The organism is Phocaeicola sp. ICN-14070, assembly GCF_037892625.1.
In the GTDB taxonomy this organism is placed as follows: domain Bacteria; phylum Bacteroidota; class Bacteroidia; order Bacteroidales; family Bacteroidaceae; genus Phocaeicola; species Phocaeicola plebeius.
Map to the genome: position 1 here is coordinate 1 of NZ_JBBKBF010000014.1, position 57,671 is coordinate 57,671.

The window sequence follows — 57,671 nt, forward strand, 5'->3', positions numbered from 1 at the left end:
CATAAAAAGCACTTCATATTACAACTGAAACTCATTTATGAAAAAGTTGAATATATGAAGTGCTTATTAAATTACGATATAAACTATAAAAAACCTATTCTTCAGGGATCAGTGTATAAACCCTTATCCAGTCGACAAGGAAAGTGTGATCTTCCACATTTTTCAGTTCCTCATCCGTAGGACTTAAACCTTTTACAGCTCTCCAGCTTTGATCTTCCATATTTATTATGATGTCCATATCTTTGACCAGACCGGTACCACCAGAGTAGTTGTTGGGGTCAATAATGTTCTTGCCACTTACAGTTCTGACGAGTTCTCCATCTACATAATATTCAAGTGTGAAAGGATCCTTCCAGAACACTCCTACACGATGGAAATCATCGCGCCACAATGTTCCCTTATCATCCTTATACCATGATCCCGGATCTTTCGGCTGATAATCTTTGAATGGTTGACGGATGAATATGTGATGACTTAAGTGAAGTCTGTCGGCACCATAACCTCCACCATCTCTGTCACCACCGTATGCCTCTATAATATCGATTTCCTGAGTATCGTCAGGGCTAAGCATCCATACATCGGATGCCATGGTTGAATTTGAAAGTTTAGCGTATGCTTCTACATAAACCGGATATTTTACACGAGTCTTCGATGTGATACATCCTGTATAGGTTCCCGGCAGTTCTTTTGTGTTGAGTCCGCTTACAACGTTCTTTATAGGAACATCTTCAGGACGGCTCACTCTAATTTTAAGAAATCCGTCGGAAACGGAAACATGGTCTCTCTGCCATATTGTAGGAGCAGGTCCTGTCCAATGATTATGATAGAAATCAGTCCATTTGGCATAGAACTCTTTTCCTTTATCCTTTTCATCAGCAATATAGTTAAAGTCGTCCGACTGTGGATGGAGTTTCCACACCATACCCTCTCCGGCATCTGCGGGTACAGGATAGATGTCCCACTCATATGATTTATTATTGAAATCTTCTGCTGCACAAGCAATTTGCAGCGATACTAAACAAACAGAAAACAATTTTCTCATCATAGTATCTTAATTTAAATTAGAATAATTATTTACGTTCTTTTGATTCACCTTTAGCTGTATGTGTCTGCAATGTCCAAGTAGAAAATCTCATTATACTCTGATAATCAGAACTATTATATATATGAGTAAGCCCCCATCTCAAGATTTCAGTAGGTTCTTTCTCGGCATCTGCACTACGATTCAAACCAATAGCATGTGGTGCACCCTTTACTACAGACATTATCTCAAAGTTTATTCCGTCCGGCGACCACTGAAGCGTATTCTTTTCAGGACCATCGGTAGTAATAAGAGAAGCTATACCTCCTTTGTAAGGCCAGACGCAAACTTCGTGTCCGCTGTTTGAAATAGGATTATATTCCGATTTCACATACGGGCCCATAGGATTTTCCGCAATGGCCACTCCGTGTTTGATTTCACGACCGCCCCATGTTATTTCCTCTCCCATACGTTCGCCTTTGTAGTACATATAGAACTTACCTTTATAAGGTATTATACACGGATCGTGTACCTTATGGCTGTCGAAATCACCTTTCGATACAACCTTGAATCTATTATCCTCATCACCTTCCCATTCGCCAGTATTAGAAGGTTCTAGTACAGGCTTTTCAGTCTTGACCCACGGTCCTTCGGGCGAATCGGCACATGCCATACCGATAGTATTCTTTACACGGACTGTATAGGGAGATTTTACAGCCTGATAGCAAAGATAATACTTTCCTTTCCATTCCATTACCTCAGGAGTGAAAACAGAACGGTCGTCATACTCACCTTTCTCACCACGTTTCACTGCAATTCCCTGTTCTTTCCATGTCCATCCGTCCTTTGATGTGGCATACCATATATCGCATCTGTCCCATGGAAAAACCTTGTCATTCTCTATATCTCCAGCAAATCCCTGGGTAGGTCCATAGCTCTTTGAATACCATACATAATATGTATCACCTATTTTCAGTATTGCACTCGGGTCTCTTCTGACTACGCCTTCTTCGTAAGCAAGATCACCCTTCAAGGGTTCCATCTTATACTCAAAGAACCAATTGTTGTCGTGATCCTCCCATTTCATGGCACGTTTCATAGCTGCACTTAACTTATTACCCTTAGGTATTCCCAATGAATCGGCCTTACGCTCATCATAATTCAGAACATCATCACTGGCAATAGTCTGTGTATTGCCTGTTTTTCCGCATGCTGCCAATAGCGACATCATGCCAGCTGCAAGAATAATTTTTCTCATACTATACTTTATTTTATATTAATTGTTAGTTTATTAGATTGTAATTCACTTGTTTCTGCACTGATATTCAGTACCGATGATTTTTCTGTTGCTTGAAGCATCAATATACATCTTCCCTGATATGTCATAATCTCCTTGCTTTGATATGGAGACACATTCTTTACATTTCCATTGTCTATACCCAGTAGACGGTACTCTCCATCGATGTTGAACATAAGCATCTGTTCTGTTGTCTTTACAGGATTACCTTTTTTATCTGTAAGCTGGGCTGTGACATGCAGGACATCCTTTCCATTTGCTGCGATGCTTTGTTTGTCGACCGTCAGCAATATTGAATGTTCTTTGCCTGAAGTCCTTATAGCTGTAGTGGTATTACCTAACTTATTTTTTCCTTTTGCGGTAATAGTGCCAGGCTTGTATGAGAGTACCCATTTATAAATATGATCCTCAAAATCGTCTATATATTTTTTTCCTAACGACTTACCGTTAAGGAAAAGTTCCACCTCCTCACAATTGGAATATATCTCTACAATTACCGAGTCACCTTTCTGATAATTCCAGTGAGAGTTTACATCATCCCAAACCCATAATCTTCTATCCCATTCATGTCCTTTCTTATCAGCAAAGCCATCGTTTATCGGCATATATGAAGATTTATCTGTAGTCTGTGAATATATAGCAATAAAAGGCTTGTCTGTCCACAATGATTTCATCATATCATACGAAGGCTTCACATAGCCGCACATATCCAAGAGACCACATCCTATCGACTTTTGGGGCCATCTTGAAAGACGGCTTCCACTTTCTCCCAAATAATCGACTCCCGTCCATATAAACATACCTGAAACGAAATCTCTTTCAATTACTGCTTTCCATTCGTGCCACTGACCAAGATTTTCCGTACCTATTATAGGCTTGTCAGGATAATTCTTCTTGGCATAATCATACATCACGCGTCTGTAGCTGAAACCTGCCACATCAAGTGCATCAATATATCCTGTCTCGAAGCTTATGGAAGGCAGGATGCAGTTGGCAGTAACCACTCGTGTAGTATCCATCTGACGTGTCCATGCAGCTAATTTTTGTGCTGTACGACCAATGTCGTATGCATGTTTAGGCTGAATCTTCCACATTTCTCTGATTTTTTCTTTAGAATATGGAGGCTGATTCCAGAAGTAATTACCGTTGGAATCAGCACCAAAGAAACCTGTTGCCTCGCGGCATCCTGTATAAGTCCATTCTATTTCATTACCTATACTCCACTGGAAGATACAAGCATGATTACGGCTTCTCCTCATTACGTTTTTCAAATCTCTTTCTGCCCATTCCTGGAAATGCTCACAATAACCATGAGTAGAATAGTCTTCTACCGTTTCCTTCATATTAAGCCTTTTATCTTTGGGATAATCCCACTCATCGAAGAACTCTTCCTGGACCAGAAGACCTATCTCATCGCACAAAGACAGAAACTCTTCCGCTCCCGGATTGTGCGAAAGGCGGATGGCGTTGCATCCTCCTTCCTTAAGGGTTTTCAGACGTCGGTACCACACATCGCGTATCATTGCTGTGCCAACTATACCTGCATCATGATGCAGGCATACTCCTTTTATCTTCATATTTTTTCCGTTAAGGAAGAAACCTTTTTCTGCATCAAAGTGGAATGTTCGTATACCGAAGCTGACAGTGTTTTCAGAAATGACTTCATCGCCATTCTTAATACGGGTCTCGGCTGTATAGAGGACTGGTGTCTCGACGCTCCACAAATCCGGCTGTTTTATCTCCGATACAATGTCGATAACTTTCTCCTCACCAGCATTCAAGTTTATCCTGCGGGTTTCACAGGCAGCGATATTACCTTTATTATCCTTATACACTACCTCAACAACCGCTGTTTTGGATTCGGAGTAACTGTTACACACGGTAACCTGGTTATTTACTTTAGCATATTCATCAGTAACTACAGGAGTTGTGACAAATGTCCCCCAAACCGGAATATGAAGTTTGTCGGTTACAATCATTTTAACATCCCTATATATACCGGAACCGGTGTACCATCTGCTATCAGCATAATGACTGTGATCCACCCTTACAGTCATGCGATTATCTTCATTGGGGTTAAGATAACCTGTAACATCAAAATAAAAAGGAGCATATCCCGAAGGATGACATCCAAGCTTTTTGCCATTTATCCAATACTCAGAATTATTATATACTCCATCGAACACTATATAGCATTTCTGGTTTGCGCTGATTGTTGTAGGAAATGATTTGCTGTACCATCCTATTCCTCCCTGAAGGAAAGCTACACAACCTTCGCCGGAGATGGAGTCGTAAGGCAGACCAACACTCCAGTCGTGTGGCAGGTTCACTGTATTCCAATCATCACCAGGGACATAAGAAGTATATGAATAATGAGCAGAATCTTTCAGTACGAATTCCCAATCTTTATTGAAATCAACATTTGAATCAGATGCTGAAACCTTTAGGGTTGATAATAGGATTATTAAAGCTAAAAGATTTTTATTTCTCATAATCTTAGGTTTTACATGTTTTTTGATGTCACAAAACTATATTATTTATAATATATAAGGGGGATATTAGTTGAAATAGGGTAGGAAAATACTCGTGAAGCATTTCTGTGCAGTAAATTGCTGTTTTTACACCCATTATTGTATGTGGATTTTACATCTACCTTGTATTCCACCGTCTCCTACAACCATTACAGATGATGTACCTTTCTTTCCTTTTATGGTCCTCAGGACAAACAGACAACTTCCGTTATATGTCCTTACACTATTATTTCTGATATTCAGATCATCAATTGAGGCCGAACCATTGTCAAGTCCTGCAAGTTCTAATTTATCATCAAGTATTAACCTAATATCTGAAGGCATATCAACTACTTTGTTTCCTTTCTTATCTTCGATGGAAACTTCAACATGTACAAGGTCATAACCATTGTCGGTAACTGTTTTACGGTCACAATTTACAGCAAGACGACTTGGCTTGCCGTTTGTGGATAAAGTGTCCTGCGACAAGGTTCTACCACCATCCTTACCTATAGCAATAAGTGTTCCTTTCTTGTATGGCACTTTCCACATCAATATATTATGTTCCGTGAAATCGCTGCGTTTTTTAGTTCCCAACGAAGTGCCATTCAGAAACAGCTCCACTTCAGGAGCGTTGGTATATACCTGTACCAGTATATTCTCGTCTTTATTGTAGTTCCATTTATCGCATGTATCGTACCACTCCCAACGTCTAATCCATCCTGGGCGGGGAGTATAAGTGAAACCTCCCTCGGAATTCATCTTAAACTCACTGTCCTTTTCTGGTATAGTCACTATATGGGTTTTCGGAGAGTCTTTCCACAGACATTCAAAGAAATGACCACGCGCTGTCTTGTTCCCTGAAAAATCGAAGAAAGAACAATTTCCACCCCTTGCAGGCCATGGACCATTCTCGCCAAGATAGTCGAATCCTGTCCACACGAAGATTCCCGCTATGTACTTCTTGTCGGCCACGGCTGTCCATTCAAAGAGCTGACCTACATTCTCCGAACCGATAATAGGCTGATAAGGATATAACTTATGGTCGACTTCATAATATTTGTCTTTATAGTTATATCCCACGACGTCAAGCACATCAGTATAACCCGAAAGACGTGAAACGGAAGGGACTACAACTCCCGAAGTGACGGGACGGGTGGTATCCACATCCTTAACCCAACGGGCAAGAACAGCGGCTGTTTCAGCCAAATCGTCTTTTCCTCCGGACAGACGATTGAACTCTTTCAGTATAGACTTGTTGTCTGTTTCCGGGTCGCCCGTATGGATAAGTCCCTTGAAGCCCTTATTGTCTTTGCTCGATGCCCAGTAATATGGATAAGTCCATTCTATTTCATTGCCTATACTCCACAATATCACGCAAGGATGATTTCTGTCTCGTCTGATGAACGACTTGAAGTCGTGCTCGGCATGCGTATCGAAGTATCTGGTATATCCTATTGATATGCTGTCGGGCGCATCTTCTTTAGCTCGCTCCGTAATCCACTTTTTCTTTGCCACCTTCCATTCATCGATAAATTCATTCATAACAAGAAGCCCAAGGCTGTCGCACATTTCCAACAGACTTTCCGAATGCGGATTATGAGCTGTACGTATGGCATTGCAGCCTATGGAACGCAGTTTCAGAAGTCGTCGCAACAGGGCATCATCGTATGCGGCAACTCCCATACATCCCAAGTCGTGATGTATGTTCACTCCTTTTATTTTTACAGACTTTCCGTTAAGAAGAAAACCTTCTTCCGTATCGAATTTAATGTCGCGGATTCCGAATTTTGTTATTTTCGTATCCATCACACACCCGTCGGAAGCTATTAGAGTTGTATGAAGCTCATACATCGAAGGCGTTTCAAGACTCCAGAGATGACAATTGTCCAGTTCTACAGATGCTGTGAACTTATTGAAATCGCCTTTGAGAGCAACAAAATTATCAGAAATAGAAGCTATTGTCTTGCCGTCGTACACTACTTCGTGCTTCACAATGACTCCTTTCACACCTGCTCCTGCATTCTTCACTTCACATACTATATTCACCTTCGAACGGTCACCTACCTGAGGTGTAGTGACGAATATACCATCATAAGGTATATAGAGTTCGTTTCTTAATATAAGACTCACATTCCTGTATATACCGGCACCGACGTACCATCGGCTGTCGGCATACGCTCTTCTGTCAACGCAGACAGTGATTGTATTAATCGAACCTTTTGGTTTCAGATATGGAGTAAGTTCATATTCAAATCCCACATATCCATTAGGACGGAATCCCAACAGATGCCCGTTTATCCAAATCTTTGAGTTATTATATACACCTTCGAAATGAATGAAGACTTTTTTCCCATTCATATCATCTGAGGTGAGAAAATTCTTCCTGTAAATACCCACACCGCCTGGTAGGAAACCATTGCTTCCTGCTGTCTGAGTCTTGGTATATCCTTCGCTGATACTCCAGTCGTGGGGCAAACGCACATCCTGCCACTTTATATTAGGGTCTAAGAATAAAGTGTCCTGAGACACGAAGCCTGCGAGTTTGCTGAATTTCCAATGGAAGTTAAAATCCACTTTAGTGGAGTTTCCAGCATAACTGAATCCAGACAGTAAGATAGCTAAGACTGTGATAATGTTTTTTATGGTCATATTCGATTTCAGATAAATGATATTAGTGATTAAAAATAATTACTATAGTCGAAAAACTAAAAAAACTCTCCATTCATAATTTAAGTATCAAAGGAGAGTTTCATCATTTAAAAAGTAAAACATTTTATAAAGTAACACCTTGTTTCAGAATAGCTATTTCACGATAGCCTTTCTTTTCGTTAAGTGCCTGCTTGCCGCTTGCCACTTCCACAACAAAGTCTATAAAACGTCTGCTTAAAGATTCCATGCTTTCTCCCTCTACCAGAGTTCCGGCATTGAAATCAATCCACGTATGTTTCTGCTCGTACAGCGGTGTGTTAGTCGAAACCTTCACTGTTGGAACGAATGTTCCGAACGGTGTTCCGCGACCTGTTGTGAATAGTACGATATGGCATCCGGCAGAAGCAAGAGCCGTACTGGCAACCAGGTCGTTGCCTGGTGCGCTCAACAGGTTAAGTCCGTGTGTTGTGACACGGTCGCCATATTTTAGCACATCTTCAACCATCGAACTTCCCGACTTCTGTGTACATCCCAATGATTTCTCCTCCAGCGTTGAGATACCTCCCGCCTTATTTCCCGGCGAAGGATTTTCATATATAGGCTGGTCGTTGCGGATGAAGTAGTTCTTGAAGTCGTTTATCATGGCTACTGTATCATCGAATATCTCCTTCGTGCGGCAACGGTTCATGAGTAGTGTCTCGGCTCCAAACATTTCAGGAACCTCTGTTAGGACTGTTGTTCCGCCCTGAGCTACAAGATAGTCCGAGAATACTCCGAGCATAGGATTGGCAGTGATACCAGACAGTCCGTCTGAACCGCCACACTTAAGCCCTATACGCAGTTTTGACAGAGAAATATCTGTGCGCTTATCTTCTCTGGCTATGACATACATCTCGCGTAGGAGCTTCATGCCCTCTTCTATCTCGTCATCTACTTTCTGGGATACGAGGAAACGTACTCTGTCGGCATCATACTCGCCAAGAAACTCGCGGAAGGCTTCAGGCTGGTTGTTCTCACAGCCAAGGCCTACAACAAGTACTGCTCCAGCATTAGGGTGAAGAACCATATCGCGCAATATCTTACGAGTATTCTCATGGTCGTCGCCCAACTGCGAGCATCCGTAATTGTGAGGAAAAGCAATGATAGAGTCAACCCCTTCACAGCCTGTTTCCTTACGAAGCTGCTCAGCCAACTGGTTTGCTATTCCGTTCACGCAGCCCACTGTAGGAATAATCCATATCTCATTACGTATGCCAGCTTCTCCGTTGGCGCGTAAATATCCTTTGAATGTACGGTTCTCGATCGCGAAAATCTGTTTCTCGAACTTCGGTGCGTAAGTATAAGTACTCAGACCGGAAAGGTTCGTCTTGACAGTTTTCTCGTTCAGCAGATGTCCTTTCCTGACTTCCTTTACAGTATGCGATATGGGGAAACCGTATTTTATCACCATATCACCTTTTGTAAAATTCTTCAAGGCAATCTTATGACCGGCAGGTATATCCTCCATTAATTCTATGGAATTGCCGTTCACCTCTATTACAGTCCCTTTGGACAATGAGTGCAGTGCCACAGCCACATTGTCCGCAGGGTTTATCTGGATATATTCAGTCATAATAAACTAACATTTATAAAATGAAGAATACTAGCAGAAGTATCAACCTACAAGGCCTTTTACTGTCTGGAGCATTCCTTCACTATGAATTTTGTTGATGTAGTAAACTACACGGTCTGCCAGACCCTGAATAGCATTAAGGTCTTCACCCCAGATGGAAGTATCGGCAAGAACAGTCTTCACAAGATTTTCTACCGAGCCCTCGTTCCACAGACGAGTAAGCATTTCCATGATTTCAGGAGCATCGTTAGGAACTATTTCAACTCCATCGGCACGCTTTCCTCCCTTATAGTATACCATGATGGCTGCAAGACCGAGTACGAGCCCTTCAGGAAGTACTCCCTTACGTTTCAGATATTCCTTCACACCTGGCAGGTCGCGTGTAGCATACTTAGAGAATGAGTTAAGCATGATTGATGTTACTTGATGGTCAACGAAAGGATTGTTGAAACGTTCCAGAACGTCTTCGGCAAACTTCTTGAGTTCTTCTTTCGGCAGGTTAAGAGTTTCCATCAACTCGTCGAACATCACACGTTTGATGAATTTACCTATCACCTCATGCTGGCATGCGTCTCTCACGATATTAACCCCCGAAAGGAATGCCACTGGCGACAATACAGTGTGAGGACCATTAAGAAGAGTCACCTTGCGTTCATGATAAGGCTCTTCCGACGGAACGAACAGTACGTTCAGTCCCGCCTTGTGTGCAGGAAATTCTTCGGCAACGGATTCCGGTGCTTCGATTACCCACAGATGAAAAGCCTCACCCTGTACGACTAAATTATCATCAAAATTAAGCTTAGTTTTTATGTTGTCTATGTCTTTACGAGGGAATCCCGGCACAATACGGTCCACCAGTGTGGCATATACTCCACAAGCTGTTTCAAACCATGTCTTGAATTCTTCGCCAAGGTTCCACAATTCAATATACTGATAGATTGTTTCCTTCAGTTTGTGACCATTGAGGAAGATAAGCTCACATGGGAAAATGATAAGACCTTTTGACTTGTCGCCGTTGAAATGTTTGAATCTGTGATAAAGTAACTGTGTCAGCTTGCCGGGATAAGAACTTGCTGGAGCATCGTCGAGCTTGCACGACGGATCGAAGTTGATACCTGCCTCAGTAGTGTTCGAGATTACGAATCTCATCTCAGGCTGTTCTGCCAGTGCCATAAAATCATTATACTGGCTGTATGGATTGAGAGCACGGCTGATAACATCAATCATTCTGAATGAGTTTACCATCTCGCCATTATTCAGTCCCTGAAGATTGACATGATAAAGACAGTCCTGAGCATTAAGGGCATCAACCATACCTTTATCTATAGGTTGCACAACTACAACAGTGCTGTTAAAATCTGTCTTTTCATTCATATTCGAGATAATCCAGTCGATGAACGCACGAAGAAAATTACCTTCGCCAAACTGTATGATACGTTCCGGACGCATTACCTTTACTGCAGTCTTACTATTTAAAGCTTTCATCGTAATGTCAAAAATTAAAATTCTAAGATTAAAATTCAACCAACATTCTGAATACCTTACCAGGATTTTCCGACCATTTCTGCAGAGCCTCGCCTGCCTCTTCAGGTTGCACTACGGCAGAGATAAGTTCGTTCATCGGACAGTTGCCATTCTGAATATAATGTATCACGGCACGGAAATCTTCAGGCATTGCATTGCGGGAGCCGCGTATGTCGAGTTCTTTCTGAACAAAATATTTTGTCTGGAAAGCCACTTCACTCTTTGCATAACCAATACATGTCACACGACCTGTAAAACCAACAATGTCGATAGCAGTTACGTATGTGATAGGGCTACCCACGGCTTCTATCACCACATCAGCCATATAACCGTCAGTAAGTTCCCTTACTCTTTCAACCACATTTTCTGTTTTTGAATTGATAACCATTGATGCTCCTAAATGTTTTGCAAGGGCAAGCTTATCGTCGTCAATATCTAGAGCAATTACTCTTGCACCGCGGAGTGATGCTCTAACTATAGCTCCAAGTCCTATCATTCCGCAACCAATCACAGCAACAGTATCAATATCAGTTACCTGTGCTCTTGACACGGCATGAAAACCGACGCTCATAGGCTCAATCAACGCACATTCCTTATCCGAAAGACCGGCTGCCGGAATAACCTTTGTCCATGGAAGAACAAGAAACTCCTGCATCGAACCGTTACGCTGAACTCCCAATGTTTCATTATGTTCACAGGCATTAACACGTCCGTTGCGGCATGAAGCACACTTTCCGCAGTTGGTATATGGGTTTACAGTTACGTTCATTCCTTTCACAAAACCGGTAGGCACGCCTTCGCCTATTTCCTCTATCACAGCTCCCACTTCATGTCCCGGTATTACAGGCATCTTGACCATAGGATTTCTTCCCAGGAAAGTATTAAGGTCAGAACCACAGAATCCGACATATTTGATACGAAGTAAAATTTCTCCGGCTCCAAGTGTTGGTTTAACTATATCAGCTACTTGAACCTTTCCGGCTTCAGTAATTTGTACAGCTTTCATAATCTATGTATTTATTTAAATTTGTTATTGTATTAATTTAATGTTGTTTTTTCTCTATTTTATATCCCCTCCAGCCATAATAAGCCGTAAAGAAGAAACATATCAAAGGTATTATATATGCCATCTGATAGAAGTCAGCGTTATGATTCATCACAAATGCGGTAAACTGTGGGATACATGCATTACCTATAATAGCCATTACAAGGAATGCCGAACCACTCTTGGTATCCTCGCCAAGGTCCCGGAGTGCAAGTGAGAACTGAGTAGGATACATGATTGACATGAAAAACGACACTGCAATCATGGCATAGAGCCCTGTCATACCACCGAACATGATAATCACTCCACACAATATTATATTTACTATAGCGTATGTAAGCAGCATATCCTGAGGCCTGAATTTCGCCATGAGCATAGTACCTATCCATCTGCCGGCAAGGAAAGCCAACATATACAGTCCGAAAAATGTGGTTGCCTCATCCTCTGGCAGACCTGCATACATGCAGCAGTAAACTAAGAACAGACTGTTAATAGCTGTCTGTCCTCCGTTATAGAAGAACTGTGCTATGACTCCCCATCTCAGATGCTTACGTTTCAACACTGAAAAGTTGATAAGTTTGCCTTTCTCACCGTGTGACTCCTCCTTGTCAATATCAGGAAGCTTATACAGTGCAAACACCACAGCAAGAATAATCAGCAGCACGGCAAGAATCAGATAAGGCATCTTCATGGAATCTGTCTCCATTTGAATAAATTCTTCCCAGCCTCCTGGGAAGTCGGCAGGCAGCGTTTCGCGCGTATAGTTCTGTCCGGTAAGTATAAGCTTGCTCAGAAACATCGCGGAGATAAAAGCACCAAGTCCGTTGAACGACTGTGCAAGATTCAGTCTTCTCGAAGCAGTGTCGTGCGTACCCAAAGCTGTCACATACGGATTGGCAGCCGTCTCAAGGAAACACATTCCCGTTGCCATAATGAAGAAGATTACAAGATATGCCCAGTATTCCTTAATCTCGGCTGCAGGAAAGAAAAGCAGACCTCCAATGGCTGCAAGAATGAGACCGACAATTATACCAAACTTATAGCTGAAACGTTTCATAAACATAGCTATCGGTATGGGAAACAGGAAGTAGGCCAGCCAATAGGCAGCTTCTGTGAACGAAGCCTCAAAGGCATTCAACTCACAGGTTTTCATCAACTGCCTAATCATTGTAGGCAACAGGTTACTGCTGATAGCCCACATGAAGAACAAGCTGAATATCAGTAAAAGCGGTATAAAATATTTGTTTTTCATTCTGACATGTTTTTAATATAAGGTAACTCAGGCAGATTCTTGAAACCGTAGAAGGCTTTCGCATTCTCGCCCAAGAAAAGTTTTTTGCTCCTCTCTTCCAATTCTTTTGATTTAATCACAAAGTCGTACGACATCTTGTAGGTGATGGCTGTAATTGTGCGCGGATAGTCGGAACCCCACATCAGTTTCTCGAAACCGACAAGATCGGCAGCTTCGTTGATGGCCCTTATAGCACCGTTGAACGGATAGAACTCGTCATTGAACAGCCATGTGATACCGCCAGACTCAATCATTACATTTTTATGTCGGGCAAGCATTATCTGCTTCTTCCAGTCCGGTTTTGTAACCATGCCGAAATGACCGATAGCTATCTTCAAACCCGGACATTCTGAAATGATTTCTTCCATCTCGCCAACCTGGAGGTCTCCCTCTATCATATCTATGGAAAGAATCACTCCCTTATCTTCCATTAGATGAAACATCTTCATCATTTCGTCCGAATTGAGCATCACCCTTCCGTCCTTTAGCTGCAGACGGTGTCCTGGAATCTTTATGGCCTTAAACCCTTTGTCTATAAGTTCAACAGCCTGATTAAAGTAACCCTGCTTCCTGAATTCACACATACCGCACACGAAAAACCTGTCGGGATAATTTGTCATGACCTCTAGTAGATAGTCATTCTGTATGCCATCGATATACTCCTGCGTGACAACTGCTCCGCCAACCTGAGCATAGTTCATATTTGCTAGAAAAACCTCTGCCGTATTTCTTCCGTCTATCATAAAAGGGGGGAGCATTTGTCTCACCTCCCCCATAAACAATGATTGGCCATTCTCTGTAGTTTTTATTTTCAGGCCATCTACTTCAGTATCCTGATAAAGCCACAGATGTGAGTGAGCATCAATTATTGTATAATCCATAGCAACAGTATTTATGAATTTGCCCAACTTACTCTTTGCTGATCGCCTATTATCTCCTTAACCTTTTCCACAAGACTCCAGTCAATAGGTTCCTCAATGTATTTTATATTCTGAAGTACAGATTCTGATTTTGCCGAACTAAACAGTGTTGTAGGTATTCTTGGGTTACTAACAGAGAACTGCACTGCAAGCTTCTCGATAGGATATCCCTGTTCCGCACAATACTTCGCAGCCTTTGCACATGCCTCAATCAGTGATTTTGGGGCCGGATGCCATTCAGGAACACCTCTCTGTGTGAGAAGTCCCATACCAAATGGTGAAGCGTTTATCACTCCTACACCCTTTTCATCGAAATAATCGAGGAAATCAACAAGCTTATCATCGTTCAGCGAATAGTGACAGAAGTTCAGCACTGTCTCTACTGTACCTGGAGCTACATGATCAATAACCCATTTCAAGTTTTCAAGCTGAAGGTCAGTTATACCTACATGTCCGACAATTCCTTTTTCCCTCAGTTCCACCAGTGCAGGCAATGTCTCGTTCACTACCTGATTCATATCCGAGAACTCCACATCGTGAACATTGATAAGGTCGATATGGTCGATATTGAGCCTTTCCATACTTTCGTATACACTTTCTTGTGCGCGCTTGCCTGAATAGTCCCATGTATTCACACCATCCTTGCCATAACGTCCCACCTTGGTAGAAAGTATGAACGATTCTCTTGGCAACTCCTTGAGAGCCTTACCCAATACTGTTTCTGCCTTATAATGCCCGTAATATGGAGAAACATCAATAAAGTTCAGTCCATGTTCTACTGCTGTAAAAACAGACTGTATAGCATCACTTTCTTTAATAGAATGAAAAACTCCACCCAACGAAGATGCACCATAACTCAATACAGGCACTTTCAGTTCTGTCTTTCCCAATTCACGATATTCCATTTTGATAAATAATTTAAAGGTTAATTTTTTACTCTGTTTATTCTTCTTATTATTCATACAGATAGAACATGCGTTCCATCATCTGCCATTTCTCGTCCGATGTGGCTCCCTCGGCACACTGCTGGAATTTTGCTACATATTCCTCCCATTCGGCCTGACGAGGCAGAGTGGCAAGCTTTGCCATTGCTGTATCCCAGTCAAAATTCAGAGGAGTTTCCACTATCATAAAAAGTTTAGACCCCAATATGTATATTTCCATTTCCAGAATTCCCACCTCACGTATTCCAGCACGTATCTCAGGCCATGCCTCTTCCTTACTGTGAGCCTTCCTGTAAGCTTCAATCAATTCCGGATTGTCACGCAGACTCAAAGTCTGACAATATCTCTTCACAGGCTGAGAATAGCTTTTTACTTTATATCCTTCTGTCTTCATGATATTATTATATTATTGATGTTAATTATATTTTGATATTATTATTGTTAGTATGCCAGTTCTATTTTCATCACTGCTGTTTCCCTTTCGACGATGCTAAACTATAAAGTATTCTACAGATGGACAGAGGAGATTTTCAAAAAAGAAAGAGGAGATATTATACCCCCTCTTTTTCGACATTTTTACCCCTCATGAGGAAATAAAAAAGTTATCCCAAACTTTATATAAATCAAAACAAATTGAACTGCATACCTGTATAGAAAAATCCCTGGTTGGATTTCGGATTCCAGTAGGTCATCACTGTCAATGGAATTTCATATTCCATTATCTGTAACTTATAAATGACATTCAAAGAAACCTGAGTAATACCTGCCGATTCGGCATACATGGTTCTGTTTACCATTTCCCCACTCTCATTTCTTGAGTTTCTCAATGCGAAAGCTGTTCCAACGCCCGAACCAACCTTCAGATTTTCATTCTGATAGATGGTATAGCCCACATAAACGAAACTGGAGTATATATTCTTGTTGTTGTACAGATCTCTGTCGCGACCGTAAATAAGTGTAGAAAGACTTAGCTCCAGCGGAAATTTCCTATTACCTGTATAATTAGCCATTAGATCCATAAAACGCCCAGTTTCATCAGGCTTATAGTTGAAGAACTCATTATTATTATATGTAGCCCCGGGAGAGAAATTATATGTATCTATAACCTTTATCTGAAACCTGCCATGAGTATATGCAATATACTGGCTCAGCTCCTTATAACTCCCCTTAGTGTTTGCCCCGCCAAGAAAACCGGCAGCAAACATTCCTGATGGATCGGAAACAGATAAATCGGATGACAGAATCAGTCCGTCAGCCACTTCAATACCACGCCAGAGAATCATGTTCTGTAGAGTGGTTTTCATGTGAAGCTGAGCCTGCGCATTCACTACACCCATAAAAACCCAAAGAGCGATTGTAAATATTTTCCTGATAAGAAATTTCTTTTTACCTATATTACAAGTCATACAGCATGAACTGATTTATTGTTCAAAAAGTTTTAAATATTCGTATAAAAAAATGAGGAAGACTAATCCCCCTCATTTTCTTACGATTATGGATAGATTTATTATTGCTTAGTCCAAGTTACATTATTATTGGTATATTCTCCATGTGTTCCATTAAAACTAGCATCCGCTTTGCTGTCCGGTCTGTTTTCTGTTTCAATAAGTCTGATAGCTTTAATCTGGGCTCCGCCATTGGCATGTTCAATTGAGAATTTACCAACAGTTGGGGCATCACTGACATTTCCTGCACCTTGAGAATTCATATACCATTTACCTTCTGCTGTTATCACATTATAGTCAGAAACCAAATTTTCAGGGCTTACACCATCTTTAATCCATACCTTAAAAATATCTTTGTTGGATGTTGCTACTGGATCTGCAAAACGTACTGTAAGAGCAGGATTACCGGCAGTTACATACTCGCATTCAAATTTATAATTGGCTGTTGTACGCAATTTGAATTCCTTAGAGATGTATTTTTTACCTCCTGTTGGAGCTGACACATTCAAGATACCGTCTTCTGTAGAAGCAACACCTTCTAATGTAGATGGATCGTAGAAATCACCGGCAGCAGCGATATCAGCGAAATTAAGCTCCCATGTTGTGTTATGTGCTAAGTCTACAGTTGCTGACTCGATTTTGATATTTGCAGTTTTACCATTTTCAGCTGTTGTCAAATCACCGACAGCATAGTCTGTATTATAAATAACTGTAATCTGTTCATCATTACTATAAATCTTATCACCTAAAGTAAGAGTAATATTTTTTCCTGACACTGTACCTGAAGAAACTGGTATTTCTACTCCAGCAACCGATACTTTAAAAGCACTTTTTACTGCTTCAGTGAATGTACCGGCAACATCCTTATCAAGTGTAAGAACTACACGGTCGTTACCGGTAGTAGGATCTGTAACAATTTCTTGTGCACTTGCTACAATAGCAGTTGTTTGTTCTTCAACTACAGGAGGCTGACCGCCTTCTTTCAATTCAATTGTTACAATCTGACCTTTAGTAATAGTCAGGTTTTCGCCACTGAATGTATAAGTTTCATTACCAGAAGTCTTTGACAATTCCAAGGTAAATCCACCAGTAAATGTCACAGGAGGTACAACCATTGAGTATTCCTTTGCATTGGCATTAGCATCATTAGGACCGACAAATGTTCCCTCTTTAGCAGATAGTGTTATTACGTTAGAACCGGATTCCACTGTCAGATTTCCAGAAGCATCAATTTTTACGTTTCCGGCAATATTTACTCCTTGAGCAGTAAGCTTAATAGCTGTAAGGTCAGTCAGATTATTTTTAAACCTAATCAATCCACAAGTGTTTTGAAACGACAGCGATTTGTTTTCGTCTGTTGCGGTAGCAAAAGAAATGTTTGCTTTTGCATCGAATCCCCAAACCGGAGCCGTCTGAGCTGCTGGAAGTGTAGTAGTAACAGCGCCATCTAAAATCAAAGCCTCAGCATTATAAGGATAAAGAGCAGTATATGAATCGGCAGGAGTAGCCTTTCCCGTAAATGTAACAATAGATTTTCCACCTTCTGCAGTAGTAAATTTATTGTTTTCAGCACCAGAGAAGATATTGATAGCATCACCGGCGGTCCACCATACCTGAGTTCCATTCTGTAAAGAAGTACGGCTTGAAGACGTACCTGCAATAAAAGTCATTTCCTGTGGACTACTTACTGTATTTAAATTAGACAATTCATCTTTTGTACAAGACTGGAACATTACAATAGTCATCAATGTAAATCCACAAAAAAGCATTGTATTTTTCATGATTAAACAATTTTATTAATTAAAAAATCACATCACTTGTATTTTCTTATTTTTTTAATCCGGCTTCCATTCAGTTCCATCGTTCTCGAAACCTCCGTGTTCACCATCAGTCAAATCGGAATCTATAGTAGGAACCACGGTCAGAGTAATCGACATCAGCGTTTCTCCTTCATGTTCTTCGCCACTTCTTGAAAATCTTGATACCACAGCAGGTATATGCTTAGCAGTAATGACAGTCTCACCGGCCTTATTGTATGTAGTAATCCATCCATCCTTATCAATAGTTGCCACATCAGGATTTGAAGATTTCCATTCCACCTTATTATCGGTAGAATAATCAGGTTCTACAGCTATTTGCAGCTGATATGCCTTATCTCTTCCAAAGTCAAGTTTCAACGATTTGTTGCCGTTTTCATCCACCTCTATATCATCGGTTACTGCAATTTCAACTTTTTCAGCAGGCACCACGGGCACAGCCACCATACATGCGGCACTTTTAATACCATTACCAGTATCAACAGACACACCTATATTTGAATTCCTACCGCTTTTCTTAGCCTTTACAGTACATCTGTATTTATCATCCGAAGGTGTAATTTCCAATACATCTGGGAATGAAGTTCCCCATACTATTGACTTATAACCGGTATAAGGGAAATTGTCCCTGGTTATATTTATACCCAATTCCACTGTTTCTCCATATGGTAAATCAATCATACTAACAGGCATATTATCCGTCTGCCCAGCTTTATAAACTACATATTCTATTTTTATATTCTCTGCTGGCGTACCGTCACCTCCTTCTAACGAAGCAACGTCTTTTTCACATGAAATAATCATAAGCTGAAAGCATAGAAATATCAGCAAGTTACGCACAGACAGATCTCTTGGTTTTATATTAACCATAATTCATATTGTTTAAAGTCAAACCAAAAATCTTTAGTATAAAAGGCATAAAAGAGAAAGCCCCTGATATGCCTTAACATCCTGAAAACAAAACAATTCACCCTTATTAAATACGGAATCAGAAAAAAATGCCATCACTTTAGGACATATATTTCTGATTTACTATCTTCAATCACAATAAATAAACAACTAAATCTAATTACCGAATCTATAATTTAACACCTAAAAAATTATTTAACTTTTTCAATTTTCACATCGTCAAACAGTACAGCGCCACCATTTCCCAATCCAGGCACCATAGTAAAACGATATACATAACCGTTTTCTTTCAGTTTGAATTTCACTTTTGTTTCCTGATAGTTCTTACGGTCTTTCTTCACATTAGAAATTGCAATTTCTTCAAGTTTGCCTGAATCAGGATTATAATATTCCATACGGAAGAAAGGCTGCTCACCCCATATATACTTGGTATAACCAGTAATTTCATATTCGGCGCCTGCTTCGTATGTAATATTAAACTGTTGCCACATTCCGACTCTCACTTCTACGGCATGATTGCCACTATGTGCTTTCTTGACATCAACGATATCGTTGGTCTTATTTTCCCATACCTGCCATCCTGTCAAGTCACCTGTTTCAAAATCACCATTTTTGAATTCCTGAGCGTATGCAGAAGTCATCATCATTCCGCAAGCCATCATTGCTAAAATTTCTTTTTTCATTTTTCTAAGGTTTTAAAATTTAAGACTTAATGTATTTATTAGAATCACTCTTCTATTGGCACCAACTTATAAGCTCTGACCCAGTCATAATAGGTTGTACTTTTTTCTTTGTCCTTCAAATCATCTTCTGTAGGAACTTTAGGCTCCCAGTCGTATGTTTCTGTAACTATGTGTATGAACATTGGTCTATCAAAAGGAGTATCTGTAAATTCTGTTGTCGGTTTGATAGTGTACATATATTTACCGTCATAATAGAATTTCACGGTATTTGCATCTACCCACCAACATCCGTAGGTATGAAAGTCTTCTGCCGAAGGGTCAGTTTCATAAGACTCTACATCCGAACGGTTTGAAGTATAACTCGTTCTTTTCCCTCCCTGTTCCTGATACCAGTAATGAGCATTACTATTCATCTGCATATTCCATTTTTTATTCCATGGGTTATCCGGATTAACAGTTCCTATCACCCCCATAGTCTCGATAATATCCAGTTCCTGACTGCTCCAAGTTCTTATTTCCTTACCATCTTTAATTATTTTCTTTTCAACGGGACGATTGGAAAGCCAGAAAGTAGAGGACATGGTAGTGAGCGAAGCCTTCATCCTTGTCTCATAATATCCATAGTGAGCCTGGTTCTTTACAGAAGCAACCGCCCCACCGGCAAGGCTATATTTATCACCCGGTTTTCCGTCAAGTCCTTCCGTTGGCGACAAAACTGTATTGGTTATACGAAGACAACCTTTCTTGACACTCACGTTTTCGGCCTTAAATGTTGCAGGCGGACGACCATTAGTCCAATAAGGACTTTTCGCATGCCATTTTGAAGCACTTAAACGTCTGCCATTGAATTCATCTGTATAATCCTCGTTAACTACCCATTTATAACCTTTAGGAGCCTCGGGCAAATTCTTGATATGCTCTTCAGCTAAATAATATTCCTTATCATTATTATTTATAGCATAAGATGATAAGACTAAAGATGCGGCAAATAAACACGATACTGCTTTTCTCATAACTTTGTAGTTTTAGATTTTTGTTACATGACAAAAGTATTTAAGTTTCATGAAAGCAATAAGGGGGATTTACATCGTAAAAGGTGGGGTAAAATTCCACCACCCTCTGATACACAATAATTTCACTCCTTAAAACAATTGTTTTACGATTTGCTATGATTTACAAAACCTGACAAAAGAATAATACCAGACCACAAGTATATTTACATAATAGCTACTGTTTGAGAAAATTTTCACGACATGAAAAGAGAAAAAATCAATCGAAAAAATGCGGGCAAGTTTAAGGTTAAAATTGCCTACGTTCTAAACAAATATATTACTACCCCTAAAAAAGATGTGCTCTGAGAAGAACACATTTCTCAAAAAGACAAAAATAAAACACAAAAAATCTATTTATAAAAAAAGCTCACATCTATAATATCTGCAACATTTTTACAATATTCCTTGAATGACGATGCTTTGGGATGATCTATACACAGTGCAATCTGTGATGTAGACGAAAAACGTCCTGTCCCGTCAAGAAACGCTGTAAGCTCAGTCGGCAGGAGCATACTACCTATGTCTGAGTTTACGTCAGTCAGAACGACTGTATTTACAGCTCCCACTGTAGATACATCAAGACAATCAAGTGCCGGAAGATTTGCGAAATGCAATTTCCCTATCATATTCCCGCTATTGGCGGTCTGAAGAGATACACTCTCCAATGAAGGGCAACCGGATATATAAATCTCACTGCAAAATATCGAAGTTTCACTCACATCATCATGCAGTATAACGGATGGAATAACTAGCGTCTGAAGCAAGCTGTTATCCTCCACGCTAAGTACCTTCAATGATGAAGCAGAACTTAAATCCATCCCTAATGGCGTATCAATATTAGAAATAGAAAAGCTTGAAACTCCAGCCGATGGTTTGACATACGACATAGAATAATGTTGGGACTTCACTCCCGAGATATCTACTTTTCCTCTGAAGCCCGGATTTGATAATATATACTCCACGCCCTCAAGGTTGGCTGTCTGCGACAGGATTATCAAGTCGTTCCCTTCGGTTATCCTCTTTGTAACATCAATCTCCGAGGAGGAGACAAACACTGACGGGAAATTTTTGTAAAGATACAAGCGAAGCATAGGGTCCGGAATCTTTCTGTTTATGGAATATTCAGTGTAATTTCCATCCTGATCCGCCATAACTACCAGACATTTATTTGACATAGCTTTGTAGAATGCAGGAATGACATCAGTGTTCCATTTTGCAAAATAAGGCAACTTCAGATATGTAAGACTCCTGCAAAGAGCCGTAGTACCGTCGGCCGACATAAGATTGACATATGAAGTAATACCGTCATTGCCGCGTAAAGCTACCGACTTTATCTCTTCGGGCAAATCACCAAAGTCAAATACAGTGAAGTCGTTATACTCAAGGTTTACCTCTATGAGAGAAGGGAAACTCCTCAGGCCACTTATCGATGTAAGTCCGCATCTGCTCAAGTTCAAAGAAGTGGTATTGAGAACCTGATTGTCACAAATCAGTTCTCCGTTTTCATTGAAACTGAAACCTTTCTGAATCAGGACATCGCGCAACTTCGCGTCGAACCCCACTTCTGAGACTTCGAAATCAGCAATCTCAGTGTCATCCTTGCACGAGATGAACGGGAAGCACATAATAATCAGAATATAAAAGCTAATAAAATTCCTCATAATAATCAGTTTTGTGGTAATAAGACAATATTATCAATCCAAGCCAAGTCGTTCAGCCCTTCGCACACAATGGCACACCCTACTTTTTTTCCTGAAGAATTGAAATCGAAAGATACGGCTTTATAATTGCCGGGAGAAGAAAATTCTTTTTCACATATCGTTCCTGATGGCATATCCTGTATCAGAACCTTTAACTTACATGCACCTTCGGTCTTTACATCGGCCAAGAAGCGATAAGTCCTGCCACTCTCCATGTCGACCCTCTGCATTAGTCCTGCATGACCGGATATACAGGCTGCATTATTACCTGCATTGTCAGTCTTGACAGACACGGTTCCACGCTTGCTTAATGGCTGCCATGCCGAAAGTCCATCGCTGAAGGTTCCATTCTGTAAGGTAGAGACAGTATATTTCTCAACTTGAAGAATCATGGACGATACGTGACCTCCTCCGTCGGAAAAGGTGACATCGACATTATTATCACCATTCCTCAGCAACTGTATGTCGAACGGCACTTCTATCATACCGAAAAATATACTGCGATTGCTCTGGTTATAGCCCTTCCAGTTGTCGGGAACACTCACAGCGGTACCGTTAATCTTCACCACCGGCTTTCTGGAAGCTGAGACAGGACGACCTATTGACATTCGCAGACATGCTCTACCCGAACCTGACTTTATTCCCGTGAAAGGGAACGAAAGGGACGATCCAGCGGAAATTGGTTTCAGATACTCACTGCTGTAATATTTTTTCCTGATAATGGAATTGGTATATTCCGCTGACGCTACATCAGCCACAAGAATAATGGTCTGATTGGGGATTATGGAAACACTTTCCGGAATGGACGGGATATTCTGTTCCGAATATTCTATACCCGAGTTGTAATTAACATATAAAGAACGCTTTGTGACATTCGATACATCCTTCCAGCTATTCTTATTGTTCAGATATACAGTCTGTGGGGTATCATCAAGATTATCAAGGGCAATATACAGTCTGCCGCCGTCCTTGAATGCCTGCACCTGAATATCAGGATTATTGCTGGTTATGTCAACACGATCACCCTTTACATTTTTCCAAAGTTCGAAGAAATATTTCTTGTCATTCAGCTTCCACTCTGTATTCTTCAAGTCCTGAGGATTGTCCGGTATGAATAATGCCGCACAATAGGAGCTATAATTATTGGCAGCAGTGATATGCCACTCAGCCTTATCTGATACGAAAGGTATTGCTATAAGCAGATTATCCTGGCGCTCTAGAAGATTGAATAGAAAATGATTGAAAGAAGACACAGACCTGACACTCTGCAAAGGACGGTAAAATTCGTCATCAAACTCATTGTCTATTCCACCAAATTCCGAGCACACAAGGGGTTTCGGACTGCCGAATCTGATGGAGGTATATGCCTCAATCATATCAAGCACAGCCTCAGAGTTACTTCCTGAGCGTTTAGAATCAGTCCCTGTAACGTTTATACCATCATAAAGGTGTACGGAAAACGCATCCATGTATTCACCGGCACGGTCAATAAACATTTTCATTCGGGTATTCCAGTAATTGAAATTTCCGTCTTCCCAAGCAGGATATGCAGCAGCATAACCTATCACCTTCATTTTTCCATTCAAGCGTGGGTTATTATGTATATGCTTACCTATTGAAGCATAAAAATCGGTCATCAATTCACGCATGGCCTGACCTTTAATTGTGAAGTACACATCATCTGCATGAACAAATGGTTCGTTGAGTGGTTCAAAGAACTCAGGAACTCTTTCACTATTGGAATAGTACTCAGCTGCCCATACGCCTGCAGCCTCAATGTCAATTCCACCTTGAATGGTCTGTATATTGGGATGCTCGGTAGCTATATATCTTTTTACAGAAATACTTCCGCTGTAAGGTTTCACCTGAGGATATTTACCTACTTCTTTTGTCTTGCTGTATGCATACGAATATGGTCCCCAAAAAGATCTGCCCAAACCTACATCATAGTTATTAAGAAAACTACTGATATCGGGATCGCTGTCATCTATAGAATGTATGTTAAAATATTTACTCCTGTCCAATGATGATACATTCCCCAAATATCTTTTAGTATAATAATCTACCGTTACTATAGAATTGCCAGTTTCTCTGCCTGCTAGGACCGGTAGTATTATAAACAGGGGAAAAAAGCCTGTTAATAGGTATTTTGTAAAGCTGTTATTCATAAATACTTCGATTAATATTTAATTAAACACTAAAAATCAGCGAATTAAATTAACAATGGTTAGTACAAAGTAGTTGGTTAAAATGGAAATATCGGAAACACTCAGCCCAATATATGAACGTATGCAGGATGCCTTTAATGAATATACTGTTACATAGGTCCAGATATAAAATTTTGGCTTAGGGAACTACAGAAAAAGAACGATGGCCAAAAATCATAGCAATATATAAAAGATTAATACTATAGCCCAGAAAAACAATCCCACCAAAATAAAAATTCTGGTGGGGTTTATATAATTATAATCCAGCAAACCATAACCAGTGCTGATAAAAATAATCACTAAAATTCCGATATATAATTTAAAACTTCACGACATTTATTGGTTATATAACCCCAATCTCCTTTTTCAAGAACATCTTTTGGGAAGAGCTTAGAACCCATACCAACACAATACACTCCAGATTTAATCCATGAATTGAGATTTTCTTCTGTCGGCTCAACTCCACCGGTAACCATAAGCTTAGACCATGGCATTGGTGCCAATATACCTTTTACAAAGTTAGGGCCATAAACATCGCCAGGAAATACTTTACAAAGATCGCATCCCGACTCTTGTGCGAAGCCTATTTCAGACACCGTTCCACATCCGGGCATATAAGTAACAAGACGACGGTTACAGATTTTTGCTATTTCAGGATTAAACAATGGACCTACAACAAAACTTGCACCAAGTTGAATATAGAGTGCAGCAGTCGCAGAATCAACAACAGAACCAACTCCGACAGCCATATCAGGACATTCTTTTGCTGCATATTTTACCACTTCACAAAAAACCTCATGTGCAAAATCTCCCCTGTTTGTAAATTCGAAAACTCGAACTCCACCATCATAACATGATTTTACTACTTTCTTTACTATTTCCACATCTTTATGGTAAAATACCGGAACCATTCTGGTTGAAGCAATTTTATTAAAGACTGCTACTTTATCAAATCTGCTCATTTCTATTATCTTAATTTTAAAATATAATAATCTATCTTTTGCATTATCTTTGTACACGTCCGCTTGCATCACCACCAGCCAAAGCTTCAACTTCTTCAATAGATACCAAATTGAAATCTCCATTGATGGTATGTTTTAAAGCCGAAGCTGCAACTGCAAACTCTAAAGCCTCACCCTGAGTTACTTTAGTAAGCAAGCCATGGATAATACCACCAGAAAAAGAATCTCCACCACCTACACGGTCAATAATAGGATCAATGTCGTAACGTTTTGATGTATAGAACTCTTCACCATTGTAAATCATTGCTTTCCACCCGTTATGTGTAGCAGAGAATGATTCACGCAAAGTAGAGATAACATATTTAAATCCGAACTCTTTAGCCATTGCAGTAAAAATACCTTTGTATCCTTCTGCATCTGTTTTACCTCCTTCTATATCAGCATCAGGTTTAAATCCTAAACAAAGTTCTGCATCTTCTTCATTTCCAATACATACATCAACATATTGCATCAATGGACGCATAATGGACTGAGCCTTTTCTTTAGTCCAAAGCTTCTTGCGGAAATTAAGGTCTACGGAGACTGTAACACCATGACGCTTAGCTGCCTCACAAGCAAGTTTAGTCAACTCGGCAGCTTTATCAGAAATGGCTGGGGTAATACCTGACCAATGGAACCAGTCTGCTCCTTCCATAATAGCATCAAAGTCAAAGTCACATGGTTCTGCCTCAGATATTGCAGAATTTGCACGGTCGTATATAACTTTACTTGGACGCATAGAAGCTCCAGTTTCAAGATAATATATACCTATACGGTCACCACCACGAGCTATATAGTCAGTTCTGACACCATATTTACGAAGTGCATTTACTGCTGATTGCCCTATTTCGTGTTTGGGAAGTTTAGTAACGAAATAAGCTTCATGTCCGTAGTTTGCGCAACTTACAGCTACATTTGCTTCACCGCCACCATAAACGACATCAAAAGAATCTGATTGAACAAAACGTGTATTGCCTGGAGTGGACAATCTGAGCATTATTTCTCCCAAAGTTACAATTTTCATCGTATAATATTTTATTAATAAACACAATACTAAAAAAAGGAAGGTAGATAATACTTCTTTCACAATAACAAAAGCATTATATACCTTCCCTATGTGAATTACTACTGATCAGCTGGTTTCAATATATCATTCAAGCCTGCGATATACTCTACTACAGTTCCATCATCTTCGGTAACAGTAAGATGTCCGAAACCGGCAGATGAATTAATCTCCTTCTTACCCATGAAGACGAACATACGCTTCTTCTCAACTTCCTTAATCTCTTTTTCTCCTGTTTCAGGATCCAGAATTTCTTCTGTCACTACAAAGACTTCATTAAAAGAGAAAGTAAGATATTTTTCCTTATCAAGATCTATTTCCAACCATTCCGGCAATTGGTCTGGTTGGTCATTAGACTCGTCAAAGAACTCTATTTTATTCATCCACAATGTCTGGAAATCGTTCTGCCATACTATCAGATCAAAAGTTTCACGATAGACAGAAAACTTGCTGATGTTTACCGGTTGATTAGTTTCGGCATCTTTTAATGCATATAGTTCGTAAACCGGAGTATTATCTAATTCAACAGCATGCCAGTCATCATTCTTACACGACCAAAGCAACACAGTCATGCATAAGATTGCCAATGCCTGAAATATTTTATTTTTAGTATTCATAATTAATATTTTTATGGTCTAACTTCAATATATCCGAAGAATATATCATCAAAATAAATTTCTCCAAAGAAATAATTGAACCGTAAACTTAGAATTACACTTTCCATTTCTGCCTTAGAAGTAATAATACCTGTAACTTCTTTCCATATTCCAGACTGTAATGTTTCCCACGGCAGCTTGTTTGTAGGAGTCTCAAGCCATGAAGGATCCTGTTGCCCTGGTTTATCGGAAGGAACAAACCACGCTGTCAAACCTGATCTTACTTCACCTGGAACATAATACTTATATTTAATTGTATAAGTACCTTTACCACCCTTAAATGGCTTAGAAATCAGAGCTCTACTGAATTCTACAGCATCTACACGTAAACATTTAGCACTTGAATTAACCGCATTTTGTAATGGATTATCAACTACAGATGATGGCTGATATTGAGCCGGCAATACATCTGCTTTAACCACCTTCCAGTCTTCATAAGTAGAAGGATACTCAAAACCATCATCCAAGAATGAAGCATATGTTGTAACAACATTAGGTTCTGAAGAAGAAATTGTCAAGTCTGCATCTCCATATAAAGCTTTTCTTAAAGTACCTGTAAGAATCAAATCATCAGTATTATAAATTTTTTCACCCAATGTCAATTTTAACTCATAACGATGAGTATTATTAACCTCTGCTTTATTTATTGCAATTGTACCTGAATTATTATTCCCATTATAGTTATTCCGATAATTTAAAGTTAAAGCACTTACGTCAATAGGCTTATAACCGAACTCTGAGTTTTCAAGGTCAATAGCAATATTCCACTGGTCTATCTGACGGATTTTGTAAGAAACAGGGTCTTGTGTAGGAACTACCTTAATGTTAAGAGGAACCACAACAGATTTAGCCATAGCTGTTGGCTGATATTTATTATTAGGATCGCTTTTTCTCTCAACCGTCAAGTTAAGATTGAGAGGTTTATCAGAAAACTTTTTAAGTTTAAGCTCATAAACATCGGGAAAGTCTGTAAACTCCTGCTCAAAACCGGCAGCATAACATACAAGTTTCCAATAATTTGGCAATCCATAAGAGTCATCTTTTACATAAAGACTCTTTCCGTATTCAAGTTCATACGTCTCATACTCAGGAGCCTCTTCAGTGCCTCCAATCTGTCCCATTTTAATCTCCTGAGTACATTCAGGGTCACTATACATTCTAATAGCAGGAACCAGATTCGGATCATATACACGCACATGAAATGTAGTGTCCATTACATAGACATCGCCTTCCTTTCTTGCATAAGTATATTTCTTCACATAAGTCTGAAGCTCAGCACTCCATTCTGAGTAAGGATATACAACCTGTTTAGAGAATGTATTACGCAATCTAATTGTATGATCACCAGCCTTTGTAAAATATACATGAATTGTCTTTTCATTATTTACATGAGGAATAGATTCATCTACCAGATTATCATATTCTTTCTGACCCCATTGCATCTTACCACTAAGGAATTTAGTTCCATCATCAGAAACAGTCCATTCATGTGATAAATTACCTTGAGACAAATCCATTATACTAATATACTCTTTAAGATTAAGTTGAATCGGAGATATATTCTCAGCTTCAGTACTCATATGCCAAGTACATTCTGCCACATCATTCAATGGTTCAAAATCATCTTCCTTACAGGAGGAAATAATTGATGTAATCACCAAAACTATATATATAAATTTATTTTTCATCATATCTAGTTATTAATGTCAGGATTAGAAGTTGATTCTATGTTAGGTATAGGCCAATATGCAACACTTGGTCCATAGTTCATTGATGCTTGAATATAATCAGATACTGGTTTAAGATATGTATCAGGATCGTCAGCTCTATAAGGACGCTGTTTACCCCAATTTTGACCAACATACAGACTATTAGGGTCTTCCTTAGTAGGAGCCAAGAAAGTCCCTCTACCTATAAGATATTTCTGTTTTGAAAGCCAGGTGAAGCGTTCTTTTGTAACATTCCATCGACGTAAATCAATAACTCGAATGGCATGCCCTTCCATACAAAGTTCCATAGGTCTTTCAATATACATTAAATGCTGCATAACATCATTAGAATTCAAGTCTCTATCATCATAAGTAGCTTCAGGATATTCACCAAGGTTTTGCTTACCAATAAGAATAATACCAGAACGTTTTCTTACCCTATTAATAAAGTTAATAGCATTTTGAAGATTAGATTCAGATGTACCACCTTTGATAAGACATTCTGCATACATCAAATAGATATCAGCCAAACGAATCAGACGATAATTTATACCCGAAGCCATAGCAGGCTTAAAATCTGCCTCGTCTTTTCGTGAATCCCAGTTTGTAAGTTTTCTGAAATAAGCAGTAATTCCATTATTGAACTTACCTACCTGTTGGGTGGTCTTTTCATAATAGCTTAAATCTTCATCTCCATTAATAGCCAATGAAGCAGATGCTCTTAAAGAATATGCTCTCAAACGATACGGTTTACCATTCTCCCATTTAAATTTTCTTTCATGTTCTGGTTCAGAATATATATCTGAAAGTTTTCCGTAATCAACATTTCCAATTCCATCAACAGGAATCAAACGCTGACGCACACCTACATACTTACCATTTTCATAATGATAGACATAGGTTTTATTATATTTTTTCCCGTTTCTTTCTATCACAGAATTAAAAGTTTGACCTAACTGATCATATATAATATCCTTCTGATTGTTTGGAGCTGTTAGAGGATAATTATCAGATTCCACTTCAATCCAGTTGCGAGGGTCATTTTCATCAACAGCTTCATTTTCGAATTTTTCTACTAGCCACAAAGAAGGAGATGTATTAATCCAAGATGTGCTTGAACCACAAACATTCATGCCCCATATATTGTACAATGTAGCATCCGACCAAGGTCCATACTGTGTATTATACTGAGTTGAATATGAAACTTCCAAAATAGACTCTGAGTTAAATTCATTAACGGCGGTAAAATTATCCATAATATTATCAACAAGAGTGAACGGACCGTTATTAATTATATCAGAAAAATACTCTGCAGCCTTATCGTAGTCACCGTCATACAAATAACTTTTACCAAGTACAGCTTTTGCTGCCCAAGAAGTAGCACGTCCTTTATCGGCCTCCTTCCACTCACCATTTAGTCCTAAATCTAGCGCTTTCTGCAAATCTGCTCTATAATATTTCTTCACTTCATCACTTGGAGTACACTTTTTATAATAGTCATCTTCTTCTTCAGGTACATAATCAATATATGGTACATTTCCATTATTGAAAGATGTATTAAGATAAAAAAAGAATACACCACGGAAGAAATATGCCTGAGCCTCAATCTGAGTGAGTTTTACCAATTGAACTTCATCTGTCAGAATAGTTCGTACCTTTTCTACTCCTTCTATAACTTGATTACAACGGAAAACACCAGTGTAAAGAGCAGCCCATTTATTTCTCAAAGTTTGGTATGAATCATTAAAATTTTGAAGATAAGCAGCATTTACAAGATTAATTCTGTTTTTATTTGCTTCAACCGCTAAATCACTTCTCAGATTTTCATCCATTGGTTGATAAATATTTGTGTTTTTAAAAGCATTATAAATGGCTGCCAACCCATTTTCACAATCTCCTAAGTCTTTGTAGAATTTCTGAGTAGTTAATTGATGCTCATTTTCCTGAGTTAAGAAATCATCACAAGATGTAAATCCAAGGCCAGACATCAATAAACTAAAAGTTAATATCTTATATTTTAAGTTCATATTTTTTTATTTTAATAGATTAGAAATTAAGCTGGAATCCTCCTCGCATTTGTATACTGATAGGATATGTTCCAAAGTCAAGACCACGTCTTGACAAACCATTACTACCAACTTCAGGATCATAACCGTCATACTTGGTCAATGTAAGAAGGTTATCTGCTGCAATATAAAAACGGCATTTACCAAGCCTAAGTTTTGAAACGACTTTCTTTGGTAAAGAATAACCTAACATAATATTTTTCAACCTCACAAAAGAACCATCCTCAACCCACATATCTGTATGAGCACGATAATTGTTATGTTGTTCATTACGATAAGAAGGTATTGTTGAAGTATTATTTGTAGGAGTCCACATATATATAAGATCTTTACTCGTCTTCTTCTGATAAGAATATATCTTAGTAGCATTGATAATATCATTTCCTACAGAAGCATACCAGTTCATAGAAAAGTCAAATCCCTTATAATCTGCTGCAAAATTCAATCCAAGTTCAAAATCAGGCATACCACTTCCTGCATAAACCCTATCATCATCATTAAGAATGCCATCTTTATTTGTATCTACATACATAAGATCTCCCATACGAGCACTTGATACAAGTTTCTGATACTCTGCAAGTTTTTGTTCCGTATTTATAACTCCGTTTGTAGGCATAACAAAGAAAGCACCAGCCTCATATCCTTCCTTTATAGCAGTAACATAATCACTTCCACTATAAATAGGTTTTCCTTCTGAGAAGAAATAAAGAGAGTTCTTACCGGCCATTGAGGTTATCTCATTCTTATTTTTTGTAAATGTTCCTGTCAAGCTATAATTTACCCCATGAATTTTATTTCTATGAGTGAGTGATAGTTCAACTCCCTTATTCTCCATATTACCGGCATTCAATGTAACAGTGGAATTCTGTCCTCCACCACTAGAAGGAGGCACAACCATCGGAAATAGCATATTCTTTTTATTACTTTTATAGACATCAAGACCCAAAATTAACTTATTGTTCATGAAAGCCAAATCAATACCAGCATTGAGCTGCTGCGTTGTCTCCCATTTCACATTCGGATTTGCAAAACCCAACTGAGTAAGACCATTTACTAAAGTTTCTTTAGCTCCTGTTCCAAAAGCATAATCATAATTTTTATAGATAGCTGGAGCATAAGAATAATCAGCAAAATTCTGATTACCTGTTGTACCATAACTTAATCTTAATTTAAAAGAATTAACCATCCATCTTAGTCTATCCCAAAATCGTTCTTCAGAAATATTCCATCCTAAAGATAATGAAGGGAACATACCCCAACGGTTTTCTTTAGAGAACTTTGAAGATCCATCTCGACGAACACTAACACTAACCATGTATTTATCAGCATAAGAATACTGTAGACGGGCCAATATACCAATAAGTGTGCTTGTTCTATCCTGCCCCCATTGACCATCACCAGTTCCTACAGACATATCAGACGAGCCTGCATTCAGATTTGGTATTTCATTTGTATATAAGTCCATTATACTTGCAAAAAACATCTCGTATGTATATTTTTCCATACTGAAAACACCAGTAAACTTAAAATCATGTTTCTTGATTTTCCTATTATAGTTTACCATAGATTCCCAAGTCATACTAGTATTCTTAGAATGGGTATCTTTTATCTGCGATCGATAGTTTGAACTAACGACTCTTTCGCCATCTTGGTTATACACTTCAAACTCAGGACGTGTCATAACCATCTTCTGGTTAAGATAACCGAAACTCAAACGTGTAGAAACACTCAATCCAGGTAATATACCGTAAGCAATATAAAAATTCCCATTAAATGACTCTGTATTTTTATCATTTCTTTCTTTTAATCGACCTAAAGTATAACTTATACCTTGAATTTCACCTGGATCACCTGCTGTATTGAATATATCTAGATTAGGATCAACTGGAGAACGTAAAGGAGAATAGTCGTATGCATCATTTAATAAAGCCCAAGCAGGAGAAAGCTGGTCTTCTATTTGCATTGCAAGATTTGCATTAATATTCCATTTTCCTCTTTTAAAATTTGTATTAGAACGGATATTATAACGTTTATAGTCTGAATTGATTAATACACCTTCCTGATCAAAATAGTTAACAGTCATATTATAAGTCAGATTTTTCTGTCCACCACTAAAATTGGCTGAATAATTTTGTATTGGTGCGTTATTATTTATTATACAATCATAAAGCCGAGTATTATTAAAGAAATTAACAGGATAATTTTTCAAACTTGACCAAGCCAAATCATCTGTATTCTTAGTTTCAGCCATACGGTTAGCCATGACAGTTACAAAAGTTTCTTCATTAGCATCTAGAAGATGAACTTTTGATGTTATATGTTGAAAACCATAATATCCATCAAGAGCAACTTTCATTTCACCCTCCTTACCTTTCTTGGTTGTAATTAGTATAACACCTGAAGCACCACGTGTTCCGTAAATAGCAGCAGAAGCAGCATCCTTAAGAATATCAATACTAGCAATTTCATTATTACTCAAACCAGGGTCACCTTCAAAGGGAACACCATCAACGACATAAAGAGGAGCACTAGAACCTGAAATTGAACTAATACCACGAATCTGTATATTAGATTTCGCTCCAGGTTCACCAGAACTAGCTTGAACATTGACTCCAGCCACCATGCCTTGCAATGCGGTTCCCAAATCTGATGTACTGATCTTTGTAATTTCTTCAGAATTTACACGTGCTACTGCACCTGTAACTTCTTTTTTACGCATTGAGCCATAACCTACAACAACCACTTCGTCCAACACTTTTGTGTCTTCCTGAAGTTTAATGTTATAGAATTTTCCATTCTTGATTGCAGCCTTTACAGTTTTATAACCAACAAAACTGAACACCAAGTTTCCTTTTTCCGGTACCCCCTGCAGAACGAAATTACCATCAATATCGGTAATAGTACCGAGAGAATTTCCTTCAACCTGAACTGCTGCACCTATAACTTCGAGATTATTGGCGGCATCAATCACTTTTCCTTTGACTGTTATCTTCTGTGAATACATAGATAATGTATAGAAGATAAGCATCACGAACAACATGTACCTGCTATGGTACCTTTTTTCCTGATTTCTCATTTGTAAAAAATTTAATTTAGCAATAGGTTATGAAATTTCTTTTATAACTGCCGCTAAATTATTTATTTAAAACGGGACCGAAGGGGAGAATTATATATTTAAAAAGGGGGTAAAATTTTACCCCCACTTATATTAAGAATCCAAATCCGTCTGAGTATTCTGCTCTTTATATTGTTGTGGCAATACACCAAATTCTTTCTTGAAACATTCTCTAAAATACTTCAGATCATTGAATCCAACATCGTATGTTACTTCAGAAACTGAATATCTTCCGGTCTTCAATAGTTCTGCCGCTCTTTTCATCCTTATGGAGCGGACAAAAGCATTAGCTGTTATTCCCATAAGTGTTTTAAGCTTTTTGTTCAGGACTAAAGCCGTAACACCAAGTCCTTTACAAATATCTTCTATCTGAAAAGACGAATCCGCAATGTTGTCCTCTATTATCTTTACAAGTTTTTCTAGGAACTTATCATCAGTAGATGTAGTGGTTACCTCAGAAATCTTTATTGTCGAGACTTTTTTGTGTTGAAGAATCCGCTTCCTATTTGTTATGATAGAATTCAGCAACTCTTTCATTATCTGATTATCAAAAGGTTTAGGACAATAAGCATCGGCATGGAATTTATATCCGATGAGATAATCCTGCAATGTAGTCTTGGCTGAAAGCAAGACTACAGGGATATGAGATGTCCTTACATCCTGCTTGATTCTCTCACACAGTTCCAGACCATTCATGCCGGGCATCATTATATCAGACAAAACAAGATCTGGCTGCATATCGGGAATCATGTTCCATGCCATTTCTCCATCATAAGCAATCATTATTTTATATTTATCTGACAACAGTAATGATAACATATTACATATATCTTTATTGTCATCAACAATCAACACAACAGGTGACTCTCCTTTTACTTCTGTGTCTTCTATATCTTCGGATTCACTTGATTTACTACTCAGTACATCAATAAACTCTTCATCATTCCTATTATTAGAAAAAAGATTCTCTGTCATCATTTCTCTCTCTGTTATCATAGGAATCTGTACATGAAAAACGGTACCTTTGCCTTCCTCTGATACAAATGAGATATTTCCATTATGTATTTCTACAAGTCGTTTGGTTAGAAACAAACCTATACCAGTACCTCCCTCTGCTGAATTTTTATTCTGACTATAGAAACGTTCAAAAAGATGAGTTTTCAAATCCTCAGATATACCATTTCCTGAATCTGCTATAGCGATGTTTATTTTATTATCCTGTTCATTAACTGTAAACGATACAAATCCTCCGGCAGGTGTATGCTTTATGGCATTCGACACCAAATTATAAATTATCTGTTCCATAAGATGGGAGTCGAACAGAAAACTTATATCACTGCGTGAAACAGAATATTCCAGCCCAACACCTTTCTGTTTTGACCAATACGTGAACTGCTGAAATACCTCTTTTGAGAAAGACGAGAAGTTGCCATATCTGAGATTCAGACTAAGCATTCCTTTCTCGCTCTTGGAGAAATTCATCAGCTTGTTAACAAGTCTTAACAAAAACTTACTGTTATGCTCCATTGTCTGCAGCATGCCGACAAGATACTTATCGGACGAATACTTGCCCGATTCTATAATCATACTCAGTGGCGAATGAATCAATGTGAGTGGAGTCCTCAATTCATGCGAGATATTGGTAAAGAATGTTGTTTCTTTCTCGAGCAATTCTTCAGTCTTACGTTTTTCCATGTTTGCTATATATACTGCATTTCTACGCTGCGCTCTTGAAGTATAATACCTCTTGAACTGGTACAAGGATAATGCAAGCAACATCAAATAAAATGTATAAGCATACCATGTACGCCAGAAAGGAGGGGTAATAATGACAGGTATGGAAAGTTCATTTGAACTGTAAACTCCATCGGTATTCCTGACTCTCAGTCTGAACATATATTCTCCAGAAGAAAGTTTAGTGTAGAAAGCCTCACGATGAAAAGCGGAAGTGGAAATCCACGAATTATCTACACCTTCAAGCATATATTCGTAAACAACCTTATATGGACTTCTGTAATCCAGGGAGCTGAACTGGAATGAGAAAGTGTTTAAATTATAAGGCAATTCTATATACTCTGTAAAACATACACTTTTATCAAAATATACGGAATATATAGAATCGGCCTCAACGCTGTGATTGAAGATTTTAAAATCAACGAGTGTAGGACAGCCATTGAAATCCATCACATCGAAGTCGTTCGGTCTAAAGACGTTTATTCCGTTAACACCACCGAATATCATTGTTCCATCTGTCATTACTCCAGCCGAGAGTTCCATAAACTCATAGTCCTGAAGACCATCGTAAATATCATAAGATTTTATTTTCTGTGTGTTTATATTCAACGAATTTATTCCCTTATTAGTAGAAATCCATAATGTTCCATCCGTTCCATTAACAATGGATTTTATGGTATTACTATTCAATCCGTTTGCAGTACTGAAATCTTCAATACGCACATTCAGACTGTCATCCAAGTCCACGATTTTCTTTAATCCGCGCCCAAGTGTTCCATACCATATATTATGATTCAGGTCTTCACAAATAGGTACTATATAATCTAGTTCATCAAGCCCCTTCACTGAATTCAAAACAGGATTATCAAGATACAAATCTGCAGATTTCAATACTTTAAGGCCATAACTGGAGGCTACCCATAAATTCCCCTTATGATCTTTCACGACATTTCTTACTATCTTTAGCTCTTTATTTTCCAATGTTTTAATTTCCTTCATCACACCTGTAGACAAATCATATCTAAATAAACCTTTATTATATGTACCAACCCACAAATATTTTCCATCGGCAAGCATTGTGCGCACATTCCTCAAGCCTGAAATCTTTTTATAATCATTATCTGAAGTAAAACTATAAATACCATCGTACATCAGAGACACATACATGCGGTCGGTAAAGTTTGAGTATGTAGTAGAGTATACTATCCTGTTTGCTGTGAAAGGAATAAGTCTGGCATTTCCAGTAATAGAATTAAAATGATATAGTCCAGAGCCTTCTGTGCCTAAATAAATATCGGATTTGGCAAATGTATAAATGGAGGATACATGGTCATTTCCTATTTCCCTGAATAATTCTATTGGTTTATTGTTTTCGCGTATGCTCATAAAGCCACTCTTGAAAAAACCTATCCAAAGAATATCATTTTTATCAAGAACAATAGTTTGTGGATAGCTGTAAGAATAGGTAGCAATAACCTGCGGCTTTGATTCGATAGCATGTAAAACATCAAAAGGCAACACACTTACAGTACTTGTAGTGGCATAAAATAATCTTTTATTTTTATAAACCATTTTTCGAATATTGCAGTTTTCCAACAAGGTGCTTACCTTGCAAGTATGCTTGTCGTATAAACATAATTGATGATTCTCCAGATTAGAGTACAATATTTGAGAAGACGAGATAACTATAGCTGCAGCTATAGGACTATCCAACAGTTTATTAAGCTGTAATTTTTCTCTATGGACGCTACATTCGTACAGACCGCCTTCAGACGAGAGCATTATTGTATTATCAATTTCTATGATGTCGGATATATATGGTAATTTAATTGTTGATTTTAAGACAGTATTTATTTTTCCATTGGAAAAATCGTAATTTACAAGGTATATACTTTCATCAGAGGAATGAAACCACACCCTGTCTTTCGAATCAACCAGAATTTTGTCGCAGGTGAAATTCTTATCAATGCCTATATGACCAATATTTAATGAAATGAATTCATTCTTTACGGAATTAAACAAGAATACCCCTCTATCAGCAGTACCTATCCACAGATTTCCATGAGAATCTTCATCAATACTTACTATCAGATTACTGGTAAGACCATTTGACTGGTATCCATAGACCTTAAATTCATACCCATCGAACCTGTTCAGACCGTCGTTTGTAGCCAACCATATAAAACCCTTAGAGTCTTGATAAATACATTGCACGTCATTTTGCGAAAGTCCATCAAGAGTAGTGTACTTTTTTGTTATAAATTCATTGGATGCTAACGAATTGCATACTATAAACAAAACAGATATTAAACTTAAGATTAATCTAAACATATAACTATTATTCTTAGTTTGTATCAATAGTTACAAAGTTATTGATTTTATCTAAAACATCAAGTATTTATAGGAATTAATAGATTATTATAGGCGTCTCCCACTTTAGAACGCGTATCAAAATCAATCGGGAAAAATAAATCTTTTCCTTCGTTTCATAGTATAAAACAAAATGCATCGTACCATTACACTCAATAATAGATACGATGCTCAAAAGAAATTACAGCAACAGACTGTATTGGGATTGTTCTTAAAAAGACTTATTTGTATGACTTAATATATATGTCAAGTATTTCGGTATCCGACAGTTTATGAGGATCCAAACTGAACAATGCTCCCATCGCGTTTCTCGCATTATCAATCATCTTAGGAAAATCTTCCTTTACTATTCCCCAGTCACTAAGTCTCAAATCGCGGACATTACATTCCTTCTGCATTCTCACTAAAGCATCAATAAAATGTTCGGGATTAAGACTTTTACGTCCGGTCATAACCTCAGCCATTCGCATATATCTCTTTGTCTTGTCATAAATGAAAGTAGAGAAATAAGCCTCACTTATAGCTATAAGACCTGCACCGTGAGGAAGAGCGGGATAGTATGCGCTGAGAGCGTGCTCGATCGAATGCTCGGAAGTACAACTTGATGTGGATTCCACCATTCCTGCCAGCGTACTTGCCCAAGCCACCTTTGCCCTCGCTTTAAGATTATTTCCATCCTTCACCGCAATAGGTAAATATTTATACAGCAGTCTGATGGCCTCAAGAGCGAAAATATCACTAATTGGGGTTGCGCAACTGGCTATATAACCTTCTGCTGCATGAAAGAATGCGTCAAATCCCTGGTAGGCCGTGAGATGTGGCGGAACTGAAACCATCAGTTCAGGATCGATTATTGACAGCCATGGGAAGGTTAGAGTGGAGCCGATACCTATTTTTTCGTTTGTTTCCAGATTGGTTATAACAGTCCATGGATCAGCCTCGGTTCCGGTACCTGCTGTTGTAGGAATGGCTATGATAGGCAAGACTTTGCTATAAGGAAGTCCCTTGCCGGTGCCTCCTTCTACATAATCCCAATAATCACCATCATTACATGCCATGATTGCAATGGATTTGGCTGTATCTATCGAACTTCCACCTCCTAAGCCTATAATCATATCGCAATTTTCCTCACGACAGATTACTGCACCTTCCATTACATGGTCTTTTATTGGATTAGGCAATATCTTATCATACACCACTGAATCAACATTGTTTTCTTTCAGCAAATCAATCACCTTATCCAGATAACCATATTTACGCATTGAGGTTCCGGACGAAATGATGATCAAAGCCTTTTTGCCAGGCAAAGCTTCTGTTGAAAGACGTTTAAGTTCGCCACATCCGAAGAGAATCTTCGTCGGAATATTATAACCAAAAACAAAATTATTGTCCATAAATATTATCAGTCAGTCAACTTACTATCTTAAAGCCTCATCAATCACTTTCTTGAGTTCAGGATAAGCCTCATCTGTATCGCCCACCTGTTTTCTCAACTCACGCAGTTTCTTTTTCATGTCCTTAAGAACTTTGGCGTATTTAGGATTATCAGCCAGGTTTACCATTTCGTAAGGGTCGTTCTTCACATCATACAGTTCGAAAGAAACCGGAGTAGGAACAATCTTGTGGCTGTCCTTCAACCATACCATTGATTTCTGTCCGTAACGTTTGTCATCGTAATGACGGCCATAGAAAAGTATCAGTTTATAGTTTTCTGTGCGGATACCTATATGTGCCGGAACATCGTGATGAATCATGTGCATCCAGTATCTGTAGTAAACAGCATCCTTCCAGTTTTCGGGATTTCTACCTTTGAACACTGAAGCAAAGCTCTTACCATCCATATATGAAGGTTCTTTACCGCCAACCATTTCGATAAGAGTTGGAGCAAAATCAATGTTGTTAATCATCAGGTCCGACTTGGCTCCCTTGTAAGGACATCTCGGGTCGCGGACTATGAAAGGCATTCTCTGAGATTCTTCATACATCCATCTCTTGTCCTGCAGGTCGTGTTCGCCAAGCATCATACCCTGGTCGCCTGTATATACGATAATGGTATTTTCCCAGAGTCCTTCCTTCTTGAGATAGTCGAAAAGACGTTTCAGGTTGTCATCCACACCCTTTACGCAACGCAGATACGATTTCAGGTAATGCTGGTAGGCAAGGTATGTATTCTCCATTTCATCACCTGTATTGCACTTATATTCCATTACATAATTGCGGATTTCATGACGGTTTGAGACAGAAGTTCCGATGAAGTGACGAAGTGAATCGTTCTTGCCTCTTGTGCCTTCGGAGCCCCATTTGTCTGTATCGAACAATGACAATGGAACAGGCACTTCCACATCGTCAAGATAATATTCATAGCGCGGTGCGTACTCGAACATATCGTGCGGTGCCTTGTAATGATGCATCATGAAGAAAGGTTTGGACTTGTCGCGTCTGTTCTTCAACCAGTCAATAGCAAGGTTGGTCACGATATCCGAGGAGTAACCCATTTTCTTTATCTGGTTATTAGGCCATTTCTTGTCAGTTACGTCACTTGTAAGGAAAGTAGGGTCGAAGTATTCGCCCTGTCCGCCATGACCGTTGAATACAGAATAATAGTCGAAGTGCGACGGTTCGCATCCCAAATGCCATTTACCGATCATGGCAGTCTGATATCCCATATTATGAAACTCATCCACCAGATATTCCTGTTCGGGCTGAAGCACTTCATCCAAAGTGAGCACCTTGTTACGATGGGAGTACTGACCGGTCATGATACATGCACGGCTTGGGGTACTGATGGAGTTTGTACAGAAACAGTTCTCGAAGAGCATACCGTCCCTTGCCAGTTCATCAATTGTAGGAGTAGGGTTCAGTACTGCAAGACGACTTCCGTATGCACCGATAGCCTGCGAAGTATGGTCGTCCGACATGATGTAGATGACATTCATCTGTTTCTGCTGCGCTGCGACACCAACACATACAGACAGGAATGGCATAACAGCCATTCCCTTCATTATATTATTTTTTAAATTCGTTTTCATAAGTCAGATTATCATTGAAATAGAACTTGCAAGACATATCATCGAATGATTTTACGTCTTTATTCTGCATTTTAACCCATTGTTCAGATTTAGCCTTGACAGCGACCTGAGTAGAAACCTCATTACCGTCGACTATACTCTTAAGAGTGACATTAGCATCCTCGGCACTATGGTTAGCCACACGTACAGTGACAAGGCATCCGTTGTCGACCTTATCGTACAGCGGTTTTGAAACCACCACACCTTTAAGCTTAATCTTGAACACATGAGCATATTCAGTTGGTTTGTTCTTAGGGAAGTTTACCACAAGACCTTCGTCAGTCATCTTATAGTCAATCTTTTCTGAGCTTCCAAGCATTTCAACTGACTCTATCTCCACGCTCTGGCAATACTTAGGAGCCAAGGACTTGATAATCACATTACCGTCTGTCCAAGCCAAAGACACAGCATAAAGATTATTGTCACGTGTTGTAAAGCGGATATCATCCGCGGTATATTCAGTTTTTGTATTGTCTGTCATGTAGCCTGCGGTACCAGCGTTATGTCCTTCGGAAGCAATAACCCATGGACGTGAGCCATATATTGCCTCGCCATTGGTCTTCAACCATTTACCAATCTCGGCAAGGACATTCTTCTGCTCGTCTGTTATAGTACCGTCAGCCTTAGGGCCTATATTCAGCAATAAATTACCGTTCTTGCTGACAATATCAACAAAGTCATCGATGATATGGTCAGGACTCTTATTTTCCTCGCCCACACAATAACTCCACGATTTCTTACCTACAGAAGTATCTGTTTGCCATGGATATTCACGAATTCTGTCACTCTTTCCTCTTTCTATATCGAACACCTGGATATTGTCACCATATCCGAATTTGGTGTTAACCACAACCTCTTTATTCCAGTCAAGTGCAGAGTTATAATAATAAGCCATGAATTTATAGAAAGTAGACTGGAATGGATATTTTCCCACAGTCCAGTCAAACCATATCAATTCAGGCTGATATTTATCGATAAGCTCGTATGTATGCATAAGAAACTGACGGCGTGAACGTTCGTTCGAGCCTTCATACTTTCCACAATATGGTGTCATACCTTGGCCTTCCGGTTCATGGAGTCTTTCACCATACAGAGTAATTGTCGTATCCTGTACATCAGAAGGAGTCTCCATACCATATTCATAGAACCAAGCATTCTCACATCTGTGAGAAGAAAGTCCGAAACGCAAACCGGCCTTCCTGGTAGCCTCTTTCAATTCACCGATTATATCCCTTTTCGGTCCCATATCCACAGCATTCCATTTGTTGAAAGTACTGTTATACATAGCAAATCCGTCGTGATGTTCAGCCACAGGAACGATGTATTGCGCACCCGATGATTTTACCACTGCCAGCCACTCATCGGCATTGAAATTTTCGGCCTTGAACATAGGTATAAAATCCTTATATCCGAATTTTGTCAAAGGACCGTAAGTCTGAACATGATACTTATTAATAGGATGACCATCCTTGTACATCCAGCGGGAATACCATTCGCTTCCGTATGCAGGAACGGAATAAACACCCCAGTGGATAAAGATACCGAACTTGGCATCCTTGAACCATTCAGGGATAGTGTAATTTTGTGCAATTGAAGCCGAGTCAGCCTTAAATACATCTGTACCCATTAAAGATACAGTAGAATCTACATTTGGAGCATAAGTTGAATTGCAGGAAGCCAACAAACTTAATGCCGCCACACCTAAAACCGTTTTCATGGATTTCTTATTCATAATAAATTTCTTACATTAAATAATCACATTTATTTTTCTGTAAGCAAAGATATACGCGAGTTTAATTTCCAATCAATTATTTAATTACTATAGTAAGGGGTAAAATATTTACCCCCTATTATTGAATAAATTTCTCCCTCTCATATCCGATAATCAACAACCATATCGAATAATAAGCAAAAATATTTTTTTAAATACAAAAGGTTTAACCTATTATTACACTATAATTTTCACCCTATGAATAAAAAATATATAGAGTAAATTTGTCATAGTAACAAACTGTAAAAACAAATTTATGAAAAACTATTTGATTTTCTTACTCACAGCATCATGTACAACTGCGGTAGACCTGAATGCCCAAGTCTGTACAAAAACAGGTAATGAATCCACAGAACTTACTATTCCGGAAAAATTCTACAAGGACAGCATTGATTTAAGCAATGCACCAAAAAGACTTAACAACAAGTATCCCCTTTCCGATCAGAAGAATGAAGGTGGATGGGTTCTCAACCCAAAAGCCTCTGACGAATTCAAAGGAAAGAAGCTTAATGAGGAAAGATGGTTTCCGAACAACCCTAAATGGAAAGGAAGACAACCGACTTTCTTTGCAAATGAGAATACTACATTTGAAAATGGCTGTTGTGTGATGAGAACTTACAAACCTGAAGCAGGCACACTGCCCAAAGGATATACTCATACAGCTGGCTTCATTGTGAGTAAAGGGCTTTTCCTATATGGGTATTTCGAAGCAAGACTAAGACCAAACGACTCACCATGGGTTTTCGGCTTCTGGATGTCGAACAATGAAAGAGACTGGTGGACAGAAATAGACATTTGCGAGAACTGTCCCGGCAATCCAGCCAACAGACATGACCTGAATTCGAACGTACATGTATTTAAAGCTCCGGCAGATAAGGGTAATATAAAGAAACATATTGACTTCCCTTCTAAGTACTACATACCATTCGAATTGCAGAAAGACTTTCACGTATGGGGGCTTGACTGGAGCAAGGAATATATCCGAATGTATATCGACGGAATACTGTACAGAGAAATAGAAAACAAGTACTGGCACCAGCCATTGCGTATCAACCTCAACAATGAATCGAACAAATGGTTTGGAGCTCTACCGGACGACAACAACATGGATTCTGAATATCTTATAGATTATGTAAGGGTGTGGAATAAAAAAGAGAAATAACATAATCTGAAATAAATAAGGCAGTCTTCATTATCAATAAGCTGATTATAAAGACTGCCTTTATATATAATAGGGATGATAAAGATTTAGATCCGCTCTATCACTCATTAGCTTCATCCGGATACTCTGTGAGAGAGTTTCCTGAATTACTTATTTCAATAGAGCCGATAGGAAGATAATTGAACTTCTTGCTCCATGCAGAGATACCATAATCTCTTCTAAGAATAGGCATCATAACCTCCTCGGCACGTCCTGAGCGGACAAGGTCAAACCACCTGTCACCTTCGCATGCCAGTTCACAACGACGCTCATACCATAGAACATCAATTACGCTTTTAAATCTTTCAGGATACATCTGCATTAACTGGTCTACATCAATATAACTTCCGTCCTCTGCATGAACATGCTTCTTTCTGAGTTCATTTATGTAATACTTCGCTTTTGCTTCATCAGGATTAGTACCTCTGAGATATGCCTCAGCAAGCATCAGATACACTTCACCATATCTGATGACCCTAACGTTTCCAGGTTTGTTTAGATTGGGATTTCCTATCATGTCATAATTCTTGAAAGGAGGGTATTTTTTCTGAGCATATCCCTGAAAATCAGGTCCGTAAGAGCCTGTCTCCCAAACTACTTTTTTTGATTCATCCTGAATATTAGCATTAGGTTTGGTTACAAGTTCATCGTAAGTAAATATTGCCGCATCACGACGAACATAATCATCTGGAAGGAAATAATCATACAATTCCTTTGTAGGCAAACAAAAACCATATCCATTATCATAATCAGGACTATTTTTCAACTGTCTCGGTCCACAGAAAGTTACCCACATAGCACCTTCCCCAGCATCAATATTACCCCAGTTTGTATTACCTGATTTGGTAGAGGTTTGTATTTCAAATATAGATTCCTCGTTATTTTCCTGATGAGCTGCAAAAAGTTTAGAAAAATCATCCGACAAAGTATAATTACCACTTGAGATTACATCCTCCAATAAAGATTTCGCCTTGTCAAAGATTAAAGCGTCATCATTGTTCCAGTCTGCCCAATAAAGATAGACTTTGGCCAACAAAGCTTGAGCAGCAGTCTTGGTAATACGTCCTTTCATTGTGTCCGGGAATCTGTCTTTCAGTTCTGGAATAGCCTCTAAAAGATCTTTCTCTATTGCTTTATTTACATTTTCGCGAGTATCTCTCGTAAACCTGAATCCTTCAGGATAAAGAGTCTCAAGACTAATAAAGCATGGACCATAATATCTCAACAATTCAAAATGATACCAAGCACGTAAGAATTTAGCTTCAGCTTTATAAACTTTAGCTTCCTGGCTGTCATACTCTGAATTTATTACAAGATTACATCGATATATACCACGGTAACGTGTCTTCCACAAATTGTCGGAAATAGAATTGACACTCGTATTTGAATAGTCTTCTATAGCTTGCATATAAGGCTGATCCTGATCAGAACCACCGCCTGTGCGAGCGTTATCAGAGCGGATTTCACCCATAGGTACTATGGAAGCAAGCGCATCACCCGAGCCACCACCTATGTGAGCTAATGGATCATAACAAGCAGTAAGTGCTTTGAACATCTGTTCATCGGTCCTATAAAAAGAACTTTCTGTTTCTGACATTATAGGATATGAATCCAGAAAACTGTCGCTGCAAGATGATGATGTAATTGCAGCAAACATGAGTATTAGAATATTATTATGTATTTTTGACTTCATAATTTTCATTTTTAGAAATTAAGACTTAAACCAAATCTGAATGTACGAGCCTGAGGATATGTACCATAGTCAATACCTGTGCTTAGAATATTGTCTCCTGCCATATTTCCAACTTCAGGATCCATAAACGGATAGCTTGTGAAAGTGGCAAGATTATCAATAGCTGCATAAATTCTTGCTTTATTCAACATCAACTTACTTATTAATTTAGTTGGGAATGAATAGCCTACCTCAAGTGAAGAAATCTTTAAATGCGAACCATCATAAAGATAAAAATCGGAAGGTTTGCTAAAGTTTCCATTAGGATCTTTGGATGAGAGACGAGGCACTCCATTATTATCACCTTCTTTCTGCCATCTATCCAGATAGTATGAAGGTAGATTAGAACGTCCGTATGCTTCCTGACGGTAAATATCAGAGAAAACTTTATATCCAGCTTTTCCTGTTAAAAAGATTGTCATATCAATACCTCTCCAGTCGGCACCTAAATTCAAACCGAATGTCCATTTTGGCCAAGGATTTCCACAATCGGTTCTATCTTCATCTGTAATCTGGCCATCGCCATTTGTATCTTGCCATATAAAGTCACCCGGAACGGCATCTGGCTGTATCACTTTACCATCTTTTGATTTATAGTTCTGTATCTGCTCCTCGTTTTGAAATATACCTAAATTCTTATAAAGACGGAAATAACCCATAGCATGACCTTCCTCCATACGAGTAACTTTTACAGATGTTCTCCAATCACCACCATCAGTATATCCATTTGTATTTCCTATCTTTACAACCTCATTTTTAAGATATGAAGCATTTGCGGAAACAGAGAAGTTGATTTCATTCCAATTTTTATTAAATGTCATCTGCATTTCAACTCCCTGGTTTGTTATATTACCAAGGTTTCTGAAAGCAGCATTATTACCTCTAATGGCTTCAACTGTTGGCTGGAACAACAAATCCTTAGTACTTTTTTTAAACCAGTCGAAACTTGCTCTAATCATACCATTATAGAATGTCATATCGGCACCAACATTAAATTGTTCAGAAGTTTCCCATTTTACATCAGGATTGACAAGGTTATTAGGAGCAGATCCCACAGTGATGGCATTACCAAACGTGTAATTATAATTATTGCCAATAATAGAAGTATAGGAGAATGGAGAAATTCGCTCATTTCCGTTCTGTCCCCAAGAGAATCTAAGTTTGAAGACATCAAAGTTCTTAATTTTCCAGAATTTCTCATTCGAAACATTCCAACCTAATGAAACGCCCGGGAAAGTAGCATATCTGTTATTGGGGCCGAAATTTGAAGACCCATCGCGTCTGACCACAACTTCCGCCATATATTTTTCAGCATAATTATAGCTTAGACGAGCAAAATATGAGAACATACTATGTCTAGGATTAGCCCCGCCACTATTAGCTGATGTCATAACATCACCTGCATTAAGATACCAGTAATTCTCATTGGTCATTGCTTCATTTGGATATTTATTTCGTGTTCCTGTCATAAACTCATAAACATCTCTTGATGCAGAAGTACCTAACAGGACAGATGCAGAATGTTCACCAAAAGATTTTTTATATCGCAATGTATTCTCCCACTGCCAACTACTATTAACATTTGTACTTTGTTCTACCCTAGAATTATCTTCTTTACATTCTGCAGAATGAAAAAACTTTGGTGCAAACATTCTTCCACGGAAATTCCGATGATTAATACCAAAATCTGTGCGAAAAACAAGGTCTTTAATAAAAGTAATCTCAGCATAAACATTACCAAAAAATTGCTGGGTAATATTTTTATTCTTAGGTGCCTCATCCATAAATGCAATAGGGTTCCACATACGGCTATAAGGTACAGGAGAGACTCCATATCCGAAAGTATCGTTGCTATTCTCATCATAAACCGGAGTAGTAGGATCAATATTATAAGCGTATGATATCGGATTATAGCCATTAATGCCGGTTGCCACTCCACTATTCTCTATATATGCATAGTTTACGTTTGCACCTACACTTAAGAAATCATTTATAGAATAGGAACTGTTCAGCCTTGTGCTGAATCGTTTGTAAAATGACGCATCTTCACCGATAATACCATTCTGGTCTAGATAATTCAATGAAAGCAAGCTTGAACCCTTATCACTGCCAAAGTTAGCAGTAATGTTATGCTCAGTAACAGGAGCTGTATTCAATATTTCATTAAACCAGTCTGTATTATAACCTGTTGGAGCAGTAGGTACACCACCGGCAAGCGGCATATCATCATTGTCGGCAAACTCTTTCATTAGCATGATGTACTGTTCATCATTCAGCATGGTTGGTTTCTTTGCTACTGTAGAAAAACCATAGTAACCATCATAAGCAAGCGATGTCTTTCCTTTCTTTCCTTTCTTTGTGGTTATAAGGACTACACCATTAGCGGCTCTGGCACCATAAATAGCAGCTGAAGTTGCATCCTTCAAGACTTCCATGCTTTCAATGTCGTTGGGATTTACACTGTTCATGTCGTCCATAGGCAGTCCGTCAATTACAAAAAGAGGATTAGAGTTTCCATTTGTACCAACACCACGAATTACCAGCTTCGGTGCTGATCCTGGCTGACCGGAATTTGTCACAACGTTCACACCACTAACCCTACCGCTCAATGCATTCACAGCATTTGCTGGTTTAGATTGCAATAAATCATCGGAATCGATGCTACTGATAGCACCTGTTACAACACTTTTTTTCTTAACCTCATATCCTATTGCTACAACTTCCTCGAGTGCAATGGCAGATGTTTTTAATTGAACGTCTATCTTAGACTGACCTTTATACACTATATTCTGTGTATCATATCCTACGAAGCTATAAATCAATGTCGATTCCATTGGTACATTTTCCAAGATATAATTTCCGTCCAAATCAGAAATAATACCGTTTGTGGTACCTTTAACTAAAATACTTGCACCTATCACAGGTAAACCATCGGAGTCTGTTATACAACCGGTAACTTTCCCGTTCTGTGCATTTAATGGTAAACTGAACGTTATAAGAATCAGCATACACATTAATGATAGTGTTCTGTTCATAATCTAGAGTTTTTTAATTAGTGTTTTTCTTTAAGTGAAATTTTCAATTTTATCAGTTGCGCGCTACTTACTGACACCACAAATATATTTACTCTGATTATAACCAAAGGGGAAAAATTCCAAACAAATAAGGGGGGATAAATGGATTAACCAAGTATTTAAAGAAAATGGCTGTTAAAATCTGTTTCAAGACTCCAACAACCATTTTATCATTAATAATCATCAGAATATCAGAATTTCTTTCTGCCCATTTCCTTAAGATTAGAATCTCTGTCGAGTGGAACAAAAGTAAATCCGTATGAATAGCTTCCGTTCAGAAGACGCTTGTTTATTGAAGGACGGGCCTTAAGACTCCAGCTATCTGTTCCGCCCACTCCAGCCTGAACCAGGTCGATATTAAGAGTATTAGAATACAAGTCCTTTTCAAGTTCATTTATATGTTTAGCCTTATCAATCGCATTCTGCGACATCTCCCACACTGAGACAGATAGGGGTTCATCGCCGACAATCATCACACCTGCCTTATCCGACTGCAAGGCAAACCATCTCACGTCACAACGGTTTCCGTTTTCCTGCGGCACTACATAGTCAAATCCCAGAGCGGACACCTTGCAGTTATATATAGACACCATTGCAGAGGCTTTTCTGTCGGAATAGTTTTCCCATGGGCCACGTCCATAATATGTCACATCCGACAGACGATTGGTACATTCGCATTGCAATCCTACGCGCAACATTTCTGATATTTCAGGAGACTTCATCATTGAATAATGAACGCCTATTGTTCCGTCTGCTTTTACTTTATAATTCAAGGTAAGTCTCAGTCTTTCATCTATAGCCTTTAGCACCTTAACCTCAAGATTGCCTTCCGATTTGCGTACATCTATAGAAACTGTCTTTAGCTTTAATGGAGCATCTTTCCAGAATGCAAACAGTCTATCGACCTTCCATCCTCGCCAGTCATTGTCTGTTGACGCTCTCCAGAAGTTTGGTTTCAGAGCAGATGTGATGATACTTTCATTATCTATCTTATACTGATTGATATAACCATCACTGATATTCAGATAAAAGTTCTTTCCCTTCACGCTGATGTCTTTCTTGTTATCTGAATCGATTTCCATATCCAATGTAGTATCAACACATTCTACTATCTTTGGTAAAGAAAGATACTTAAACTGTTCCCAGGCAACCTCGTATCCAGCTTTGGCATACAGATTGTCATTCTTGAGCCTGGCACTCAGGCATAACCAATATTCCGCACCGTCATCGGCCTTGAAATTCTGAATAGGAAGTTTTAGTTTACAGCTCTCACCAGCTGGTGTTGTCGGCACAATAATCTCACCTTCCTGCAATACACTGTCTTCGTCCTTCAATTGCCAAAAATAACGATACTCATCTGTTGAAAGGAAGAAGTTTCTGTTTTTCACAGTTATCTCTCCACTATAGACATTATCAGTTGTAAATGATACAGGAGCAAACACGTACTTGCATTCCTCAGTAGCAGGTTTAATGGAGCGGTCGGCACTGATAACACCATTTATACAGAAGTTTTGGTCGTTGTGCTCCCCTTTCTCATAGTCACCACCATAATTCCATGATTTCTTATTATATTTCCGTTCATTATCCAGCAATCCCTGGTCTATCCAGTCCCAAATATATCCGCCGGCAAGCGCATCATGAGAACGTATTGCATCCCAGTATTCTTTCAGCCCGCCGGTAGAGTTTCCCATAGAATGTGCATATTCACACATTATTATCGGACGGTTCATGACCGGATTCTTAGTCATCGCAATAAGCTCATCGACCATAGGATACATACGGCTGATGACATCGACGTATAAAGGATCATCGGGATTGGCATACACATAAAACTCTTTCTTTGCCGGTTTGACTTCTTCGTTTACATTAAAATCTATCTCACTCGTAACGATTGATGCTTCTTTACGTCCGATAGGTTTGTATAAAGGATTTTCCGGCTGACCTTGTGCTCCCTCATAATGAACAGGGCGGGTTGGGTCATAATCTTTCAACCATCCTGACAGGGCAGCATGATTAGGACCGCATCCAGACTCGTTACCCAACGACCACATGAACACAGAAGGATGGTTCCTGTCTCTTACAGCCATTCTTACCACTCTCTCCATGAATGGATTAATCCACTCAGGTCTGTTGGACAGATAGCCTCTTTGATGATGAGTTTCAAGATTAGCCTCATCCATTACGTATATACCATACTTATCGCACAATTCATAGAAATAAGGGTCGTTAGGATAGTGCGATGTGCGGACTGTATTGAAGTTATAACGCTTCATAAGCAGAACGTCTTCGAGCATCTCATCACGTGTAACGGTCTTTCCTCCGGTCTCGCTATGGTCATGGCGGTTTACACCAATGAGTTTAATAGGAGTGTCATTCACCAGAATCTGATTACCTGTTATTTTAATATCCCTGAACCCTACCTTATTACTTCTCGCATCCACCACGTTGCCATTTCTGTCTGTGAGCTTTATAACCAAAGTGTATAGATAAGGGTGTTCCGAATTCCATAGTTTTGGCTTAGAAACAATTCCCTCCATCATTCCGTAATAAACATTATCACGCTGAGGATAAGGTTCGTTCACCACATAATCGGCTGTAACGGTAATGTCTTTTCCAAACACAGGATTTCCATCGGCATCATATAATTGGGCGGATAAATTCCATCCCGTCAAATCTTCCATATTCTGATTTGTTATCTCGGGACGAATCTGTAATCGTGCTATATTCTTTTTGAAATCAATACGTGTTCTTACTCCATAATCATATATAGCCACCTGCGGAATAGACATGATATATACCTCACGATGGATACCAGCCATTCGCCAATGGTCAGCATCTTCCATATAACTTCCATCAGTCCACTTATACACCTGTACTGCTAGTTTATTTTCCCCATTCTTCACGTATTCAGTAATATCAAATTCCGTAGGCAAACAACTGTCTTCGGAATATCCCACCTTCTGTCCATTTACCCATACATTGAATCCAGAATAGACACCTCCAAAATGGAGTATAATCCTGTCATTCTTCCACTTGTCTGGAACAACAAATTCTTTAATATAACAACCGGTCTGATTATTCCTGTCAATATATGGCGGACGAGCCGGGAAAGGATAAATAGTATTTGTATATATGGGATAACCATATCCCTGCATCTCCCAACATGAAGGAACAGGAATACTTTTCCATGATGATGAATTGTACTCTACTTTATAAAAATCACCGGGTGCCAATGCTACATCTTCGGAATAGTTAAACTTCCATTGGCCGTTCAACGACATATACTCTGATTTTTCTCTGTTTCCATCTAAAGCCCAATCCACCCTCCGGTAAGAATAAGTAGTACTGCGGGGAGACAAACGGTTAATTCCGTTTATGATCTGGTCCTGCCATGCATTCTGATTGTTTCTCCATTGTTTGACTTTAGTATCCGATGCCCACAGAGATTGCATCAGGAAAAATAACACAGAAAATGAAAAAATAGATTTTAAGTTCAAGTTCATAAATTCGCATTTTAAGTTTCTATGCAAATATATAAGTATAATGAACAATGAAAAGGGTATATTTCTATCTATATAGAGTGGTATTTTTACATATGAGCTTAAACTTTACAGAACACTATCCAAATTACTATACTATGTAGTAATCTATTTGAAAATATTATATATTACCATATCACAAATCTTTTCAGACAATTTTTATATATTCTCATCTTATCCCTTACATCAAAGGTAAATCCCAATCCTGATTTGCCAGCCGCATTTATTCCTTTTTTCAGGAGAATTTTCTTTATGGCTTACGCCATGAAAATTCTCCTGAAAAAGAATGCGGCGGCAAACGGATTAGAATTAAAAGAAAGATTACAGGGATTAACTGCGACCGACGTGACGCATAGCCGTAAATCAAAGGCGGCTATCCTTATATTCTATATATGGCCTCACAAATACTGTGAAAGCCCACCTTCCCAAATAACAAAACATAGCCTGCCTATCAACTCCCCAAATAAGACAGGGATTTCAGCTCCCTCCGATCTGCATAGTCAGATGGCTTAGCTATGCTTTTACTTATACTCTTCCTACTTCCTTTCATCCTTTTTTCCTGCTGTTTCTACATTCTTTCCTATCTCTGGTATGACATCTGATGACATCTGATGACATATAATGCCATCTATTTGCAAATCAACCATTTATCCAATTTATCGCATTACATTTGGACTGTGAAACAAATCAAGTAGTCACTCAAAACAAAAGATTATGGCACAAGAAAACAGTCCTGACAAGGAAAAAAGGCAAGGCCGGACTAAGAAATCAGAAAAACCTTATGTGGAACAAATTGATGAACTTCTGCTGGTACATAACAAAAACGACCCCAAGGAGGGTTTGGGAGTGGTCAGCAAGGCAGACGAGAAAGGCAATTATCAGACGGTTACACCGGAAGAGAAGAACGAGAACTCATTCCTTAAATTCGACAAGAATTCAAGCATCCTCGAAAACTTCATCAAGAATTTCTGGAGCCAGCTGAAGGAGCCTACGCATTTCAGGCTTATCCGTATGACCTTCAATGATTACAAGCAGAACAAACAGGCTCTCAAGGACCTGGCCGAAGGTAAGAATACAGACGCGGTAAAGGAGTTTCTGAAACGCTATGAAATCGTACCGAAAGTAAACAATCAGAAAAACAGTCAAACAAAAGAGGAGGAAACAAAAATGGCAAAGAAGCAGGAACAGACAGCGCAGGCACAGCCTGAACAGGTATCACAGGTGGAAGCTGCCGCACAGGGACGCGAACAGCAGGAACCGCAACGCCAGCAGACACCCACGTACCGCTACAACGAGAACATGATCAACTGGGAAGAACTGGGCAAGTTCGGCGTTTCCAAGGAAATGCTGGAGCAGTCCGGACAGCTTGACAGTATGCTTAAAGGATACAAGACCAACAGGACCATGCCGCTGACACTCAATATTCCGGGAGTATTGACTGCCAAGCTGGACGCACGCCTTTCATTCATATCCAACGGCGGGCAGGTCATGCTGGGCATCCACGGTATCAGAAAGGAACCGGAACTGGAGCGTCCTTATTTCGGACATATCTTCACGGAAGAGGACAAGAAGAACCTGCGTGAAAGCGGGAACATGGGACGCGTGGCTGACCTTAACCTGCGTGGCAACACAACTGAGCCGTGTCTGATTTCCATCGACAAGAATACCAACGAACTGGTAGCCGTCCGACAGGAGCATGTCTATATCCCGAATGAAATCAAAGGGGTAACCCTGACTCCGGACGAAATCCAGAAACTGAAAAACGGTGAACAGATATTCGTAGAGGGAATGAAGTCCAATCAGGGTAAAGAGTTTAATGCCAATCTGCAATACAGTGCGGAAAGAAGAGGCATCGAATTTATCTTCCCGAAAGACCAGGCCTTCAACCAGCAGACACTCGGCGGTGTACCGCTTTCCCCCATGCAGCTCAAAGCGTTGAACGAAGGACACACCATCCTTGTAGAGGATATGAAACGAAAGAACGGCGAACTGTTTTCTTCTTTCGTTACCATGGACAAAGTTACAGGCGGGCTCCAATATACGCGCCACAATCCGGAAACGGGAGAAATCTACATACCGAAAGAAATCTGTTCGGTACAGCTCACACCGGAGGACAAGGAAGCGTTGCGAAAAGGGCAGCCCATCTATCTTGAGAACATGATCAACCGCAAAGGGGAGGAATTCTCGTCATTCGTCAAGCTGGACCTTGTAAGCGGAAGGCCACAGTATTCCAGAACTCCGGACGGTTTCAACGAACGACAGGCACCTACCATCCCGGCTGAGGTTTACGGACACCTGCTTTCGGCACAGGAAAGAGCAAATCTTCAGGACGGAAAGGCCATCCTTGTAACGGGTATGAAAGGTCCCAACGGCAAACCGTTCGATTCCTATCTGAAAGTAAACGCAAACACCGGACAGCTGCAATATTTCCAGGAAAATCCGGATGTACGCCGCAATACCTCACAGCGTGCTTCACAGACTGACAATACCCAGCAGCAGGAACAGAAGAAGGGAGCAAAACAGGCTGTCTGACCTGAACGGGATTCAAATCAATCAAATCATCAACTACTAAAAAAGGAAAGAACATGAACAAGACCAATCATCATATCTACAAGGCTGAACAAATCGACTGGGAAAAACTGGAATCGGTAGGTATCAGCAGATCGCAAATTGAAAAGGACGGAAACATGGACCTGCTCCTTCAGGGAAAGGAAACCAATGTCATGTCCATTAAAATCAAGACTCCTGTATTTTCACTGACCATGGACGCCACACTCAGTCTGATTGAAGACGGGAATGGAAATCCGGTCATCAGCGTAAACGGTATCAACCCTTCAGGTGAATAAATAAGAAACCATAATGTATCATCTCTCTTTCCATACGGACTTACCGTATGGAAAGATATAAAAACAGAATTTATCATGATTGCCATATTAACAGACAAACCAAGTGTAGGAAAAGAAATCGGAAGAATCATCGGTGCAACCAGAGTAAGAAACGGATATGTGGAAGGAAACGGCTACATGGTTACGTGGACTTTCGGGAACATGCTGTCACTGGCCATGCCGAAGGACTACGGAACCCAGAAGCTGGAACGGAATGACTTTCCTTTCATCCCGTCCGAATTTGAACTGATGGTACGTCATACACGCACCGAGAACGGATGGATACCGGAGATTGATGCCGTACTCCAGCTTAAAGTAATCGAGAGAGTGTTCCAGGCATGCGACACCATCATTGCGGCTACTGATGCCAGCCGTGACGGGGAAATGACATTCCGCTATGTCTATCAATACCTGAACTGTACACAGCCTTGCTTCCGTCTGTGGATTTCTTCTCTTACCGACGAGTCTGTGCGTAAAGGCATGGAAAACCTGAAGCCGGACAGTTGCTACGACAGCCTGTTCCTTGCTGCCGACAGCCGCAACAAGGCGGACTGGATTCTCGGAATCAACGCCAGCTATGCCATGTGCAAGGCGACGGGCCTTGGCAACAATTCCCTCGGACGGGTACAGACACCGGTACTGGCTGCCATCAGCAGACGCTACCGTGAAAGGGAGAACCATATTTCATCGGACAGCTGGCCCATCTACATCAGCCTGCAAAAGGACGGCATCCTTTTCAAGATGCGCCGCACACAGGATCTTCCCGACAAAGAATCCGCTACAATGTTTTTCCAGGACTGCAAGCTGGCACATCAGGCACAGATTACAGGTATCAGCCACAGCGTTAAGGAAATACTTCCACCGGACCTGCTTGACCTGACACAACTTCAGAAGGAAGCGAACATCCGCTATGGTTTTACCGCATCAGAGGTGTATGACATCGCCCAGTCTCTTTATGAAAAGAAACTGATTTCCTATCCGCGGACTTCCAGCCGTTATCTGACGGAGGATGTGTTTGACTCGCTTCCACCAATCATGGCGCGTCTGCTTTCATGGGAGCTGTTCCCTGCCGCTAAAGGAACTGGAGGTATTGACATATCCGGTTTGTCCCATCACATAATAAACGCAGAAAAGGCCAATGTACATCATGCCATCATCATTACAGGTATCCGTCCCGGGAATCTGTCCGAAAAGGAAATACTGGTTTACAGACTTGTAGCCGGAAGGATGCTTGAAGCATTCATGCCTCCGTGCCGCATAGAAACGACAAATGTTGAAGCGGTTTGTGCGGCGCAACATTTCAAGGCCGAACAAACAAGAATCATTGAAGCCGGCTGGCATGACGTGTTCATGCGTTCCGACATGGTTCCAAAATCGGGATATTCCGTCAATGAACTCCCCGAAGTGAAGAAAGGTGATAACCTGAATGTATGCGGATGCAATATGGTACACAAAAAACAGCTGCCGGTAGATCCGTTCACGGATGCAGAACTGGTGGAATACATGGAACTGAACGGATTGGGCACGGTATCCTCACGTACCAATATCATCCGTACACTGGTTAACCGTAAGTATATCCGTTATTCAAGGAAATATATTGTTCCGACCCCGAAAGGTATGTTCACCTACGAAACCATCCGTGGAAAGAAAATTGCGGATACTTCACTTACAGCTGACTGGGAAAAACAGCTGGCCGGACTTGAAAGCGGAATGATAACCGGGCAGGACTTTCTTAATAGGATCAGGACTCTCGCCAAGGAAATGACCGATGACATTTTCAACACCTATTCCACAAAAGAAGAATAACATCAATATTAACCACAAGAATGCAGGCCGGAAGGTCTGCATTTTTTTGTATCCGTACAGAAAAGAATCTGTTTTTCCGCTTTTAAGCGGCAAAGGTCTTGGATTGCCTGCCTTTTGTCGCAAGGCTGCCCTCATGGGCTTGGCTGGACAGGAAAAAATCATCCTCGCTGCGCTCCGGTATTTTTTCCTGCCAGGCCTTGCGCAAAAAGGCAATCCAAGAGGCCGGAAGCCTATAAAATCGGGAAAACACAT

General features: G+C 39.5%; 35 protein-coding genes. 4 read left to right on the plus strand and 31 right to left on the minus strand.

Annotation, left to right across the window (positions count from 1 at the left end):
* Positions 1-94 precede the first annotated feature (94 nt).
* The 28 genes from WKT20_RS06070 to WKT20_RS06205 all read right to left on the minus strand — a co-directional run bounded on the left by WKT20_RS06070 (position 95) and on the right by WKT20_RS06205 (position 43,143).
* Positions 95-1,045: a family 16 glycosylhydrolase gene (locus WKT20_RS06070; RefSeq protein ID WP_117902209.1), complete on the minus strand. Its 951-nt coding sequence runs from the start codon at positions 1,043-1,045 to the stop codon at positions 95-97.
* 25 nt (positions 1,046-1,070) lie between these two features.
* Positions 1,071-2,279 (minus strand): glycoside hydrolase family 117 protein, encoded by a 1,209-nt coding sequence (locus WKT20_RS06075; protein WP_117902208.1) that lies wholly within the window; start codon positions 2,277-2,279, stop codon positions 1,071-1,073.
* Positions 2,280-2,287: 8 nt separating this feature from the next.
* Entirely contained in the window at positions 2,288-4,810 is a 2,523-nt protein-coding gene (locus tag WKT20_RS06080; RefSeq protein WP_117902207.1) for a glycoside hydrolase family 2 TIM barrel-domain containing protein, read from the minus strand.
* A gap of 135 nt (positions 4,811-4,945) precedes the next feature.
* Positions 4,946-7,480, minus strand: coding sequence for a glycoside hydrolase family 2 TIM barrel-domain containing protein (locus tag WKT20_RS06085; protein ID WP_278411127.1), 2,535 nt, complete (start codon positions 7,478-7,480; stop codon positions 4,946-4,948).
* A 124-nt stretch (positions 7,481-7,604) separates the two neighbouring features.
* Positions 7,605-9,095 (minus strand): UxaA family hydrolase, encoded by a 1,491-nt coding sequence (locus tag WKT20_RS06090; protein ID WP_181996869.1) that lies wholly within the window; start codon positions 9,093-9,095, stop codon positions 7,605-7,607.
* Between the two features lie 39 nt (positions 9,096-9,134).
* Positions 9,135-10,577 (minus strand): tagaturonate reductase, encoded by a 1,443-nt coding sequence (locus tag WKT20_RS06095; protein ID WP_278411126.1) that lies wholly within the window; start codon positions 10,575-10,577, stop codon positions 9,135-9,137.
* Positions 10,578-10,605: 28 nt separating this feature from the next.
* Entirely contained in the window at positions 10,606-11,622 is a 1,017-nt protein-coding gene (locus WKT20_RS06100; RefSeq protein WP_117902203.1) for a zinc-binding alcohol dehydrogenase family protein, read from the minus strand.
* Positions 11,623-11,659: 37 nt separating this feature from the next.
* Positions 11,660-12,913 (minus strand): L-fucose:H+ symporter permease, encoded by a 1,254-nt coding sequence (gene fucP, locus WKT20_RS06105; protein WP_117902202.1) that lies wholly within the window; start codon positions 12,911-12,913, stop codon positions 11,660-11,662.
* Entirely contained in the window at positions 12,910-13,833 is a 924-nt protein-coding gene (locus tag WKT20_RS06110; protein ID WP_117902215.1) for an amidohydrolase family protein, read from the minus strand. Before WKT20_RS06110 ends, fucP begins: the two co-directional genes overlap by 4 nt.
* Positions 13,834-13,844: 11 nt before the next feature.
* Entirely contained in the window at positions 13,845-14,777 is a 933-nt protein-coding gene (locus WKT20_RS06115; RefSeq protein ID WP_117902216.1) for an aldo/keto reductase, read from the minus strand.
* Between the two features lie 49 nt (positions 14,778-14,826).
* Positions 14,827-15,210 (minus strand): L-rhamnose mutarotase, encoded by a 384-nt coding sequence (locus WKT20_RS06120; protein WP_117902201.1) that lies wholly within the window; start codon positions 15,208-15,210, stop codon positions 14,827-14,829.
* 229 nt (positions 15,211-15,439) lie between these two features.
* Entirely contained in the window at positions 15,440-16,153 is a 714-nt protein-coding gene (locus tag WKT20_RS06125) for a hypothetical protein (protein WP_340417037.1), read from the minus strand.
* Between the two features lie 170 nt (positions 16,154-16,323).
* On the minus strand, positions 16,324-18,042 hold the full coding sequence (locus WKT20_RS06130) for a fimbrillin family protein (RefSeq protein ID WP_117902199.1): 1,719 nt from the start codon (positions 18,040-18,042) through the stop codon (positions 16,324-16,326).
* 54 nt (positions 18,043-18,096) lie between these two features.
* Entirely contained in the window at positions 18,097-18,948 is an 852-nt protein-coding gene (locus WKT20_RS06135; protein ID WP_118086586.1) for an Ig-like domain-containing protein, read from the minus strand.
* A 230-nt stretch (positions 18,949-19,178) separates the two neighbouring features.
* Complete coding sequence (locus tag WKT20_RS06140; protein ID WP_117902197.1) at positions 19,179-19,670, minus strand: carbohydrate binding domain-containing protein; 492 nt, start codon at positions 19,668-19,670, stop codon at positions 19,179-19,181.
* A 44-nt stretch (positions 19,671-19,714) separates the two neighbouring features.
* On the minus strand, positions 19,715-20,683 hold the full coding sequence (locus tag WKT20_RS06145) for a family 16 glycosylhydrolase (protein WP_117902196.1): 969 nt from the start codon (positions 20,681-20,683) through the stop codon (positions 19,715-19,717).
* A 389-nt stretch (positions 20,684-21,072) separates the two neighbouring features.
* Positions 21,073-22,383, minus strand: a complete 1,311-nt coding sequence (locus WKT20_RS06150; protein WP_278411124.1) for a hypothetical protein — start codon at positions 22,381-22,383, stop codon at positions 21,073-21,075.
* Positions 22,384-22,388: 5 nt separating this feature from the next.
* Entirely contained in the window at positions 22,389-24,359 is a 1,971-nt protein-coding gene (locus WKT20_RS06155) for a beta-porphyranase A (RefSeq protein WP_259317960.1), read from the minus strand.
* Positions 24,360-24,928: 569 nt separating this feature from the next.
* Entirely contained in the window at positions 24,929-25,591 is a 663-nt protein-coding gene (locus WKT20_RS06160; protein WP_117902214.1) for a bifunctional 4-hydroxy-2-oxoglutarate aldolase/2-dehydro-3-deoxy-phosphogluconate aldolase, read from the minus strand.
* A 43-nt stretch (positions 25,592-25,634) separates the two neighbouring features.
* Complete coding sequence (locus tag WKT20_RS06165) at positions 25,635-26,654, minus strand: sugar kinase (RefSeq protein ID WP_117902193.1); 1,020 nt, start codon at positions 26,652-26,654, stop codon at positions 25,635-25,637.
* Between the two features lie 101 nt (positions 26,655-26,755).
* Positions 26,756-27,310, minus strand: coding sequence for a hypothetical protein (locus WKT20_RS06170; protein ID WP_117902192.1), 555 nt, complete (start codon positions 27,308-27,310; stop codon positions 26,756-26,758).
* An 11-nt stretch (positions 27,311-27,321) separates the two neighbouring features.
* Positions 27,322-29,040, minus strand: coding sequence for a hypothetical protein (locus WKT20_RS06175; protein WP_340417038.1), 1,719 nt, complete (start codon positions 29,038-29,040; stop codon positions 27,322-27,324).
* Between the two features lie 2 nt (positions 29,041-29,042).
* Entirely contained in the window at positions 29,043-31,085 is a 2,043-nt protein-coding gene (locus tag WKT20_RS06180) for a RagB/SusD family nutrient uptake outer membrane protein (RefSeq protein WP_117902190.1), read from the minus strand.
* A 19-nt stretch (positions 31,086-31,104) separates the two neighbouring features.
* Positions 31,105-34,200 carry a SusC/RagA family TonB-linked outer membrane protein gene (locus WKT20_RS06185; RefSeq protein WP_117902189.1) on the minus strand — a complete coding sequence of 1,032 codons (3,096 nt, stop codon included), beginning with the start codon at positions 34,198-34,200 and terminating at the stop codon, positions 31,105-31,107.
* Between the two features lie 132 nt (positions 34,201-34,332).
* Positions 34,333-38,304, minus strand: coding sequence for a hybrid sensor histidine kinase/response regulator transcription factor (locus tag WKT20_RS06190; protein ID WP_278411120.1), 3,972 nt, complete (start codon positions 38,302-38,304; stop codon positions 34,333-34,335).
* A 260-nt stretch (positions 38,305-38,564) separates the two neighbouring features.
* Entirely contained in the window at positions 38,565-39,737 is a 1,173-nt protein-coding gene (locus WKT20_RS06195; RefSeq protein WP_117902187.1) for an iron-containing alcohol dehydrogenase, read from the minus strand.
* 24 nt (positions 39,738-39,761) lie between these two features.
* On the minus strand, positions 39,762-41,372 hold the full coding sequence (locus tag WKT20_RS06200; protein WP_117902186.1) for a sulfatase family protein: 1,611 nt from the start codon (positions 41,370-41,372) through the stop codon (positions 39,762-39,764).
* On the minus strand, positions 41,350-43,143 hold the full coding sequence (locus WKT20_RS06205) for an alpha-L-fucosidase (RefSeq protein ID WP_117902185.1): 1,794 nt from the start codon (positions 43,141-43,143) through the stop codon (positions 41,350-41,352). The genes WKT20_RS06200 and WKT20_RS06205 overlap by 23 nt, the downstream gene beginning before the upstream one ends.
* Positions 43,144-43,438: 295 nt before the next feature.
* Here WKT20_RS06205 and WKT20_RS06210 point away from each other — a divergent pair, with 295 nt between their 5' ends.
* On the plus strand, positions 43,439-44,344 hold the full coding sequence (locus WKT20_RS06210) for a family 16 glycosylhydrolase (RefSeq protein WP_117902184.1): 906 nt from the start codon (positions 43,439-43,441) through the stop codon (positions 44,342-44,344).
* Positions 44,345-44,444: 100 nt separating this feature from the next.
* On the opposite strand, the gene WKT20_RS06215 is transcribed toward WKT20_RS06210, so the two are convergent.
* The 3 genes from WKT20_RS06215 to WKT20_RS06225 form a co-directional block, all read right to left on the minus strand.
* Complete coding sequence (locus tag WKT20_RS06215) at positions 44,445-46,076, minus strand: RagB/SusD family nutrient uptake outer membrane protein (protein ID WP_181996867.1); 1,632 nt, start codon at positions 46,074-46,076, stop codon at positions 44,445-44,447.
* Positions 46,077-46,087: 11 nt separating this feature from the next.
* Entirely contained in the window at positions 46,088-49,150 is a 3,063-nt protein-coding gene (locus WKT20_RS06220; RefSeq protein WP_117902182.1) for a SusC/RagA family TonB-linked outer membrane protein, read from the minus strand.
* 230 nt (positions 49,151-49,380) lie between these two features.
* Positions 49,381-52,692 carry a glycoside hydrolase family 2 TIM barrel-domain containing protein gene (locus WKT20_RS06225; RefSeq protein WP_304217311.1) on the minus strand — a complete coding sequence of 1,104 codons (3,312 nt, stop codon included), beginning with the start codon at positions 52,690-52,692 and terminating at the stop codon, positions 49,381-49,383.
* 750 nt (positions 52,693-53,442) lie between these two features.
* Between WKT20_RS06225 and WKT20_RS06230 the strand changes: the two genes are divergently transcribed.
* The 3 genes from WKT20_RS06230 (at position 53,443) to WKT20_RS06240 (ending at position 57,419) form a co-directional block, all read left to right on the plus strand.
* Positions 53,443-55,260 carry a DUF3945 domain-containing protein gene (locus WKT20_RS06230; protein WP_278411117.1) on the plus strand — a complete coding sequence of 606 codons (1,818 nt, stop codon included), beginning with the start codon at positions 53,443-53,445 and terminating at the stop codon, positions 55,258-55,260.
* 53 nt (positions 55,261-55,313) lie between these two features.
* On the plus strand, positions 55,314-55,574 hold the full coding sequence (locus WKT20_RS06235) for a DUF4099 domain-containing protein (protein WP_117902180.1): 261 nt from the start codon (positions 55,314-55,316) through the stop codon (positions 55,572-55,574).
* A 75-nt stretch (positions 55,575-55,649) separates the two neighbouring features.
* The gene (locus tag WKT20_RS06240; protein ID WP_117902179.1) at positions 55,650-57,419 is read left to right on the plus strand and encodes a DNA topoisomerase; all 1,770 of its coding nucleotides are present in this window, start codon (positions 55,650-55,652) and stop codon (positions 57,417-57,419) included.
* Positions 57,420-57,671 lie beyond the last annotated feature (252 nt).

Bases quoted from the DNA above. Each gene is read 5' to 3' on its own strand.
- WKT20_RS06215 (WP_181996867.1), bottom strand. From the start codon at position 46,076: ATGAAGTCAAAAATACATAATAATATTCTAATACTCATGTTTGCTGCA.
- WKT20_RS06110 (WP_117902215.1), bottom strand. From the start codon at position 13,833: ATGGATTATACAATAATTGATGCTCACTCACATCTGTGGCTTTATCAG.
- fucP (WP_117902202.1), bottom strand. From the start codon at position 12,913: ATGAAAAACAAATATTTTATACCGCTTTTACTGATATTCAGCTTGTTC.
- WKT20_RS06140 (WP_117902197.1), bottom strand. From the start codon at position 19,670: ATGAAAAAAGAAATTTTAGCAATGATGGCTTGCGGAATGATGATGACT.
- WKT20_RS06235 (WP_117902180.1), top strand. From the start codon at position 55,314: ATGAACAAGACCAATCATCATATCTACAAGGCTGAACAAATCGACTGG.
- WKT20_RS06085 (WP_278411127.1), bottom strand. From the start codon at position 7,480: ATGACCATAAAAAACATTATCACAGTCTTAGCTATCTTACTGTCTGGA.
- WKT20_RS06220 (WP_117902182.1), bottom strand. From the start codon at position 49,150: ATGAACAGAACACTATCATTAATGTGTATGCTGATTCTTATAACGTTC.
- WKT20_RS06240 (WP_117902179.1), top strand. From the start codon at position 55,650: ATGATTGCCATATTAACAGACAAACCAAGTGTAGGAAAAGAAATCGGA.
- WKT20_RS06210 (WP_117902184.1), top strand. From the start codon at position 43,439: ATGAAAAACTATTTGATTTTCTTACTCACAGCATCATGTACAACTGCG.
- WKT20_RS06165 (WP_117902193.1), bottom strand. From the start codon at position 26,654: ATGAAAATTGTAACTTTGGGAGAAATAATGCTCAGATTGTCCACTCCA.
- WKT20_RS06125 (WP_340417037.1), bottom strand. From the start codon at position 16,153: ATGGGTGTAGTGAATGCGCAGGCTCAGCTTCACATGAAAACCACTCTA.
- WKT20_RS06225 (WP_304217311.1), bottom strand. From the start codon at position 52,692: ATGAACTTGAACTTAAAATCTATTTTTTCATTTTCTGTGTTATTTTTC.
- WKT20_RS06115 (WP_117902216.1), bottom strand. From the start codon at position 14,777: ATGGAATATCGTGAATTGGGAAAGACAGAACTGAAAGTGCCTGTATTG.
- WKT20_RS06100 (WP_117902203.1), bottom strand. From the start codon at position 11,622: ATGAAAGCTGTACAAATTACTGAAGCCGGAAAGGTTCAAGTAGCTGAT.
- WKT20_RS06190 (WP_278411120.1), bottom strand. From the start codon at position 38,304: ATGTTTAGATTAATCTTAAGTTTAATATCTGTTTTGTTTATAGTATGC.
- WKT20_RS06230 (WP_278411117.1), top strand. From the start codon at position 53,443: ATGGCACAAGAAAACAGTCCTGACAAGGAAAAAAGGCAAGGCCGGACT.
- WKT20_RS06205 (WP_117902185.1), bottom strand. From the start codon at position 43,143: ATGAATAAGAAATCCATGAAAACGGTTTTAGGTGTGGCGGCATTAAGT.
- WKT20_RS06195 (WP_117902187.1), bottom strand. From the start codon at position 39,737: ATGGACAATAATTTTGTTTTTGGTTATAATATTCCGACGAAGATTCTC.
- WKT20_RS06170 (WP_117902192.1), bottom strand. From the start codon at position 27,310: ATGAATACTAAAAATAAAATATTTCAGGCATTGGCAATCTTATGCATG.
- WKT20_RS06075 (WP_117902208.1), bottom strand. From the start codon at position 2,279: ATGAGAAAAATTATTCTTGCAGCTGGCATGATGTCGCTATTGGCAGCA.
- WKT20_RS06175 (WP_340417038.1), bottom strand. From the start codon at position 29,040: ATGATGAAAAATAAATTTATATATATAGTTTTGGTGATTACATCAATT.
- WKT20_RS06200 (WP_117902186.1), bottom strand. From the start codon at position 41,372: ATGAAAACGAATTTAAAAAATAATATAATGAAGGGAATGGCTGTTATG.
- WKT20_RS06145 (WP_117902196.1), bottom strand. From the start codon at position 20,683: ATGAGAAAAGCAGTATCGTGTTTATTTGCCGCATCTTTAGTCTTATCA.
- WKT20_RS06135 (WP_118086586.1), bottom strand. From the start codon at position 18,948: ATGGTTAATATAAAACCAAGAGATCTGTCTGTGCGTAACTTGCTGATA.
- WKT20_RS06120 (WP_117902201.1), bottom strand. From the start codon at position 15,210: ATGAAGACAGAAGGATATAAAGTAAAAAGCTATTCTCAGCCTGTGAAG.
- WKT20_RS06185 (WP_117902189.1), bottom strand. From the start codon at position 34,200: ATGAGAAATCAGGAAAAAAGGTACCATAGCAGGTACATGTTGTTCGTG.
- WKT20_RS06080 (WP_117902207.1), bottom strand. From the start codon at position 4,810: ATGAGAAATAAAAATCTTTTAGCTTTAATAATCCTATTATCAACCCTA.
- WKT20_RS06095 (WP_278411126.1), bottom strand. From the start codon at position 10,577: ATGAAAGCTTTAAATAGTAAGACTGCAGTAAAGGTAATGCGTCCGGAA.
- WKT20_RS06070 (WP_117902209.1), bottom strand. From the start codon at position 1,045: ATGATGAGAAAATTGTTTTCTGTTTGTTTAGTATCGCTGCAAATTGCT.
- WKT20_RS06130 (WP_117902199.1), bottom strand. From the start codon at position 18,042: ATGAAAAATACAATGCTTTTTTGTGGATTTACATTGATGACTATTGTA.
- WKT20_RS06150 (WP_278411124.1), bottom strand. From the start codon at position 22,383: ATGAGGAATTTTATTAGCTTTTATATTCTGATTATTATGTGCTTCCCG.
- WKT20_RS06160 (WP_117902214.1), bottom strand. From the start codon at position 25,591: ATGAGCAGATTTGATAAAGTAGCAGTCTTTAATAAAATTGCTTCAACC.
- WKT20_RS06180 (WP_117902190.1), bottom strand. From the start codon at position 31,085: ATGAACTTAAAATATAAGATATTAACTTTTAGTTTATTGATGTCTGGC.